Genomic DNA, 57671 nt, shown 5'->3' on the forward strand with positions numbered 1-57671 from the left:
TCCGGATCAAAAACCAAATGGCGCCGGGCACCGAAGGCGGCGTTACAAAATATGTCCCGACAGGCGACATTATGAGTATTTTTGATGCAGCCGAGAAATATAAAGCGTCCGGCAAAGACCTCGTGGTCTTTGCCGGAACGCTATATGGCAATGGTTCCTCGCGGGACTGGGCGGCCAAAGGCACAATCCTGTTAGGTGTTAAGGCCGTCATTGCCGGATCGTTCGAACGGATTCACCGGTCTAATCTGATCGGAATGGGCGTTCTGCCTCTGGAATTCCAAGAGGGCGACAGCTGGACCAATCTGGGGATGACAGGCGACGAGACCGTGACGATTACCGGCATTGAAGGCTTAAAACCGCGCGGTACGCTGGACGTGAATATCACCTTCCCTGACGGCAAGACAAAAACCATCACCGCAAATGTGCGTATCGATACCGATAATGAACATGAATATTTCAAACATGGCGGCATCTTGCATTATGTGCTGCGTAATCTGGCCGCCGAAGCCGCTTAGCCTCCCGCGGATCAGACAAAATTAAACCCGCCGCGATGGTCATCGCGGCGGGTTTTTTCATTCCCGCGACTTATTTGCGGGTTATAGTCTTAAAAGTGCAGTTTATGCGCGTTTAACCAAACGTACCAATAGCAGCAAAATAATTGCACCGATCATGGCATGAATGATCCAGCCGATAATGCCTGCGCCAATGACCAAACCGACCATGGGTAGCACTAAACCGGCAATGAACGCACCGACAATGCCGACAACGACATTGCCGATTATGCCTAATCCACCGCCGCGAACAATCAAGCTCGCAAGCCAGCCTGCGATACCGCCGACAATCAAAAATACTAATAAACTCATTGGATCCATTATGATCTCCTCCCTTTATGGACATACAGACTGCACTGAATTTGATGCGGCGTCAAACGTATATCAGCCAATAATTGCCTCTACCAAAACTATGGCGCGGGCCAAAGCGTCATCGGGAGATAAATCAGTCGTATCAATAATGTGCGCGTCATCGGCCGGTTTTAGCGGGGCATCAGCGCGGGTGGAATCGCGAAGGTCACGTTCTTTGAGCTGCGCGAGCACGGTGTCATAATCCGCAGATTTGCCGAGGCTGATGAGCTCGTCATAGCGGCGGCGCGCGCGCTCTTCGGGATCAGCGTCAATGAACAGCTTCACATCGGCGTTCGGGCAGATCACCGTGCCGATATCACGCCCGTCTAAAATCGCGCCGCCATCTTGCGCGGCAAAGGCCTTTTGCGCGTCAAATAAGGCCGCCCGCACGCCGGGAATGACTGCAACTTTGGACGCCGCGCTGGCGACATCGTCGTGAAGAAGCGCCGGATCAGAGAGCAGATCAAGATTGACGCGCTGCGCCGCCGCTATGGCAACGCCGGCATTGTCGGGACTGTGCCCCGCTTTCAGCAGGGCGTAGCCGACCGCGCGGTACAGCTTGCCTGTATCCAGATGCGGCAGGCCCATATGCGCCGCCAGACATTTAGCTAGCGTGCCTTTACCGCTCGCCAGCGTTCCGTCTATGGCAATAACGCTCATGATGTGGGTTGCGTCATAGCAGCGCCCAAACCGGTAAACAGATCAAAAAAATTGGGAAAGCTCGTCGCGATCATCGATGCGTCATCAATGGCAACAGGGGCTTTGCAGCGCAGCCCCGCGATCAGCGCGCTCATCGCAATGCGGTGGTCATGATGTGTGGTGACTACCGCGCCGCCCGGGAGGGTTTTCCCGCCTGTGCCGGTTACGGTCAGGCCATCTTTTAGCTCTGTCACATCTGCGCCAATGACGGACAACAGGTTTGCCGTTGCGGAAATACGGTCACTTTCCTTCACCCGAAGCTCGCCTATGCCGTCCATGACAGTCGGGCCATGGGCAAAGGCGGCAGCCACGGCCAATACGGGATATTCGTCGATCATGGACGCGGCGCGGCGCGGCGGAACATCTACGCCGTAAAGCGCGCTATATTTGATGTGCAGATCCGCCAGGACTTCACCGCCGGAGATGCGAAAATTGCCGGCGATAATATGGCCGCCCATCTCCACCAACGTTTCGAACAGACCTGTACGTGATGGGTTCATCATCACGTTCTCGATGACAATATCAGATCCGGGCGATATCAGCGCCGCAACGATCAGAAATGCTGCTGAGGAGGGATCGCCCGGTACGGTGACGTGGCATCCGCTCAGAGCTTGCGGGCCGGACAGGCGCACGATCTGGCCATCGCCATTTGGGATTTGTTCCAGCTTTGCGCCGAAGGCCCGTAGCATATTTTCCGTATGATCGCGCGTCATATGCGCTTCGGTAATACTGCTCGTGCCCTTGGCATTTAGCGCCGCCAAAAGAATTGCGGACTTCACCTGCGCACTGGCGATAGGGGGAGCATAGCTAATCGGCGTGAGGTTTGACGTCCCAATGACTGTAAGAGGGAGGCGGTCATTTGAGTTATCAGAGCTGATCTTTGCGCCCATTTGCGATAAGGGCTTGGTCACGCGGCCCATAGGACGCGAGGACAGTGAGGCGTCGCCCACATAGCGCGCCGTGACCGGATAACCGGCGGCGGCGCCCATGATCAGGCGCACGCCCGTTCCGGCATTGCCGCAATCGACAGGGTTTTGCGGGCTTTTAAATCCTGCATCGCCGCGGCCTTTAATGCTCCAAACGCCGTCTTTGGCCCGCACGATATCTGCGCCAAAGGCCCGCATCGCCCCGGCCGTGGACATAATATCTGCCCCCTCAAGCAGGCCGGAAACCGTCGTTGTGCCGCGGGCCATCGCGCCGAAAATCATCGCGCGGTGGGATATGGATTTATCGCCTGGCGCCACAACATGGCCTTGCAAAGCTCCGCCGCACACGCTTTGCGCCTTATCGGCGTCAAAGTTTGTTATCTGGCCGCGCTGCGCGCGAAATTTAGGTAATGTCATTGTCACAGTTTTTGTCGGTTGACTCATAGGGTTTGGGCGCTAAGCAAGCGGGTGTTTAGGCTCGCCATGCCCCTTTTGACAACCCCAAAGCGGCGCTTTATGGCAAAGCATAGGTGATTAAAGCGGCGCATGAGGCGGCCCCGAGAAAAAGGATATTATTGTGGCCAAAGTTGATTTGGGAACCAAGCGGACTTGTCCGGAGTGCGAAAGCAAATTCTACGACCTGACGCGTAATCCGGCAGTGTGCCCGAAATGCGCTTATACATTTGACCCGGCCGCAGTCGCGCCGGGCAGTGCAGCTGCAAAACCCTTTGAAGGCAATGATTACGAAGATGATGAAGACGAAAAGTCTAAATCAAAATCCTCTGATGACGATGACGATGAAGACGAGGCCGAAGATGAAGCCCGCGAGCTTGAGCTTGACGGTGATGACGCGGCATTAATCTCTGGCGGCGATGATGATGACGAAGATTCCGGCGGCAAACCGGATATGGACGGCTTTTCAAGCAGTGACGAAGTCGATGATGATGAAGAAGATGCAGATGCGGCTTTGGTCAGTGACGAAGACACGGTTCTACCGACCGATGACGACGATGATGATGAAGACGACATTGATGACGAAGAAATCGAAATCTAGCTCTTTTTTCATTATTTCGGCCAAGCGGTTATTGCCGCTTGCGCCGCGTGCGGCCCTCTATTAGAAGGCGCGCTTAAATCAAGACGAGCGGCTTTAACGCCTCTTGTCATGATTTTTTAAGCTTCTCCGAAGCGCTTCCGGCTTAGCCGGAACACCTTAGGGGCCTTAGCTCAGCTGGTAGAGCGCTTGCATGGCATGCAAGAGGTCAGGGGTTCGACTCCCCTAGGCTCCACCATGGGTTCGCGAGGCGAAACGTCCTTCCTATTTTTTAGTCGTACGTACGGACTTGTTGTCTTCTCACGCGCGGCGCTATGACCGCTATAGAAATTATAAAAGCAATTACCCCCTAAACCCTGACTTTACATCCTGTTCGCCGCGCGCCATCTCCTGCTTATGACACCGCCCCGCTCTATCCTTAAATCGACATTCGGATTCGATAAATTCCGGCCCGGGCAGGACGGGGTGATCGAGCAGATTATGGCGCGGCAAAATGTTCTTGCCGTGATGCCGACCGGAGCGGGTAAATCGCTGTGTTACCAAGTTCCGGCTTTGCTGTTTGACCGGGTGAGTGTCGTGGTGTCGCCTCTTGTTGCCCTGATGGATAATCAGGCCGCGGGCCTGCGCGCCAATGGTGTGGACGTAGCCTGTATCCATTCCGGGCAACCGCGCGAGGTCAATGTCGCGCAGTGGCGGCGTGTGTCATCCGGTCAGGCGAAACTGCTGTATCTTTCGCCCGAACGGCTGATGACGCCGCGTATGATGTCGGCCATGAAGAGCCTTTCGCCCGCCATGTTTGTTATTGACGAGGCGCATTGCGTGTCCAAATGGGGTCCGGCGTTTCGCCCCGAATATGCCCGGCTTGAGAGACTTAAAACCGAGTTTCCGGGTGCGGTGATTGCCGCCTTTACGGCGACGGCGGATGAGGCAACGCGAAATGATATTGCCAAAGTTTTATTTGACGGGCGCGGCCAAATTGTCGTGCAGGGATTTGACCGGCCTAATTTGTCGCTCGCGATCAATGCCAAAACCGACCGGAAATTACAGCTCGCCCGGTTTATGGAGGGCGTTCGCGGACAGTCCGGTATTATTTATGCGCTGTCGCGTAAAAACACCGAAGAATTTGCGGCGCATCTGGTCGCTGCCGGGCATAAGGCTTTACCCTATCATGCCGGGCTGGACGCGCCGCTTCGCTTTGATACCCAAGAGCGGTTTATGGCTGAAGACGGTCTGGTGATCGTCGCGACCATCGCCTTTGGCATGGGTATTGATAAACCGGATATTAGGTTTGTCTACCATACCAATTTACCCGGTTCGCTGGAGGCTTATTATCAAGAGATTGGCCGCGCAGGCCGGGACGGCGCGCCGGCGTTGACTGCTTTATGTTACGGCCTTGATGATGTGCGCATGCGGCGGCAATTTATCATGAATGACGGCGCCGGATCGGATCATCAAAGCAGAGAGCTTCGGCGGCTCGACGCGCTTTTGTCCTATTGCGAAGCCTCGACTTGCCGCCGCCAGGTTATGCTGGCTTATTTCGGCGAAGCTGCGGAGCCTTGCGGGAATTGTGACAATTGTGACAATCCGCCCGTCATGGTCGACGCGACCGAGCCGCTAAAGCATGTTCTGACGACAATAGAGGACACGGGCGCGCGCTTTGGGCAAGCCCATATTATTGCCGTTGCGCGGGGCGCGGATACAGAGCGCGTGCGCCAATTTAGCCATCAGGACACCAAGGGGTATGGTCAGGCGAAGGCCTGCGGATCACCCTATCTGCAAGGCCTGATCCGCCAAGCGCTCGCCAGCAGCCATATTGATATGGATATTGAACGTTTTGGCGCGCTGACGGTTACCGATAAAGGCCGCGCCGTGCTGGGCGGACATGAGACATTTGAGTGCAAAGCGATTGTGGCGAGCAAGCCCGATAAACGCACAAATAATAAACGTATTAAAAGCGCGGCCCAAAATGCATTATCAGAGCGAGATCAAGAGCTTTTGTCCCGTCTTAAATTAAAGCGCATGGAAATTTCACGCGCCCTTGGAAAGCCTGCCTATATTGTTTTCACAGACGCGACTCTAATCGATATGGCGCAAAAACGTCCCGATAATCCGGACGCCATGCTTGATGTGTCCGGAGTTGGTCATGTCAAATTCGAGAAATTCGGACCGGCTTTTTTAGAGGTCATACGGTCAGCGGATTAGACGGTTAGAATCTGTCAAAAGCGGTTTAACATGTGCGGTGCCCGTATAAATATTAAGCGCCTCTGAGCTCTATTAGACCCTATGTTCGGATATTATGGCCGCTTAAAGCGATTTCCGCGCTGCATTAATATTCGTCTAAGCAGGTTAGCTACTTGTATAGCCTTCCCTCAATTAAGGGCTTCCACAATGCCGCGATGGTCTGGATTTTGAGAATGCAAATAGACGCAATTATAAAGGTTCAAATCGTTTACTTTCATTTCAAGTAATTTATCTTCGAAATAGGCATATTGAGTCCAACCCTTCGCGCGAAGCCAAAGGTCGGCATCTTCATTATTTGCCATGAGCAAAACTGGAAAATGAGAGCGTATTGTATGTTTTGCGCCTTGCAGTACATCCAATTCAAAACCTTGCACATGTATTTTAAGAAAAAAGGGTTTAAAAGAAAACTTGTCCAAAGCGCTTATATGACATGGATGTTTTTCGACCCTGAGCAGCTCAGGCTTAAATCTCCAAACAGTGTCTGGGTTTAACCAATTTGATGCCCTACCTTCGGAAAAAGATGACAATCCATCATACATAAAGTCTCGATAATACGGCACATAAAGTTCGGCGGACATAGTCCGGTTTCCCAGACCAATATTGTGTAAGGCTAAATTATTATCGACCCCGTGGCGGGTGACGAGCTTTCTAAATAAAGGGGCGCTGGGCTCAAATGCGTTGATTTGAACTGATGCGTGGTAGAGGCGGATAGCCTCAATACTCTGCCCGCGGTTCGCTCCGACATCAATTGCGCACCGCCCCTTAGGATATAGAGTTTTTAATATCTCAAATTCCGGCTCAAACGGTCTTTTGCGCAATTTTCGAATAGAGCATTGAATGTTCGTTTTCGCATCCAATAAGCCGCCAAATCGACTTTGTAAGTCGCGAATAAACCTTTGAGACCCTGTCATATCGTTACTTAAACCTATATCGCGAATGGCCGACATTGAATATTTTTCAATCGTGTCGTTATTAATACACCTTATATCTTTATAGCCTTTAAATATAATACAAGGCCGAGCGGGCTCGCTTTTGCGGCCCTGCTATCCATTGAGCCATGTATTTATGTTCAAAGAGAAGCCGCTAACAGGCAAAATTAATATGATGTATAAGCCCCCAACCGTTTTCACACATGGCCTGTTGCGCAAAACATCACCTATGGCTGGTCTGCAAATGCATCAATCCGCCGCGATAAATTGGCTAAAAAGAGCCCATGACGCGACTCCGGATGACGGTGTTGGATATGGCTATTACCTTAGGGGATACCCTTTTCGGGCTTATGGTTTTGGCTGGCGTCCGAGCTACGTGGAAACATCCGGTTATATCGTTGAAACCTTTTATGACATTGCAACTGCTTATGATGATGCGGACGCATCCATTAGAGCCGAGCGAATTGGTCGATGGCTTCTCACTATGCAAAACCAAGACGGGTCATTTCCAAATAACAGGCTTAATGATCTCCGCGGCATCGTCTTCGATACAGGTCAGGTGCTGTTTGGGTTGCTGAGATGCTATAGGGAAACGGGTGATATAAAATTCCAACTTGCCTCACAAAAAGCTGCTGACTGGTTGACAAGTCAACTCGATAAAGATGGAGTCTGGCGGAAACATACCCATCTAAGCAATATTCATACCTATAACACACGCGTCGCATGGGCCTTATTGGAATATCACAAAACTTTCCCTCATGAAGGGTTTGATATGGGTGCTCGACAGAATTTGTATTGGGCCATTTCACAACAAACAGATATTGGGCTATTTAGAAATTGTAGCTTTAAAAAAGGACATGCGCCTCACACCCATACAATCGCATATGCGATCAGAGGACTTTTTGAAGGCGGACTATTATTAGGAGATGAGCGTATTCTTTCCGCGTCTCTCAAAGCAGCGCTTTATATGGCGGAATATGTTGATGAAACAGGTTTCATCCCGGGCCGGGTTAGTGAAGCGGGCATACCCTATAATGCTTACTCATGCCTCACAGGAAATTGCCAATTGGCAATTATATGGTTCAAGATGAGTCAATATTTTAATTACACTACACTAAATGACAAAGCCGGTGCTGCATTGGATTATGTCATAAGGAGACATAATGTAAATTCGAGAAATAAAAATATTCGGGGAGCTGTTAAAGGATCACAGCCAATTTGGGGAGGCTATACACCTTTGGCTTATCCAAATTGGGCCGCAAAGTTCCTGATTGATGCGATACTTATCAAAGAGTCTATGCCGGAATCATAATGGATTTGAAAAAGCCTAAAACTCAAAACATATTGAATTGTTCGTTTAACGCAGTAACCGAACAAAACGTATTGCAATGGTCAGAAGGCATTTTAAACAGTCCCGACACCCATTATATTGTAACCGTTAACGTTGCGATTTTAATGATGATACGGTCTGATGAACGACTTAAACGTTTCATTGAATCTTCGACCGTGACGGTTGCAGACGGACAACCCATTATCTGGCTGTCCCGTCTCCTCGGAAACCCTTTGCCAGAGCGAATTCCCGGTATTGACCTGTGTCAAAAGATCACCAAAATTGCAGCGGATTCAGGTAAAACGGTATATTTATTAGGTGCGACCAATGCCGTCTTGAACAAGACGGAGCGTCAATTGCTCGCCGATAACCCCGCCCTTATAATAGCCGGCAAAAGCGATGGCTATTTTGACGATCACGAGACTGAAAACCGTGTGAACAGGATCAGAAATAGCGGAGCCGATATACTCTTCGTCGCGATGGGCGTGCCCCGCCAGGAATATTTTATTCAAGAAAACTTGGATAAACTAGGCGTTAACCTCACTATAGCGTTAGGCGGCAGCTTTGACGTCATTTCCGGAATAACAAAGCGTGCGCCCAACTGGATGCAAAATTATGGTCTGGAATGGTTTTTCCGTCTTTTACAAGAGCCGCGCCGTCTGGGTAAGAGATACGCCATTACAAATACCCAATTCCTTGTATTAAGCATCAAAGCCTTCTTCAAGAAGTAGCGATACGCACCACTTTCACTAGGAGTAAGCTTGATTAAGACTGTAGACGATTATGCGCCAACCACTGCCTCTCACCATAGGGGTTTTGACAGCTTGACATAACCGTATAGCGCTTATGTTTTCTACAGCATGAGATCTAAAATAATCTGCACGCTCACAAGATTATCTATGTAATGAGAGCACGATTAGGATGTTTATGAAGTTTGGTTTCATTTCTATTTTATAGCGTTAAAATTCAGCCAATCCTGAATAATAATCTTAACCCAAAATTTATAGCAATTTAAATCAATCTTAAGCGACTTCGGCTATCTTATTGGGTCTAACATCAAAATTACAATTTTCGGCTAAGCGGTAATGGTAAACAAAATACATAGATTTAAAGTTTCAGACATTCCATCAGAGTTTTGGCGTGAAATGGATGATATCCGAAACAGGCAAAAGGCATATCGAAGCCCGTTTTTTGCCCCTGACTTTTTCAAAATTGTTGGAGATGTGCGTGAAGATGTTAATGTTTTTATAGGGGAGGATGACCACGGCCTAAGCTTTTACTGGCCTATGCATTTGAGTTCTTTTGGCAAGGGAAGAGGTATTGGGGGCCCGTTTTCAGATCGAAACGGCCCGGTCAGGCGCAGCGACTATTCCCTGGACTTGCCCGCATTTTTAGCGGGTGAACACGTTCATAGTTTTATGACATCCGGCTTAACTCATGTTGAACTACCGCAATCCAATATTTTAAGACTTATTCAAACCAATGGGTCAGATCTCACACAGGGGTGGGAAACATTTCTAGATACTCAAAGGCAGACTTATCCGTCTTTTTATAAACGTATAAGGCGGTTGGGCCGTAAATTAGAAAAAGACTTTTCCGAAGTCGAATTTCGATTTGATGACAGACGACCTGAAACTTTTGACCGTCTTATCATGATGAAACGGGCGCAATATAAAGCCACCGGGCGGCATGATGTCCTCAATCCCCCTTGGGTCAGCGCTATGTTTGATCGCCTGCACGCATTGGACGGCGAGGGCCTCAGAACGCGTCTATCCAGTCTGTATGTTGATGGGAAGCTTGCGGCGGCTGAATTAAACCTTCAAAGCCATAATGTGCTGCATGGCTGGATTGTGGCCTATGACACACAATATTCAAAATACTCCCCGGGAAGTTTGCTAACGCATTTTGTTCTCAAGAATTTAGAAATTAACGGCATGACATTTTATGATTCCGGGATTGAGGGGGATCATTACAAAAAATATGTCTCTAATCATCACAGCTTGCTGAAAACGGGAATAGTTACCGCCGCCTTCAAACGCAGGAACATGCAGCAGGCGTGCGGGCAGGCATGGCGGTTTGCTGAAAAATCCCTGCCGGGGAAACTTTCATCCATTCTCTCAAGAACGCGTCGGCGCTCCGAACAAATTCTTGCCACTGAAGTCGGCGCGCGATCCTCTGCAAAAGGATATCTACGGGCTCTGAATACGGACATAGAATGGCGTTAAAATCCAAGCATAATATTTTGATACTGGGGGACGCACGGATGGCCTTCCCGGTCATGAAAGCTATGGCCAAAGCGGGTCACGCTGTATTTGCGGGCGTGTCGATATATAGCAATTATATGGAATGGTCGCGTTATTTAACCGGAAGTTTCTGGCATGAGCCGCTTGAGCCGGGAACAGATGAAGCCTTTCCCCGCGTGCGGGACTGGCTGTTAGAACACCCCGAAATTGATACCATCCAGCCCGTCAATGAAGCCAGTATACGGTTTGTGACCCGCCATAGAGATTTTTTCGAAAGTCAGGCTATTCTCATTTTACCCAATCGCGGGATCATTAGCCTGGCGTCTGACAAGACGGCTATGTTTGATCTTTGCCGTGACCTTAATGGCCCGGTTGCCCCTTATGCGGCGGTTCACAGTCTTGCAGATATCGAAACAGCGTTAGAGACAATCGGCTATCCCTTCATCTTGAAACCGTCAAAAGTTGATGCCTATATATTTGACCGGAAAGCGCTTATTCTAAAAACAGCTGAGGATTTTAAATCACAGTTTCCGCATTGGCCTGACATACACCCTGAACTTTTAATGCAGCGCTATGTTTCGGGTCCGCGTCATAGCGTGATTTATTCAGCTTATGAGGGACGCCTGCTTGGCGCTTTGGAGATCAGGGCAGGACGCACCCATGAAAATGACGGCACGGGCTATACGACATATGGCATCACCGTAGAGCCCAACCCTATTATACGCCAGTCCGTTGAAACGCTTGTCAAAGCCATGAATTACAGTTTTACCGGCTGCCTGCAATATATTGTCGACCCCAATACGGGCGACGTCACATTTATGGAAATTAACCCTCGCGTCAGCCTTGCCCGCCTCGCGGAATGCGGGGGACTGCCCCACAGCCTTTGGGGGCTGTCTATGGCGCACGGCACGGCCCCTAGCGGTTTTAACGATCCGTGGAGCTTACCGACAGGGGTGGAATATGTCTGGACAAAAGGGGAGCTGACGCTTTTAGCCCAGCTCTTGAAAAGCAAACAGATCTCCCTGCGGGAATTCGGCAGCCGTTTGACCGGCGCCATGCGGGACGCCGCGCGCTCTCATCACGCAATTTTTGATATAACAGATCCACTCCCTGCTATCGGTGTTTATACGAATAAAATTATTCGCCCTTTTGTAAAACATTGGCGGCAGCGAACAGGTTTTGAGCCGGCGAGCGCTTCATAAACCGTCTATATCACGCCGCAGCGCCCAAAGTCTTTCGCGCCCATCCCCGTACGCCTGCAATATCGAAGCTTCCAATAATTACGGTATAAATAATGGCGCCGCACGCGGCCATTGCAAAAAGATCAACCCACGGGCCAAACCCCAGGGCTATAAATTTGACAGGATACATAGCGCCGCAGGCCATCATAATTAACGCCGCCTCCTTAAACGGAATGGGCAAAGCTACATGCTTCCTCCCAATCGCGCCGACAAGAATAACGGCAAAAATATAGGATATGAGCGTCGCACTTACCGCGCCCATAAGGCCGTATATGGGGATTAACATCACATTTAAGATAATATTTAAAGCCAACGGAAATATCATCAATACGGCTTTGAGCCGCATCTTTTTGACAAGATGAAAACTTTCAGAAACATAAAAGGCGAGAACACCATTGAGCAGCCCTGAAAATGCGATCCAAGGGATAATAGATTTAGCAGAACTGCGTAAACTCTCGCCTATCATAGCATCGGCTAAAGGGTTCGCCACTAAGGCAATGCCCGTTGCGACCGGTAAGCCGGCAACCAGAATTAATATAGCAAAATCCTTTGCGCGCTTATTTAGAAGGGCTTGATCGCCTTTTTCGAAAGCTTCCATAAGAAGGGGTGATCCGGCCATTGCAATCCACGATATCAAGAACACAACGGTTTTGTCTGCAACGCCATACCCTGCAGCATAACTCCCGACGGCGGCCTCCCCCATGTAATAAGCGATTAAAAACCGATCTGCAGAAGACAGCATTAGATCAAGCCCTAAAGCAAATGCCGCAGGAATACCAAAGGCCATCCAGCGTCTCATGGTTTTAGACTCTGTTTGGCCTTTCAACGCCTGCGCTAAAACCCACCGTCCTTCGACGCAGGCCAGAATGACGGCCCCGGTGGCCAGTCCTGCAAAAGGAGCCAAAGCGCCTAAACCCGACTTCCATGCCAATAACACGCCGACGCTAAAACCAATGGCGAGCTTTGCCATAGCCGAAAGCATAAACCGCTTCACATTCTGTTGAGCGCGGTGGGCCTCCATGGCAATTTTAATCAGGGTGTTGAGCGGCATAATCACTGCCATGAATGGAATAAAATTTCGATATTCAGCAGCGTTCCGGCTAAAGAAAAACAAAACCGTCAACAGCAGAGCTGTAACGCCCAACGAGGCAAGCATAAGAGTGGTCGCTGTGCGAAAATGATTGGCGCGATCCGAGGCCGTTTTATACTCACCGCCCATGCGGTAAGATGAGGCCTCGACCCATGTCAGGCTGAGCATATGGATCAGGGCCATGACAGAAAACATAAGCGCGTAGCGTCCATAGTCTTCAGGGCTTAAAAGGCGTGTATATAAGTATATTCCCCCGAAGGAGCATAGCATGGCTAGAATTTTAACGGGGGCATAGCCTATTAAATGGCGCGTGAATTTCATCCGGAAGAGTTAAGGCGGGCTGCCGGGTCTGAATATTTAGTGAGAAATATTCTGGCTAACGTTACAGCATGAAAGGTGAACCAACTAAATATTCCGAAAAATTTTGCGCTGTCTTCCATAATGACGATGTTGTCTTCAATACTGTGCAATAGCGTATCCAAACCGAGACTCGTGCCCACGCCTATTGCGGCCAACACTAATATCCAGAATTCAGCTGACATAATGACCCGCAAAGAAATGAGGCCGTATACACCCGCCAGCGCGACATAAATAAACAGAACAAATAATTGCGGGACGCCTAATTCCGGAAAAGCGACTTCGTGCAAAAGAAACGCGTCATCCAGACCCAGCCATGCCGATAGAAGGCCTGAGGATAAGGCAAATCCAAAAAAAGGTTTCAAGCGGGGGTTAAGGAAAAAGATGAGCGCCGAAAACAATGCTATCGCCGCTGTGGAAATCCACAGAAATATTCCCAAATTCGAAATGAAGCCGTAATAAATATGGCAGCAATCATCAGAAAACTCAGCTGCTGTGAGCGCATCAAAAAACATCCATTTCGGATTGACCCAAGGCTGGACGATAACAATTGCTAACAATATTGCGGGTAAGATAATTACGCATAAGGCAGTCCAAAGACGCAAACTGCGCGATAGTGTTAGCCCCTCATACTGTTTATGAAATAATCCGGCCAACATTGATAATACCCCAATAAATAATGTAGTGATTGAGAGTTTAACTTTAGGTCATTAAAATCTCAATAACACCCATTCTAATTTCCCGTACAATAGCCATATTATTTAGCGGCGGCTCCCGCCTTAAAAATAAAACCCAATTCCTCTTAAGGTGCTGTCCGGCCTGCCGTCTTAATGGCCGGTATCGGCGTCCGGTTGGGTTTTGGGATTACGTTTGCGAAGGCTTAGATGGCGGCGCTGATAGACTAGGTTACGGTAAGTTTGAGATATTTATATATCCTGCCTAGTCCATTATGATCTTGGCTATATTTTCAAACACGCCGCCAATCGTGTCGAACTTTAAACCCATCGCGAGCTTTCGCGCCACATGAGCGCGATTTGACGTTGCGCTAAGGGATGATCAATCTGCCTGACAATAAGCTGTGGATCGCTTTTGGCTTCAGAAATTGCATATAGGCTTGGCAATACGGCGGTATGGCGCGGAGTTCTTTAACAGCACTTATGACCCTTGCGAAACAGCTCAGGTTTAGACATGATGCCGTGGATTTTGCGGAGCCTATGCTCTTCTCATTTGATGTTTAAAAGGGCCAAACTCCCGGCCCGGCCTGAGGAAAAATTATGTTCGTCGCCCTTAAAAAAGCCCCTGTTGTTCCGCTTATTCACTCTGACGATACAGAATTGGCCAAGAAAACGGTTCAGGCCCTGGTCGATGGCGGTCTGCGCGTGGTCGAGGTGGTCCTGCGCACTGACGCGGCTATGGACTGTCTTGAGGCGATTGCTAAAGACTGCCCGGACGCGATTACAGGTGCAGGCACAGTGCTCAGTCTGGATCACGCTAAAGAGGTGATTAAACGCGGCGCGACATTTGTTGTCTCTCCGGGTTTGGATGAAGAGGTTGTGAAATATTGTCAGTCTAAAAACGTGCCGATCCTGCCGGGTATTATGACGGCCAGTGAGCTTCAGAAAGCCTATAACCTGGGCCTTCGTACGGTGAAGTTTTTCCCGGCCGGTCTGGCGGGCGGCGTGCCGATGCTTAAGGCTTTTACGTCCGTATTTCGGGATATGAGCTTTATGCCGACGGGCGGCGTGTCCGCCGCTAATCTGGCAGATTATTTGGCAGTGCCCAAAGTGGTGGCTTGTGGCGGCAGTTGGCTGACGCCGAGCGCAGAAATCGCAGTCGGAAATTACGCCGCTGTGACTAAGCTGGCCTCAGAAGCTGTCAATATTGCGCGCTCCGTGCGCGGTTAAGCGCCTTATCCCACGATAAATTTGCGGCGGCCGAATATTAGCCCGTTCACCCGCCGTTCAACCCTGCAAGCTTACCAATATGTCATCACGATGGGGCGCTGGATATGCGACGTTGCGTTGCTCTCATTCTTTCAATTGGATAGTGACAACCCGATGATCGGAATAAATATTATACCCGGATGTGAGAGCTAAAAGAGCTGTATGGCGCGATATCATTATTTAGCCAGTCTCAGCGTGCCTGTCATTTGCGCAGTGATAGCGTCTCCCTGCGCGGCGCAAACAGTATCGGTGAGCTATGCAGTCCCGCTGGATGAAGAAATTAAAGAGACGATAGCCGAAACTTTACCTGAAATCACCGAAGCGCAATCGGCACTGCATGCGCGGCGTCAGGCACGGCAGGCGCAAAAACTGGTTAAAGATGCACTCAACAGTTATGGCTATTATGATCCGGTGTTGACGACGTCCGTGGACGATATAGACGGTCGCCCCGCGCCATTATTGTCCGTCGACCCGGGCCGGCTCTTTACTGTGGATAGGGCGCAAATCCGGTATCTTGGCGAGTCTCCCCGCGAGGATGATCTTAAAGCCGTTGAGGATGAACTTCCGGTAAAGACAGGTCAGCCCGCCATTCCTGCCCAAATCATTGATGCAGAGCGCGTGATAGCGTCCAAACTTCGCCGTCTGGGATATGCTTTCTCTGAGATCCGGGACCGCGACGTTATTGGTGACCGCGACGTAGCGACGATCAGCGTGCGCTATAACGTAATGGGCGGCGAACGTATCCGATTTGGCCGCGCGGTCTATCCGGATAATATCCGCACAAAGTCCGACTATCTTGATCGGTTAAATCCGACGCAACCTGGCGAGCTTTTTGATCCCGAACAGATCGGTCTTTATAATTCGCGTCTGTCAGAAACGCGACTGTTTAATTCGAGCAGCGCGCGGCTGTCGGAAGAGCCTGTCGAGATCGCGCCAAATGGCGACGCGGTTCACGACATTATTTTGTCGCTGAGTGAACGTCCCCGCAATACTTTGGCGCTGGGCGGTAATTACGGCACGGATGAAGGCTTTGGCGTGACCGCTGAGCTGACCCGCCGCAATCTAACCCGCCGCGGGGATATGCTGGTGGCCAATCTTAAATTAGCGCAGCGCGAGTCCGGCATTGATTTGACATGGCGGCGTCCGAACGAGCTGGGGTACGGTAAGGGCCTTGTGTTTAGCGCGGCGGTTCTGGACGAAGAGACGGATGCTTATGATCAGCAATTGGCGCGCGCCGGAATCGGATATGAAGTCATTAAAGGCCCCGAATTTTCTTATAATTTTGGCGTAACCGGACAGGTTATCCGGGAAACAGACTCGCTGCAGACGCAGGATTTCCAGACTATATCGACCTATGGCAGCGCGAAAATCGATAAATCCGATAGCCTGCTGGATCCACGCAAGGGCTGGCGCGCAGAAGGACGGATTGCTCCGACATATGCCTTTGGCGGCGATAGCGGCGGCTTGCCTTATGTTCGGGCCGTAGGGCAAATTCGCGGTTATCTCCCGCTGGATGAAAAAACGCGCTATGTCGCCGCCGGACGCTTGCGTATCGGGACGCTATTGGGCGCGGAAAGTACTGACGTCCCCGCCGATAGCCGCTTTTACGCCGGCGGCGGCGGCTCGGTTCGCGGTTACGAGTTTCAGGCAATTGGTCCCGTTAATGCTAATAATGATCCTATTGGCGGGCGTTCACTTATGGACGGTTCAGCAGAGTTTCGCTGGCGTTATAGCGACAAAATCGGTGTCGTTGGCTTTGTTGATGCGGGCAATATCTCAGACGAACAATACCCCGCCTTTGATAATATCAAAGTCGGTGCAGGTATCGGGGCGCGTTATATGACGCCGGCCGGTCCAATCCGGTTTGATTTCGCGATCCCGCTTAATCCGGATGATGATGACGAACCCGTGCAAGTCTATATTTCAATCGGGCAGGCATTCTGATGGGCGCGATTGTGAAACGTCTGGAGGCCAATAGCCCGCCCGTGCGGTGGTGGGGCAAAGCCATTCTATCCACGGTACTGTTAATCAGCACCGTCCTGATCATTGCGCGCATAGTGCTGACCACAGCGTGGATGGCCGGCATTGTCGAAGCCCGCATTGAAGCCGCTTCGCCCGCAGGCCAGACGATAGAGATTGACGGCCTGCACGGCGATCTGATCGGAGCCCTGACAATCGACGGCCTAACCGTGTCGGATGCGGATGGCGTCTGGCTGACCGCGCAGGATGCAAAACTGAACTGGTCACCGCTTAAGATTTTATTCGGGGATATTGATATCGACAATCTATCAGCGCGCCTCGTGGATGTGAAACGTCGTCCTCTCATCGTGACGTCGGAGAACAGCGGCGGCGGTATTACAATCGATACAATTGCGCTGCGAAATCTGGATTTTCCACAAATTCTGCTTTCCGACCCTATTGTGCCCGAGGCTATGGCGCTGCGGGCCAGAGGCAGCCTGATGCATGGCAGCAATGGCGGAGCGCTGGTTTTGGACGCCCGCACGCTGGGCGACATCGCCAAAGACAGCGCTGATATTGATCTGCAGTGGTCGGGCAAAAACCTGCTGACCGGACAGGCGCAAATTATATCCGCCCCTGACGGGTTAATATCCACTCTGCTGCGCACCGGCTCGGCTGACCTCCTTACGCTCGATATCGAAACATCGGGCCAAGCAGAAAATCTATCAACCGTAATAACCGGGCGGTTGGGGGCGCGTGAGGTTTTAGGCGGCAATATTGAGAAAACAGGCGAGCAGGCGGCCCTGCGCCTAAATTTCGCCGCGCAATATATTCCAATTTTAAAACCTTATGCCGATTTTTTAGGCGGCGATCTTCTCGTCACCGCAAAGCTGGACTCGCTGTCTAAAGACGCGAAAGTCCAATCTGAGATCTCCGCGCCAAATCTCAATATATTTGTGATCGGACAGGCTGCGGATAACGGGTTTACATTTTCGGAGTTGAGCGCAGATATCGCCTCTCCGCTGAGCCTTGTCAAAGATGCGCCTGTCACAATAGGGCGGGTTAAATTTTCAGGACGCGGCAGCTTTGGTGATCCGTCTTTATTATCGGGGCAGGTGCAGGCCAGCGATATCGTCTATGGCGAAAACAGATTAACGACGCTCGCGGGACCGATTGATATTAATGTTGACGGCGACATGCTCAATATCGATACAGATCTGACGGGATTGGCGGCTCAAAGCGGCGCATTCGCTGACAGTGCGCGCCGTGCTGTGACGGTCAAACTCGATGCCGCCTATAATATAAAATCGCAAAGTGTAGACATTGTTAGCTCGGATATACGCCTGCCGGGCTTGACGCTAAGTGCAAAAGGGCGCGCCGATATTGCCAAACGCAGCGGCGACATATCGGGGCGTTTTAATGTCAAAAAATCTGGCCTAATTGCAGACATTCCTGCGGATTTAAGCGGCACGTTTTCAACCTTTGGCGCGCGAGGCGGCACAGGGCTGCGGGTTCAAGGGCAAGCGTCAAATCCGGACGCCCTGCCTGAGCCTTTGGCGCAATTATTGACAAATACTGCCGGATTTGAATCCGATATTATTTTCGCAAAGGACAAATCGATAAAGTTTAATAAGGCCCGCATCACATCCGAAAAATTGACGGCCACAGCCAGCGGTATTTATGAGACAGGCGGGAACATGGCCGCTGACTTTACGTTTGATGCACAAGCGTTCATGATGAATAATCTGGACATTTCAAATCTGCAGGGCGCCGGTAAAGTGTCAGGTACGTCCGATAATTTGAAATTTGATATAGAGGCGCAGTCGCGCGAAATCATCGTATCCGGCCAAACCTTAAATGATGTGAATGTCATCGCTGACGGAACTTATAAAGTGGGCGCTCTGGACGCACAAATTGATCTGGACGCACAAAATGCCCGCGGGGTGCTGAGTGCTAAAACGCGGGTTAGCTATACGAAGGGCAGCTGGAACGTCGCTGACCTTGACGGCGCGCTTGGAGATCTGCGCTTTGAAGGTAATATCAATGGACAGGGCGGTGATCTGGCGGCGCTGACGGCTGACTTCAATGTATCAGGTGACCCGTCCGGCTTTATCCCGGCGCAAAATGTCACGGCATATGTCAAACTGACCGATTCACGCGCAGATATGAGCGGCGAAATTGAGGGTCTTACCGCCGGACCTTTGGAGGGCGGAGCGCTGAGCTTTACCGCTAAGGGCCCGCGTGACGCCGTCGACTTTGACATGAAATTGACCGGCTCAACGCAGATAGCGGACGTTCAAAGAGAGTTGACGTTAAACGCACAAGGTCAGGCGAACTTGCTAGGCCCGGATCTGTCGGTCGAGGCGAACGTTAAGGCGGAGTTAGGCCGTTATATATTTGAGACAAATTCGCCGCTGCGCGTCTCACAAACGCAAGACGGTTTATCGGCGAACGGCGATATTTCGGGATTACGCGGCGACGTCAAATTTGATCTTAGCGGGGCAGATGAGACTCTGAGCTTATCCGGAACGTCTATTGCGCTGGCCGATGTCTTGACGCTGGCGGGCCGCGCGGCGTTAGAGGGCCGCCTTAATTTTGACGGCAAATTTGCGGCTGCTGCTTCAGGACTGGAAGGACAGATTGGCGCGCGGATCACGGGCGTCAAACAACCGGGTAGCGATGTGCCGCCATTAGAGGTATCAATTGACGGCGCGATCATAGACGGGCAGCTCGACCTGAAGGCCATCAGCGAGAGCGGTGAACTGGATGGCCGGGCGGCGCTTTCCGGCCCTGTGCAGACCTTTGCGCGCCCGCCCTTTATGACGTGGCCGCCAGCCCAGCCTTTGCAAGGCAAAGCGTCTGCAAGTGGTAATATCGGCGCGCTGGCCGAGCTGTTTATGCCGCCCGAAACGGATATGAAAGGCGACGTCAATCTTGATTTGAACTTTAGCCTTCCTTTGGACGCCGCGGGAATGGACGGCACCTTATCTATGACCGGCGGCAGTTTTGAACAGGGCACAATCGGGTTTCACCTCAAAGATATGGCGTTCTCAGCCGATTTGAATGAGACATCGATCACCGTGTCGCGATTCAGCGCATCAGGGGCGGGGGGCGGCTCGCTTTCCGGCGGCGGACGCATGGGATTGGGTTCTGATAAAGGCAGCGCGCTTGATTTGACCGCAAAAAACCTCAAGGTTTTTGACCGCCGCGAAGGCTTTGCAACGATGAGCGGAGATCTCAAATTCAGTCATGACAATAATAAATTGACTCTGACCGGAGATTTGGTCGCCGAAGATGCCAGCCTCAGCATAGATAAATTACCCAGTGCGGGTCGCCCGACACTCGACGTCAATTTTGAAGGCGAAGAGGACGACAATAAGACTGACGACGTCAAAACGGTGACCGCGCTTGATATTACGCTGACCTCACCGGGGCGCATCGCCCTGCGTGGACGGGGCGTAAATGCGTCTATGGGCTTGGACATGAAAATCACCGGATCGTTCACAGACCCTATTATCACCGGCGAGGCAGAAATTGTGCGCGGACGGTTTGATTTTATCGGCAAACGTTTCGAGTTTGGTGACAGTAAAGTCGTGTTCCAAACGCCGGTGACTAACTCACAGCTCGATATTTCCGCTGTTCGCGAAACTTCCGACCTGACAGCGACCGTGCGTATTACGGGAACGGTGAACCGTCCTGAGATAGACCTATCCGCTGAGCCGGATTTGCCTGAAGACGAAGTGCTGTCGCGTATTTTATTCGGCCGCTCCGCCGCGCAATTGACCGCGATTGAGACAGCCCGTTTGGCTGCCGCCTTGGCGCAGCTGTCCGGCGGCGGGGGCTTTGATCTCATGGGCAATCTGGAAAATGCGCTAGGACTGGATACGCTCGATTTCAGTCAGAGCGAGAGCGGCGCCGCGCAAATAACAACCGGAAAATATCTGGCCGATGATGTCTATGTCGAAGTGCGCAGCTCAGCCGAAGGTACGCCGGGTTTGGCCGTGGAATGGACCCCGCGAAAAAATATCGAGATTGAAGCTGAAACAACGCCGGGCGAGAGCCAGCGCCTGTCTATAAAGTGGAAAAAAGACTTTGATTAAACGGTTAGACGAAAATTAGGCACCGATCAGCGCGGCAATAGCGGTAAGTCTGTCCGCTTCTGCGGCGGGTTTGTCCCAGCGGATGCGGTGTATGCGCGGGAAGCGCAGCGCATAGCCGGATTTGTGGCGCGCACTTTCATGGGCGGAGTCAAAGGCGACTTCGAAGACCAGCTCTTTTTCGACTTCCTGCACGGGGCCGAACCGCGCCAGCTTGTGATTTCTGATCCATTTGTCGATCTCTTTAAGCTCCTCGTCGGTGAAGCCAAAATAGGCCTTTCCGATCGGCAATAATTTATCCTCTTCATTCCACAGACCAAATGTATAATCAGAATAATAGGAGCTGCGTTTGCCCGTGCCGCGCTGCGCGTACATGAGGACAGCATCGAGCAGAAACGGATCACGTTTCCATTTATACCAGCCATGTTTCGGACGCCCGGGAACATATAAAGACGACTTGTCTTTAATCATCAGACCTTCAATCAGACCGCCGGTTTGGGCCGCCTCTTCGCGCAATGCAGTCAAATCATCGGTTGTCTTAAAATTGAGCTTTTCAGACATTGAAAAGCGGTCCGGATTCTGATCTGCGGTTAAAGAGGCAAGGTGAATGCGGCGTTCTGACAAGGGCAATTTACGGAGATCCTCACCATTTAACGATAAAATATCATAGGCCATAATGTGAGCAGGCAGTTGCTCCATCAGTTTTTTGCTCGGTTTTTTCTTATTGAGACGTTGCTGCAAATCATTAAACCGGCCAATTTCGCCGCCGGGTTTGACAAGAAGTTCCCCATCAATCACCGCATTAAAGTCCGCCGCGTCAACCAGATCGGGAAAGCTGTGAGAGATATCATCGCCTTTGCGCGAAAAGACCTTCACGCCGCTTTGACCTGCAGATATTTGAACGCGAATGCCGTCAAATTTCCACTCCGCCTGATGGGTGTCCGGACTGATACGGTCAAAATCCTTATCCTCTATCGGGTGGGCGAGCATTACGGGGCTATAGGTCAGCACGCCGGACATATCCGGCTTGGGCGCGCGCCCGTCTATCCATGCAAACAGATTTTCATAAGGCGGCTCAAGACCGTGCCACAGCTTTTCAATATCATCGAGCGGTACGCTTTTCATATTGGCCAGTGTGCGTTTGACCGTGCGGGCCGACATGCCAATGCGCAGGCCTCGCGTGCCAAGCTTAAGCAGCGCCCAGCGCTGCGCAGGGGTCATATTATCTAATAGCATAATTAGATAATCGCGAATGCCAGCTTTGTCCCGGCTTTGAAACTCGTCAATAACATCGGCCAAATCCGGCAAACGGTTCAGGCGCACGGGGCTATCAGATTGCGGCCAGGCCAGCGCCACCGTCTCGCTCATTTCTCCGACATAATCGCGCGACAGATCAAATAAAAATGGATCCATACGCTCTTGCATCAGGCTTTTAATGACATTGCGCTTAAATAGGTCAAAGCGCAGCGTTCCCGCAATTGCGGCCAGCGTCCACCCGCGGTCCGGATCAGGCGTGGCTCTTAGATAATTCGATAAAATCGTCTCTTTGGCCAGATTGGAATTGGTAAAATATAGATCGTCAAGCAGACGCGAAAAGGCCTCCATTATTCCACGCCCTCATCGCGGCCAATCAGGTTCAGCCCTTTTGCATTAATGCCCTCGCGGCGCAGAGCATATTCCAAGGCTTCGACGCGGCCATGGGTAATCCAGACATGCGGCGCGCCGGTCTCTTTGCAGGTGCGGATCAAATCGCCCCAATCGGCATGATCGCTAACAACCAGCGCCATTTCAGCGCGTTTCTGCCGCGCCCGCGCGCGGATTTGCATCCATCCCGAGGCCACAGTGGGCAGGGGATCGGCAAAGCGCCGTGACCAGCGGTCATTAATCTGAGCGGGCGGACATAGAACGAGCTTGCCGCGAAAACGGCCTTTATCCGCGCGGGGTATCTCGCTGACCAATTCCCACGCGCCAAAATCCTGACCATAAGATTCGTATAATTCAGTTAGGCGTTTGAGCGCGCCGTGCAGGTAAAAAGGATGCGCGTAACCCGCGAGCCGCAAGGTCTTCATAACGCGCTGGCATTTGCCCAGAGCATAAACCCCGACAATATGCGTGCGCCCGGGCAGGGCGCGCATGGAGCGCATCAATTTATCGACTTCGCTCTCCAGCGGCGGATGCTGGAATACGGGCAGGGCAAATGTGGCCTCGGTAATAAAAACGTCGCACGGCACAACTTCAAACGGCGCGCAGGTCGGGTCGGGATGACGTTTGAAATCTCCGGCGGCAACCACGCGCTGACCGTTATATTCGAGTACCGCCTGCGCGCTGCCCAGAATATGTCCGGCGCTGGCAAACCATAATGTGACGCCTCCGCCCAGATCTGTGCGCGCGTCGTAAGCTAGCGCCGTCTCGTGAGTGTCGTCATTAGTGTAATAGCGCGTCCGCATAATCGCGATCGTTTCCGGCGTTGCGAAAACCTCGCCATGACCGCTGCGCGCATGATCGGCATGGCCGTGGGTGATGATGGCACGGCCGACAGGCTCGACAGGATCGATATAACAGTCTGCGGGCTTGCAATACAGGCCCTGCGCTCTCACCTCCATCCATGTCTCGGCAATGCTGCTAATTTGCACCTTTTTTTCGGCTGAGGCGTTCATTTAATATCCTAACTTGAATCAGAGTAACTACGCGCCACCATGCTTCACAGACTTAACTCTTCCGCCGCGAACCAAGTTCCAAAAGGGCAAGTTCCGGACGGATTCACCGACTGGTTTGCCGCTCAGGGTTGGGCGCTACGTGATTATCAGCGCCATATGATAAGTGCCTATAAAGCGCGTCAGAATACACTCCTGATTGCGCCAACGGGCGGGGGTAAAACGCTGGCCGGATTTCTCCCCAGCCTGATTGAGTTGTCGGGCAAAGATAAAGCGCAAAAGCCAGCGCTACACACATTATATATCTCCCCGCTTCGCGCTTTAACCAATGATATTGAGCGCAATTTGACGCGCCCTGTCGCCGATATGGATTTGCCGATCACCATTGGCGTGCGCACGGGGGATACCAAACAATATCAACGCCAAAAACAGCGTAAAATACCACCGGACATTTTGCTGACCACGCCGGAAAGCCTAATGCTGCTGCTGTCTTATGAAAATGCAGAGCAGTATTTTGCCTCCTTAAAATGCGTCATTATTGATGAGCTGCATAGCTTTGCTACAAATAAAAGGGGTGATTTTACATCTCTGGCCCTGGCGAGGCTCAAGACCTTGGCCCCGGATCACATCCGCTTTGGTCTGTCCGCTACTGTCGCTCATCCGAAGAAGGCCGCGCAGTGGCTGGGCGTTAGCGGCGAGGCGGCAACTATTCATGAAGTCATTTCTGCCGCTAAACCCGACATTACGATTATTGAGCCGGAGACGCGCTTTCCACTCGGCGGGCACAGTCCACGGTTCGCGACACAGGATATTTACCGTGCCATCAAATCTGCGCGCAGCGTCATTGTCTTTGTCAATACGCGCGCTCAGGCCGAGCTTTTGTTTCAGCATCTATGGCAGGTCAATGAAGATAATCTGCCTATAGGCGTCTATCATGGCTCGCTGTCGCGGGATCGCCGCCAAAAAACGGAAGCCATGATTGCGTCAGGAAAGCTTCGGGCGGTCGTGTCTACATCGGCGCTGGAAATGGGTATTGACTGGGGCGATGTCGATATGATCCTGCAGGTCGGCGCGCCGAAAGGGGTCAGCCGTTTGCTGCAGCGTATCGGACGATCCAACCATAGACTGGACGAGCCGTCGCGCGCGCTCATGGTGCCGACCAATCCGCTGGAAGCTGTGGAGTGCGATGTTGCAATTAAAGCCATCGCTGCGGGGAAGCGAGACGGCGAGGATTACCGCCCCGGCGGTATGGACGTTGTTGTGCAATATATTGTCAACCGCGCCTGTGCCGGCAAGGTCAAACCACGTGAGCTGCTCGCCGAAATCCGCAGCGCATCGCCTTATGCCCATTTAACCAAAGCCGATTTTGATAAACTTCTAAGCTTTGCTGAAGATGGCGGCTACGCCCTTAAAACCTATGAGCGCTTTCACAGGTTAAAATCCTCCTCTCGCGGATATAGCATAGCCAGTCCTGCACAGGCCCGACGTCATCGCATGAATATCGGCACTATTGTCGAATATGCCAAATTAAAAGTGCGCCGCATAACCAGCCCCAAATCGAAACGCGGGCGCATCATTGGAGAGATTGAAGAGCGTTTTGTCATGAATCTCACGCCCGGGGACACCTTTATATTTGCGGGCGAGGTTCTGGCTTATCAGGGCATTCGCGACATGGCGCTCAATGCCAGCCCTGCGCCGCGAAAAAAACCTCAGGTTCCGGCCTATTCAGGCGGCATGATGCCCCTGTCATCCTATCTGGCTGACGGCGTCCGCGCGAGTGTGGCAAACCGTGAGAAATGGCGCGACCTACCGGAGCAAATACGCGACTGGCTATATTTGCAGTCCGAGTTCTCCGCTTTGCCTGCACCGACAGGCGTCTTGGTCGAAGCGTTTTTTGACCGCAATGACCACGTTATGGTGGTGCATACATTTGAGGGCCGCAAAGTTAATCAGGCGCTGGGGTTTCTGCTGAGCAAACGCATGGAGCGGGAGGGATTAAAGCCGCTGACATTCAGCATTACCGATTATGCTTTGACGCTTACATCGCTGGAGCCGGTCAATGAAGTCCGCTCGCTCTTAAGTCCTGATATTCTGGATAATGATCTAAACGAATGGATAACAAATTCACCCATGGTGAAGCGCTCATTTCGTAAAATCGCAACAATTGCGGGGCTGACGGAGCAGCGCCTGCCCGGCGCGCAGCGCTCTATGAAACAGGTGACATTTAGCACTGACTTGATTTACGATGTTCTGCTCAAATATGAGCCGGATCACATTCTTTTGCGTATTGCACGCGAGGAAGCGGAAAATGACCTCTTGGATATTCCGCGCCTGCGCGACTGGCTGCTCGAAATTGACGGGCAGATCACGTTCAAAGTTTTACCTCACGCTTCGCCGCTGTCTATTCCGTCTATGATGCAGCTCGGTAAAGAGCAAATTCGCGGCGAAGCGGATAAAGCGATTTTGCAATCACTTGATGGCGGCGGGGCCGGTATGGTCATGCTTGATAATGTGCGCCGGAGCGTCGCCAATGGATAAGGGCCGTATATTCCAGACCCGCGCCGGAGAGATCGTTTTCGACGCCCGCAAGGCGGCCTTTCTGCCGCGCTCCAAGACATTGCTTGTTGCGGATTTGCATTTCGAAAAGGGCAGCTATCTACAGATGCGCGGTCACGCGCCGCTTCCCGCCTATGATACGCAGGTAACGCTAGCCCGCCTGTTTGATCTCGCCGCGGATTACAGGCCGGATCACATTGTTGCGCTGGGGGATAGCTTTCACGATATAGAGGCCGGCCTGCGCCTGTCCGATCTTCACCGCGAAGCGATCAATCTTTTGATTAGCGGCGCTGGGAACTTCACCTGGATACTTGGCAATCACGACCCCGACATTCCAAGCGGCCTGAAAGGCGGGCGTGAAGACCATTTGGACATTGACGGATTTTTTCTTACTCACATGCCGGAGCCGCCCGATGACACTCAGGTCAATATTTGCGGGCACTTACATCCCAAAGCCCGCGTGGGCACGCCGCGCCGCGCAATCACCCATCCGTGCTTTGCGTGCGGGGCGCAGCGTATCATTATGCCGTCATTTGGAGCCTATACAGGCGGCCTATATGTGACGCATGATGCTATTAATCGCGAGCTTGCCGCGCCGAAGTCCTATGTTCTGACAGATATGAAAGGTCTCTACCATGTCAAACCTTGAAGCCGAAATTATGCCGCCTGAGCACATAGAGCAGCGCCTCAACCATATTGACGGTTTGGCCCGGCTTATGGACAGTCAGTTCACCCTGCCGGGCACACAAATTAAGCTGGGTCTGGATGCACTGGTTGGTCTCGTCCCCGTGATTGGCGATACCATATCGCTCGGCGTCTCCGGATATATTGTTGCCCACGCTCACAGCCTCGGCGCGCCGAAACGGCTGCTCACTCGCATGGGATTTAATATTTTCCTAGACTGGTTGATCGGTTTGGTGCCGCTTATTGGTGATATTTTCGATGTTGGCTGGAAAGCCAATAACCGTAATGCCGATCTTTTGCGCCGTCATTTCACCCCTAAAGTGCCACAAAAAAAGCCGCTCCGGTAAAGGAGCGGCTCTTCTTATTTAACTTAGCCGGTAAGGCTTGAGCAAAATCTACTGATCAGGCTCAACTTTTACGTCAACGTCAACGTCAATGTTATCAGCTAGATCGTCGGCTTCTTCACCTTCTTCCGGCAGATCAATATCGATAGTTGGGACTTTAACGTCAACTTTTTTAGTGCCGACTTTTACGTCAGCAACGTCAATGTCAACTTTAGGCATTTCGCCGCCTTCAACGTTAACTTCCGGCAGTGAGCCGGTATCTGTCAAATCGATGTCGGTTAACAGAATGACACCTACGATAACGGCCAGCGCGACAACGCCGCCGATGATCCAGGGTGTTTTACTTGTAGTAGTTGTATCATATTCACTCATGGTAATTCCTCTCTAGAATTGAGTTCGCGAAAAATTTAGACGATCCGCTTGTTTGATTTAGGTCCGATGAAGAACCAGACGATTAAGCCAATAACCTGTGCAATCAAAATGAACAACGTCCATAGAACCTTAGCAGTTCCCGACGCGCTTGATTGCAGTACATTGACGATGGCCCAAATGTCCAACACCAATATGATTATGCCAATAACGTACTCCATTAGGCCTGTCTCCTCCGTAACAGCTATCGGCCCTAAAGGCCGATAGTCAGATTAACGTATGTTCACCTTATAGGTTCCCAATGCTTTTGGGAACGTCAATCGACTATGCGGGGTAATGTAGTTATTCGTTTTTGTCAAAGCGGTAATGTAACGTCATATTACCGTATAATCACGGCTTTCAACCGATAATGAGCCTGCGAAACCCGCTTCGCATAGGTAGCAACGGTTTCGTCTGCCTGATGTCCATACATAAAAACCCCTCAATCATCTGGGTCTATGCCGTATAAAAGCCTTGGAATGCCGCCCGCTCATAAGCATGCTTGGCCCGAATACGGCAGGGATATGGAACAAATGCCCATTCACACAGTTATTAGAGCAAAGGAGACCTAAATGCGCTTTATTTTCAGAACAATCGCCGCCGCCACTATTTCATTTGTTGTGCGGGAATTTTTAAAAACCGACCAGGAAAAGAACAAAGTGAGTAAAAGCCGTTAATTTGGCTATCGGATTGCACGCGGCTTCAATGAAATCTTGTTTACGGTCAGTAAACTGCAACAAGGCAACCATTCCAGTTTCAACAGGCAATTCGGAACAAAATGCGGACTAGCTACGTTTTAAAATTATGACCAAGTCAATTTTAATAGTCGAAGACGACCCGTTCATCGCGATGGACCTGCAGGACACTTTTGAGTCTGCGGGATATGTCGTGATCGGTCCGGTCGCCGGCGTCGCAAGCGGCATGTCTTTGATCGAAAGACAGACTCCGGATGTTGCGATGCTTGACTATAACCTTGGAGAGACCACAAGCGAGCCGATTGCCAAAGATCTGTTCCGCCGCAATATCCCCTTTCTCTTCTTAACGGGCCAAATGCCAAAAGTGGTTGAGAATAATGCATTTAGCGGGGCAAAGATTATATCCAAACCCTTCAATCCGGATCATTTGGTTGAAAGCGTCGAAAGCCTGACACAGAATTAGATAAGAGGCGGCCCGCATATTGGACAATAAACCCTTGGCTAACGATATGGGAGGCAGGGAAGGCCGTTAACCCCATATCGCCGCCAAGGCGCCGACGATGTCGTCTGCAATTTCTCAGTATAAGCTTGCCCGTCCGCTCACATTAACCTGTGATAAAGCGACTGTCATTCATATATTAGGCAATTTGCCGTATCCGTAGCGGATCACCGCTAAATTTGTAAACAAGGCCGGTTGGCGCGAGATCGTAATCAACTTCGCCTTTGAATTCTAACGGTACAATGCGGCGCAGAATTTGTGACCCAAAACCTATACCGGGATCTTTTTTAAAGCTTAGTCCGGTTACAGCTTCCCGCCATTCAAAATCAAACTTTTGTCCATTCGACCAAGAAATGTCGATTGCACCGTCCGGCGCGCTGAGCGCCCCGTGTTTTACAGCATTTGTAGCAAGTTCATTAATCATCAATGTCAGCGTAAATGCGCCGCGCGGCGAGACATCAAAATTGTCAGCGCTTTGTATATTAATCCGCTTATCGGATCCCTCAACCTGAAACGGAGCCAATGTGGTTTCAATAATTTCATTGATAGGCGCGCTGGTATAGTGGTTATTGGCTAAAAGCGCTTGTGTTTGGGCCAAAGTCGTTATGCGCTCGCGCAAGCGCTGGGCGAATTCTTTTTGCCCGTCGACGCTGCGGTTCATGAGTGAAATTAAGCTCGATACATGGGCGTACATATTGCCCATACGATGCTTTAGCTCTTCGTTCACGACAGTTAGGTCATCAATAATCCGCTCTTGCGTGACGGCTTCGATCTCCGTCATCACGCTGATGGCGATATCCGTCAGAATTTGCTGCTGTTCGGGGCCGAAATCGGATCGCGGCTTGCTATCGATAATGCATAATGTGCCGAGTGCGTATCCGTTTTTGGTAATTAAAGGCGCGCCCGCGTAAAATCTGATTTTAGGGTCTCCGGTCACGAGCGGATTATCAACGAAACGTGGATCCAGACTCGCGTCATTCACAACCATAATGTCGCTGTGTTTAATTGCGTGGCTACAAAAAGCCTGGCTTCGGGGGGTTTCGCTTGTGTCCAGACCGTGCTTGGATTTAAACCACTGACGGTCTTTATCAATGAGAGAGACAAGCGCAATCTCGGTTTTCAGAACAGTTGCCGCCAGACGTGTCAGTCGGTCGAAACGTAATTCTGCGGCAGTATCAAGGAGGTTGGTCTTATCAAGGGCAGATAATCTGCAAAATTCATCCATGTGACTGGCTTACCTAATAATGAATCCCCCGAGCCTGTGTCAGCTAGCACAGGGCCAGTCTTATCCCAAATGTTTTTTACAACCCTAACCGCGCCCGCCTATTGAAGATTGGGAGGCGCGTTCAGACTCATAATATTCACTGTCTGCAATAGCGTTCCCGCTCTTTGCGTCGAGCGCTTTAATATCGCTTCGATCTGCATCGGATCGTAAGGATTGCAATGCCGCTTCGGTCAATTGCTGCCTCTTGAGGTTCAAATAGTCTTTGTAATTATCATTCGGGCTTTGAGCCGCAAGCTCGGTCAGAACGGTCAGCATTTTGAGCGCTGCATTCCGATCGGTCGCAATATAGCTTCGGCTATTGTCACAAATGGTATCGACAAAGCGCTCAAAACTAATGGGGTAGGTAATGATTCGAACCTTACCGCTCTCCCCTTTGCGATAGGGGCTAGGAATATTACCTTGCATCAGCGTTTTAATCGAACTGTGAAACCAATTTATACAATTCATCGCTGTGTAAGGATCATTTACGCCCGGTGATAAAGCTCTCGCGAGAATCTCGACAAGTTCATCAGCCAGAAACAATATGTTTTGATGGGCGGTGCGTTCCTGCCCCATAGCATAAGAGGCGCGCAATTTACCCTTAAGATCATCTTCACCGGAATGAAGGCCCTCGCCCCGGACCTGAATTAAAACATCACCGCGGGTTATAAAATCTCCGGGGCGGTATTGAAGGCGTATGACAGCGTCATTCTCATCTGCCCATTTGAGGAGCGCGTCTTCATTGACCGCCTGAATATAGCCTTCGGTTTTGGCATCAATTTTAATGGCATCATCGCGATCAAAATCTGACAGGTCGAATTCATCATCTTCGTCTTTATCTGAATGGCCTAATGTGCTGGGAAACATTTTTTCAATATCTGTGCGCAATTGCCGCCCGACGCGCCCGGTAATTTTTCCGACATTGAGCGTCTCAGGAATATGATGGATAAAGAAGATCATGACGCCGACGCTAAACAGCGTCAGTACCATAGCGACCAGTAGAGAAATGTTTGGAACGAATTCGGTCACAGCATTTTCGACGTCTGCGCTATCGCCTGTCCGCGCAATACGCAGGATTAAAATGCAATAGATAAATGTGGACGTAAACGTGCCGAGCGTGAATTGATTGGCGCGGTCGCGCATGAAATTGCCAATCAGGCGCGGGCCGTACTGTCCAGCCGCGCTGGTCACCGCGACCATCGTAATTGAAAATGTAACACTGGCGACCGTCATCATCGATCCGGCAATGGTCGTCAGTATGGCCCGCGCGCCGTCCGCTTTATTAGAATGAAAGATGCCCAGCGAGTTGACCAGCTCGGGATCCAGCCGCTGATCAATCTGCGTCGTCACAAGCGCGAGCAATACTGCGCCGATCGCCATCAGCCCGGGAATGAAATAATAACTGCTTTGCAAATCATTCCAAAGCTTGATTAGCCCCGCATTCATGTGCGCGGCTCTGCAATAGCCGGGTCAGATGTTCCGCCCTTGCCGAGAACTTTATAACGCGGTGAGGGTGCGCCGTCATGCGGGGCCGGCCACCCTTCGCGTTGCGCATTTCGGTCGCCGTCTGTTTCCTCGGTCTGATCATGGAAGAGATGAACGCGCGTATCATAAGGCATATCGATTTTAGCGTCATCAAGAGCGAGCTTTACAGCACGGATAACGTGAGAGCGCATCATCACCACATCCGAGCGGTGACTCTTGCACCACCATCTGGCGCGGATAGTCACCCAGCTGGCGGCTAAATCCCACGCAAAGGCTTCCGCCGCCGGCTTTGTCTCGACGCCTTCAATCTTGTTTATTTCGCGTAATATAATCTCGCATGCGGCGTCAATATCATCGGCATATCCGATGCCGATGTCATATTGGCTGCGGCGAAAATCATTACCCGTTTTGACCAAGACGGCATTGGTATAAATATCGCTGTTTGGAATAACGGCGCGCTGTCCGTCATAGGTTGTCACGATGGTGGCGCGGGTCTCAATATGTTGAACTGTGCCTTCATATTCGCCGACTTTAATCTGATCTCCAATCTCAAAGGGCTGGCGGATCAGGATTAGCAGCCCGGCCAACCAGTTTTGTAAAATATCTTTAAACGCGAAACCAATCGCGACAGAGCCTATCCCCAGACCGGCGACCAGATCACCGAGCTTTAGCGTCGGTGATATAATCATAGCCGCCAGCATAATGCCGCCGGCCAGCGTAATGGCTTTCATGAATCCACCGAGCACTTCGCCAAGGTTGGACCGGTCACGGCTTTTGAAGTTTTTCGTTACAAGTCTTTTAACAAGTTTGGAAAGCAGCCAGAACGTCACGACGACAAGAATTGCGACAATAATATTAGGTATAAGCCTGATAAATCCGTCCAGCCACGCATCAATTCGCTCCAGAGCCATGGCGGGGTTGACGTCGATTTCACCGGCTTTGTCGGCAGGGATTTGGCTGTCTTGCATGGGTTACGCTTTCGAGATTTCGCTATGGGATTTCATGACGCGGTCGCCATCGTCCTGTTTGATCATATAAGCCGGTTCATTGTCACCGGCGTTGCGGGTGACCTCTGACCCCTTGAGTGTACGGGTTACTTTCTCTGTAAAAACTTCGGATATTTCACCCGTGGCCGTACCGTTTCCCCATGACCATTTAACTTTTGTGCCGCTCTTATATCCGCTCATAAATGTCTCCTTACCGATTTCAGTACGCAGGCGCTGTCGCATCGTTCCGTGTAAAATTAAGTTTCGTTAAGGAACCGAAGGCCCGCTGGAGCATTTGTTAAGTAAGATACACAGGAATACGCCATGAAACTCGCACTTTTAGCCCCGCTTGCTCTGCCACTGGCATTCTTGCCCAATCTCGGCGCGACAACGACTAAGATGACCGCGCAAAACCGTCCAAGCTTCGAACAGGCCTATGTCAATCCGCAAATGATGCGTCTGCAAAGCTGTAAGCCTGCAACGCTGGATGTGTATTTCCACGAAAATTATCTCGCACAACACTCAGCCAATTACTTAAAAGACGCCGTGACCGTGACGGCCAATTGCGACATTGTCAGCGTGAAAATTGCGCCGGTTCTGGGCAAGGATTATACACCTGTAGAGGCCAATCAGGTCGATGCCAATAGCCGGGAACTTGGATTGTGGCTTGACAGTCTCGGTTTAAAATATCAAACAAATCCGCCCGCCGTTCAAAAACACTATGACAGCATGACCCATAACGGACGTACGGCTCAGCTTATTTTAGAGGTGAAGCCGGCCCGACGCTCATAAGAAATAACCTATGAAAAATTTGATTTCCCGCATCGGGCATTATGTCGACATTGGCGGGGACAAATTTAATCCTCTGGACAAGCTGAACCACCGGATTGAAACCCGCCGGCCGGGTGAGGACATTGTGCGTGTTGGCGAAAAGGTTGACAGCGTCTTCGTTATCGAGTCCGGATGGGCTATCCGGTTTCGGATTTTGGATGACGGACGCCGGCAAATTCTCAATTTCATGTTGCCCGGCGATTGTTTTGATATGATGGCTATGGTCAAGGCTAAGTCAGACCACGCCGTCAGCGCGGTAACGCAAGTTATTCTCAGGCGTATCAGTTCCAGCGACTTTCTCTCCGCTATGTCTCAAAACGCGTCTTTGGCGACGGCCTTTTGGTGGGTTGGCGTGCAGGAAGAGGCAATATTAAGAGAGCAAATTATTCGTATCGGCCGCCGGTCGGCTAAGGAGCGCGTAGCGCATTTACTGCTTGAGCTAAACCGCAGGCTCGCTGCTGTCGAAGGCCGTGAGAGCGATACAATTAATCTACCTATCCCGCAGGCCCTCTTGGCCGACTCGCTTGGTCTGTCGATCGTTCACATTTCACGCACGCTGTCAAAACTCCGTGCCGCGGGATATATTTCAACCAATCCGTCCGGTGTTGATATTCTGGACCGTAAAGGCATGGCGGAAATGGCTGATTTTGACAGCCACTATCTACACTTGGATAAGCTTAAACTGTCCGCTTAGGTCTTTTCAGGCTTAGGGGATTCTAATGCGTCTATAGCAATTGCGGACGCATCTTTAAACTGTTTCATAAGTGACGTCAGGCTTTTATTTTTAGTGTTCGATAACAGCGTGTTCAACGCCAATACAAATTTGTCTTCACGTTTGCGGCAATCCTCATTCAAATGCGCGTCATTAATTTTATCCGGTAAATTTGCCGCGGCGATTTCCTCGTCATGATCTCCCACAAAGGTGTTACCGTTATCGATAGCATGGCTTTCAAAAATAGATTCTGTTGAATCTAAAAATGCTTTGGTATCCGACAAAAGGCGGCCCGTAACACTTTGCGCTTCATCATTGGTTTGGTGGTCATAGACCATTGCAAAATAGGCATAATTATTTTTCGCAATTTTCCGGCAATGCTCGAGACGTTGCAGTGTCTCGAGAGATAAATCGTTATCGCCCGCGTCGATTAGGTCGCACCGTGGAAAAACAGAGCCTGGCTAATCGCCGCTTTGACATTTTCCGGCCGGAACGGTTTAGAGATTAAATAGGCCGGCTCGGGCTTGTCACCGGTTAAAAGGCGCTCGGGGAAAGCGGTAATGAATATGACAGGGACATCATATTCTTTCAATATATCACTCACCGCATCAATACCCGAACTGCCGTCGGCAAGTTGGATGTCGGCCAGAACAATACCGGGCTTTTTAGCCGAAGCATTCTTGACGGCTTCGCTGTGTGTGGCCGAAATACTGTCCACTGTGTGACCAAGTTCTTCAACGAGATCCTCAATATCTGCTGCGATGATGGGTTCGTCCTCAATAATAAGGACATTCGTGCGCAACTCTTTTTCAATATCGCTCTCGGCGTCATCAAGAAGAGCCTGGGCGTCGTCATCAGAGACATTCATGACTATCGCAATTTCGCCTGTCGACATGCCTTCCAGCGCGCTAAGCAAAAAGGCCTGCCGGGAGCGCGGTGTTAGGCGGCGAATGCGGTCTGCCGTAGTTTCTGTGTTCTGGCCATCGGCTTCAAGATGTGCGCCGGATGTGTCCCAAATACCAAGGAACATGCGGTATAGCGCGACCTTCGGCGCAATGGTTTCATCAATTTCGCTATTGCCTGCGACCAACGCCTCTAATGCAATCCGCACGTAACGGTCACCCTCGGCTTGGCTCCCTGTCAGGGCGCGTGAAAAGCGGCGTAGATATGGAAGATGGGGGGCCAGGCTATCAAGAAGACTCACTATTAATGTCCTTTAATTTATGGAACGCATTAAGGTCAAACGCGTATATCATAGGTTATACAGGCAATACTGTAACACGGATACGTGTACGGAACCACTTATGTTCCATTGCGTATAGACATTTTTAGCGGGGATAAAGGCCAATATAATATGAGCGACCACGACAAGTACAGGAAATCGGATGATCGTAGTGACGGCAACTTTGAATCCCGCCCCCTGCCGAAAAAAATTGGCAACAGTTTGAAAAAAATTTACGACGATGTTCTAAATGAACCCGTGCCTGATGATTTTCTCGCGCTGCTGGCTAAAGCAGACAAAAATAAGAAAAACGGTTAGAGTGAACCTCTACAGAACGGTATCACAATGACTGATAAAACACATGACGACTCCGAGGAGACCCCGGAGTATAATGAAGATGAGTTTAGGGCTGAACTGACGGCCCTCATCCCTCATTTACGGGCTTTTTCGCGATCTCTATGCGGAAATGCAGCGCTGGCTGATGACGTTGCGCAAGATGCCTTACTCAAAGCCTGGAATGCGCGCGAACGCTACCGTCCGGGCTCTAATCTGAAAGCGTGGACTTTTACGATTTTGCGTAACCAGTTTTATTCTATCAAACGGCGCTCTTGGCGCGCGACCTCACTTGAGCCTGAAGTGGCTGAGCAAACAATTGTTGCAACGGCCGATGTCGAGCAATCCGTACGCCTTAACGAGCTTCGCCGGGGACTGGACATGTTGCAGGACGATCAACGCGACGCGCTTATTCTTGTCGGCGCCAGCGGACTCTCCTACGAAGAAGCAGCTGAAATTTGCGATTGCGCCGTCGGGACAATTAAAAGCCGCGTCAGCCGCGCCCGTAAAAACCTCGAAATTATTATGGATTCCGGACATTTTGACGGCGAAGCGGACGGCGTTTCTGCCCTGGACGCTATGGATACCATCCTCGCGGAGGCCAAATCACTGGTTGATAGATAATGAGTCTCGGGGCCGTGAGAGACTTACGCGTCAGATTCGGCCTGATACTTGCGGTGGCGATGCTGCCGCTTTTGATATTTGCTATCTGGCAGTCTTTCTACGATTTCAATCAGGATAAGACCGCCCGTGAATCGCAACTTGCTTTTTCAGCACAGCGCGCTGTGTTTGAGATTATCGATACGATTGATACGGCGAAATCAGTTATCCTGACTGTTGAAGAAACCGTAGGCCGGCAGGGCTGCAAAACCAATCTACAAGATATACTCAATCAATTCCCCCAATTTGATGACTTTATCATTGCAGACCCGCGGGGCAATTTTATCTGCGCTGCCCGCGACCTTGACAGCAAACGGCAGGCTTTTGAAATCGTTAAGCAATTAACTCCGCAGCAATCTTACTACTCCGAAGTGCGCGTCGCTTATGATGCCGATAGTGATTACTCATCGCGTCTCTTACTGGCCTATGGCCAATATCAAGGCGAGCAGCTTCAGCGCGTTCTGATCATCGGGCTTATCCTGGATCGCCTTGCGCAGCGCGCTGATCTCTCCCAAATCGGAAAAGATGCGAAGCTTTATATGATAAATTCAGAAGGCATTATCTTATTTGGAGATGACGGATTGGCCCGGCAGATGGAAGCGAATTGGATTCGCGAAACGCGGGCGAGCGGCGAATATCAAACTGAATTTACAGATGAGACAGGCGGTAAACGCTCACTCGTTATTATTCCCAGCCGCGAAAAAGATATTTTTGTCGCGGTAACTGCACCTGCGAGCAATATATTTAGATGGAGTGTTCTGAATCCGTTGTCGTCGATATTGCTGCCGCTCTTTGCGTGGGTGTTCGGATTTCTAGCTATTTGGTGGTCTACGGAGCGCCTTATTCTGACACATATTCGCAAATTGCAGCGCGCGACTTTGAAATTTGCTGAAGGCGACCAAACCCAGCGCGTTGGTAAACTCCAAAACCCGCCGGCTTCGATCCGGACGCTTGGCTGGACAATCGACTATATGGCGGACGAAATTTCGGCCCGCGAGAGTGAATTGAAAGATTCGCTGGATGAAAAAGAAACGCTGCTGCGCGAAATTCATCACCGCGTTAAAAATAATCTCCAAATTATTATATCTCTGCTCAACATTCAGGAAAGAAAGGTGGCAGACCCCGCCGGCCTAGCGGCAGTCAACGAGACGAGAAACCGTATTAATGCGATCGCACTGGTTCACCGCGGGCTCTATGAGAGCACAGATCTACGCTACGTTGACATGCAGACATTTCTGGGACGGTTGGTAAAAGAATTATCGGTTGCCCTGGCCTGTGAGCGCAAGGGTATTGAAGTTAGTGTTGACGCCACATGTGATCCCATGGAGGCGGATACCGCCATACCGGTCGCGCTATTCGTTGTAGAGACGCTGACGAATTCCGTAAAGCACGGGATTGCAAAAGGCGGGCAAGTGAAAATACGGCTCGTGCAGCAAGGCATACGGGTTACTGTTGAGGTCTCAGATAATGGCAATGGGATAATAGGCGAAATGAAAGCCGGAACAGGCCAGAAACTCATCAAGGGATTTGCGCGTCAACTTGGCGGAACGGTCGAACCCATGACGGATATAGACGGATACGGTACGCGCTTAGTGTTTGATATCCGCCCCGTCTAGACCGGCGGCATTAAGTCAGGATTTAGGGGTTTCCGGATCCGTGCCCAAAGCGGCTTGGGCGGCTTTCTTAGCGGTTTCAAACTCAGCTTTTTCGAGTGATTTTTTGAGCTCTTTGGTTTCGGGTGTTTTAGACTTGGCCATGGCAGACTCCTGTGGTGTAGCGTTTAAAATGCCTAGCTGCATTGGAAGTTCCAAATTTGCGCAAATCTGGGAACGCTTGGGCGTGCAGATCGTTTGAACAATAGGACTGCGCCAATCCGGGCGCCCACTACAGTTGAGGAGACCTTATTATGGCCACTACTAAAGCCACGACCGCAACCGCAAAGAAAAATGTTGTTGCTCTTAAAGACCCAGAAATTTCAACACAAATCGAAACGCTGCGCTCAGATATTGCCCTGCTTGCCAAGACAATGAAAGAGCAAGCAAAGTCTACAGCCAGTCAAAAAGTGACGACGGCGAAGCAAGTTGCCAGTGACACAAGCGAAAACGTTAAAGTCAAATACAACGAATTAACGACTCAGGCTGAAGCCTCCATCCGTGAAAACCCACTGACATCCATAGCGATTGCCGTTGGCGCGGGTATTGTCCTGGGCGCGCTGACACGCCGCTAAGACTTAGTCGATGATACAATATATACTCGCTGCGGCGCCTTATATCTTTAGGGCGCCGCGCCGTAGTCCGGAAAAGAAAATGGCCGGGATGTTTGCGTCTATGGCGTTTTTCAGCCTCGCCGCTGTCTTTATACTGACGGCTGCATTCATATATATTGCCAGAGAATATGGCGCGGATTTAGCGTTTTTGGCGATCGGCATAATTTTCCTTGTGACCGGCTTAATCTTTTTCACAAAATCCCTTATGGATCATCGTGAAAAAATGAAAGTTGAAGAGGTCGCGGGCGTTGCGATTGCCAAAACCGATCCTCTCGCCAAACTTCTGCCTGACAGTATTAAAAACAACCCTGCTATTGAGAAGATTTTAGCGCAAATTGCGACAAATCCTGTAACGGCCGCCGCTGCTGCGCTGTCTTTAGGTCTTTTGCTGGCTCATGAATTTTTAGAGGATAAAGATGATGACTGAACATCACGACGATAATGATCCCGCCGTGCTTGACCAAACTGAATCGCGCGGCGCAAAACCTGTTAAAGGCATGCCTTGGGTGCTGGGCGGATCTATCGCCGCGGTTCTCGTGGGCATCGTGATTTTTGTGCTTATCTTTTTTGCATAATTAGCCCAACTCCCTTGCCTATTACGGAACAATAACGCCGGTTTCGGCGTTATTTTTTTGACCGGGTGAGTTTGAACTCTCTCTCTTAATCTCGGGCTTGTCCGGTCTACATAAAATTAAAGGAGCTTTCATGTCGAACCAAAATGTAAATGTATTAAATAGCGTCACTAAAACGCTTATTGATAGCTGCAAAGGTTACGAAACCTGCGCTGATATGTCAGATGACAGCTATGCTTTACGCGCCGAATTTAACCGCCGGGCCACAGAACGCCGTGCATTAGTCAACGAATTTCAACACCAAGTCCGTACCTATGGCGGTGAGCCTAAAGATGACGGAAGCCTGTCAGGCGTGGTTCACCGCGGTTTTACTAAATTTACAGGCTTGTTCAAAGATGATGAGAAAGCCGCTGTTGAAGCGCTGGATGACGGCGAAGAGTTTCTCGCCGAAAAAATTGAAGGCAAGCTGGATCACGATGATTTAGCCCCGGAAACGCGTACCCTTTTAAAGCGTGCTCATAGTAGCGCACGCGCCGGTGAACGCTTTGCAGATTTGCTTGAAAAATCTATGTAGTCAGCGACGCGATTTAGAGAAAAAGCCGCCCTTGCACCAAGGGCGGCTTTTTTTATGACTCCACGATCAAGCTGACGGGACGGTGATCTGAATAACGGACCGGTAAAACATCAACTTCCTCGCTGTGTAAAGATCTGGACGTCAGAATATGGTCATAATCTTTGCGTGGATTCCAGCTTGGATAGCTTTTGTGTTTCGACTTGGTATGGCAGTCTATACCCAGTGTCTCGGTAAGGTATTTGACGGGCGCCGAGGACGCGCTGCAATTGAAATCCCCGCAGATAATAAGCCGGGAATTGGTCGGGGCATGGTCTGCAATAAATTTGACCTGCTCCATCTGATCCGCGATCCCCAGGCTAAGGTGTACATTCATAACCCAGACGGGTTTCGGATCCGCACAGACTTTCACCAATAAAGCCCCGCGTCCGGGTTTGGAGCCCGGAAGTTTTAAGTCCTGTACGTCCTCATGTTTATAGCGGGATAAAACCGCATTGCCGTGCCGGGAAATTTTACCAACAACGCGGTTCTCTTGAAGGCTGAAATGATTATGCCCCGACGCCTCCGCGATACGTTCGACCTGATTTCTAAAGCCGGAGCGGCGTCCACCCAAATCGATCTCTTGAAGACAGACAATATCATATCGCATGAGCAGGTTAGCAATTCTGCCCAAGGTTCGGCTTTTGGTTTGCGTATGAATGACCTGATGATGGACCTGAGATAAATATTGACCATAGGAACCGGTACCGATGCCGGCTTGAATATTATACGTTAAAAGTTGATGTTCCATTGTCTATGCAATGGCTATAGGAACCAATTGTTCCTGCCTACGTTTGAAAGGCGGGCGCGAGGGCACTATGATCGGCATACCACTATCTCTAATTCTGCATATGATCGTTGTCGTCGTAATGGGCATGCGTATCCTCTATCGGCGTATGGCTGTGAATACAACGCTGGGATGGCTGATAATCATTGCATCCGTTCCCGGCTTCGGCGTCATTTTTTACTTCTTTTTTGGGGATCACAGACTGGGCCGCAAACGCATGAAACTGGGCGAGCGTATCCGGCAATATTATCAGAATAGTTATAAAATTTCTGAGAACGAAGAAAGTGCGCCCAATGTTGCCCCTTTTTTTGCTGACCTATCGAAAATTGTCGGAAAAGAGACAGGATTTCACACGTCTTTGGGCAATAAAATTCGTTTATTTGACGAAGCCGGACACATTATTTCCGCCCTTGAAGAAGACATAAAAAATGCAAAGACGAGCTGTTTTCTTGAATTTTATATTGTCGAAGAATATGGCCGCATTGAAACCGTCTTTAAGGCTCTGGAAGAGGCTGCCGCCCGGGGCGTCGATTGCCGCCTGCTGGCGGACGATATCGGCAGCCGCCGGTTCCTAAAAAGCGAGCGCTGTCACCGTTTGGTGGCGGCCGGTATTAATGTCGAGCGCTCTTTAGAAGTCGGCGTTTTAAAATCCATGTCAAAACGTACGGATTTGCGAAATCACCGTAAACTGGTCGTGATTGATCAGACTATCGGCTATATCGGCAGCTTTAATCTCGTCGACCCGGTTATTTTTAAGCAAGAAGCCGAAGTCGGGCAATGGGTTGATATTATGGCCCGTGTCGAAGGGTCAATTACGTCCTCTATGGCGGTCGTATTTAATACTGATTATATTTTTGACACGGTGGGGGGAGATTACTCGCGGGCCACATTGTCTCAATTTCCCCGCGATAGTGAGCCCGAAGAATTTCAAAATGATGCTGTACTGCAACTTATTCCCTCGGGGCCGGAGATGCGCACAAGCCTAATCTACGAAGTCATCGTTTCCGCTCTGTTTGGCGCGCGCAAGTCTATCACGATAGTGACTCCCTATTTCGTACCAGACGACGCCATAGTTTTAGCGCTCAGTAATGCAGCGCGGCGCGGTATTGAGGTTACAATCATATTGCCGCAGCGTATTGATTCTATTTTGGCGCGATATGCCAGTGAGTCGGTTTATACGGGCCTTCTTGAGGCCGGCGTCAAAATCCTGCGGTTCCAAAATGGGATGCTCCATACCAAGGCGATCCTCATTGACGAGACCATTTCTTTGATCGGTACAGTCAATATGGATATGCGCAGCTTCTACCTCAATCTTGAGGTTACGCTGGCTGTTTATGACAAGGTATTTGCCTTGCGGCTGGGCGAGACGGTGCAGCATTATATCTCGCGCTCGGTTCCGATTGAACTGGAGGACTGGTCACGCCGTTCTTCACTACGGCGACTTAAAGAAAACGTGCTGAGATTGGCCGCGCCGCTTCTTTAACCGCGCGGCTATATTGGAACGAAAAAGGTCAGGCCCGCGTTAATCGACTGAACAGATAACTGGAGCCGATAATGAATATTTATACCCGATTGAAAAAAGACCATGAAAAGCAGCGTGAGCTTTGTAAAGAGCTGGCCAAAACGCAAAGCGGCTCAGAAAATCGTGCAAATTTATGGGAAGAATTGAAAGTCGAACTTGGCGCGCATGCGCTCGCCGAAGAACAGGTTTTTTATTCTGCTATGATGGAAAAACCTGACGGGACTGAAGAGGCCCGCCACAGCGTCGCTGAACATAAGGATATGACGGACCTTATTGAAGAGCTCGACGCGATGGATCAAAGCGCCGATATTTGGATGAAAAAATTTGAAAAATTAAAACATGAAGTTATTCATCACGTCGATGAAGAAGAGGCCGATATCTTCCCCGTCGCCCGCAAAGTCATTAGCAAAGACGCCGCCGAGGATATGGCTCAAGACTTCGACAAACGTAAAGACGCTGAAGAAAAATCTGTCGCGTAAACGCTTTAAAGACTAAATAGCAGGTCGCCGGGATTTAAGCTCGGCGATTTTTTTTATGAACGGCTCAGCCCGGTCAAATTTGCCGTCTTTCCAGAAAATTTCGGTCATCGTGATGGCTTCGCCGTCAATGTGGATGTGGTTGAAGCTGGCGGCCCGGTCGCGCCGTCGTACGGACAGTGTTCCGGCGCCTATTGAGAGCACTTCTGTCGCATCCGGCTGTCTTTCAAGAAAGAACGGGACATGGATATGTCCGGTCAAAACGCCGTCTATATTGAGCTCGCTTAGACGTTTTAAGGCTTCAGGGCCGCGCTGCGTCTCTTTATCAAGCGGAGAGCTGGGCGGGTAAATAAAGGGATGATGGGCGATAAATAATTTTACGGTTTGCGGCGCAGTCGCCTGCATCACTTTAACCTTGTTTTCCATTTCATCCATGTCGACAACGCCTAACGACCAATCGGTCTTAGCCTGTACGCCACGTGATGTATTAATCGGCATGATGCAGACATGCTGGTCGGTGTGATGAGGCTCGCTGAGCGGCGCGATATAGCGCTTATACCGGCCGAAAGGATCAAATATACGCTGGAAAATCCCGAACATCGGCGTGTCGTGATTGCCCGGCGTTATAATTTTGGGTCCCGAGAGTGTGCGGATCCAGTCTCGCGCGGCGATAAATTCGTGCTTTTTTCCGTTCTGGGTAATATCGCCACATATGAGCGTTACGTCCGGTTTTAGTCCATCTACAGTGGCTTTAACAGCCGCCATTGCGTCGCGATCCTCAACGCCGAAATGGATATCTGCAAACTGGATAATTGATGTCATAAGTCTTCCGGGGCTTGAGTTTACATATCAGGGGCGAGCACCAATACGCCTTTGGGCTCCAGCGATATATCGATGTGACAATCCACCTCTTCGGCTTCACCATCAAGCAGAATGTTAAAATGCCCCTGTCCTGAAATCTTCACAGTCTTGACGCTTCCCACGCGAACATGTTCACTTTCGCGCCATCCTTTTAGCAAGGTTTTGGCGCCAATACCAATAATAGACGCAATGCTCATTTGCGGAACGCTGGCCAGTTCAAATGCATCGGGCGCGGCGGCGCCTTCAGACATAGACGGACAGGTCAGCATCAATGTATTCGCGCCGCGTTCATAACTGGTTCCGTCTACGGTATAGAAAAACGTCTTCCCCGATGTCACGGCCTCAATAACGTCAGGCACTTGCTTGACGGCGTCGACAACCTCGCCGTCACGTAAATTTTCCCGCACATCGGCCATTTTAATCGGATCACCAATAATCAGGCCAACAAAGAAAACGTGGTCATTGACGCGGCCGGCGGGAAGCCAGCGCGGTTTCTCCTGCGCTAAAGCCAGCTCAAGCGCATCTTTCCACTCAACTGTCGTATAGAGCGCTTTGGGCAAGATGTTCATCGTACCGCCCGGCAGCGCAACGAGCGGAATGCCAATGTCGCGCGCTTTGATCGCGCCTGATTTACACGTCCCGTCCCCGCCAAAAACAATTAAAAGGTCAGTATTATCTTTCTTTATAGAGTCAAACGCTGCGCCCAATTCTTCGGGTTCGCAATAATGCATCGCGATATTGCTGTAACCTTTTGAGTTGAGAATAGCTTCAAGCTCATCAGAAATGTCTGTTGCACTACCGCCTGCTGCATTGATGATAACGCCTATCGCGCTATCCGCTGACAAGGTTTTGTGGGGTTTAGAATTGCTCATATAATTTGGCTCCTTAACCGCACCAACGCGCCGTTAACCAATAGGTTCATTTATCGCTATGCCGATAGCGCATAAGGGGTTAAGTAGCAGGTGGGAAGGCCTGTTTAACAGGTGAAAAACGGCGTGGAATTTCAAAATTTTATTAAAATTTTTGTAAAGCCTACACAGGCTTATGTAACAATTATTGTTCCTATCACGGTAAACACTGCATGACTGCGTCCGCGCTCTTGGACGGGCATGTTATGACTGTAGAAGATAATATTATTATCTCACTGGACACCGAGGAAATGATGCGCACGCTCGGGGCCAGCCGGGTGAGTGCTGTAGCAACTGTTGACGAAGCAATGGCCACTATGGAAGCGTCCGCGCTTACCTTTGCCCTGTTGGACATCAACTTAGGAACAGATACGAGCGAGTCGATCGCCCGTAAATTATCAGACTGCAATATCCCCTTTGCATTTGCGACCGGGTATGGACGGCACGCTGAAATACTCGCGCTTTTTCCAGACGCTCCAATTGTCCAAAAACCCTACGGTATTGAAAGCATAAAAGCAGCGATAGAGAAGCTTTTAATTGCATAACATACGATAATACGGCGGCGATTACGGCTTGCCATGTTCGCGTAATGTTCTAATTAGCCATTATGGCAAAACGTACTTTAATCAACAAACTCGCTATCCTTGCGGATGCGGCAAAATATGACGCATCCTGCGCGTCCTCCGGCACATCGACGCGCAATTCTCTGGGTAAGGATGGCGGTCTTGGCAGCACGGAAGGTATGGGCATTTGTCATGCTTATGCGCCGGACGGGCGGTGTATCTCCCTGCTCAAAGTTTTGCTGACCAATTTTTGTATTTTCGACTGCCGCTACTGTATTAACCGCGCAAGTTCAAACGTCGAGCGCGCGCGGTTCACACCGGCTGAGCTGGTTCAGATCACGCTGGATTTTTATAAACGCAATTATATTGAAGGCCTGTTTCTGTCCTCCGGTATCATCCGCAATGCCGATTATACGATGGAGCAAATGATTGAAGTCGCGCGTGCTCTGCGTGAAGATCACGGTTTCCGGGGCTATATCCACCTTAAATCCATTCCCGAGGCTGATCCGCTTTTAATCCGGCGCGCAGGAGAGCTGGCGGACCGCCTGTCAATTAATGTCGAACTTCCGCGCGAGGAAAGCCTGCAAAGCTATGCGCCGGAAAAATCGGGGCAGGTCATCCGCAAAGCCATGGCCGATGTCCGCCTGTCTATTGAGGATGCCAAAGACGCGCGCAGTAGCCGGATTTTGAAAAAGGCCACGCCGCCCAAATTCGCGCCCGGCGGACAGAGCACACAGATGATTGTCGGCGCGGATGACAGTAATGACGCCGCCATTTTGGATACGTCAACGAAATTATATTCCGGCTATAAATTACGGCGGGTCTATTATTCTGCCTATAGCCCGATTCCGGATGCCAGCTCTGATTTGCCGCCCGTCAAGCCGCCGCTGATGCGTGAACACCGCCTTTATCAAGCCGATTGGCTGCTGCGGTTTTATGGTTTTGAGACCGGTGAGATTCTTGCCAATGCACCGGACGGCATGCTTGATCTTGAAATCGATCCCAAATTGTCATGGGCGCTGTCCAACCGCGACTGGTTCCCGGTCGATATTAATAAAGCCAGCAAAACGCTTTTGCTGCGCGTGCCGGGCCTCGGGACAACATCGGTTAAGCGCATTCTATCTGCGCGGCGGCAAACCCGTCTTGGTCTGGACGATTTATCCAAACTCACCACTTCGGTGAAAAAAGTTCTGCCCTTTATCATTACGCGGGACTGGACGCCCGGCGCGCTGACGGATGCGCAAAATTTGCGCGAAAGATTTGCACCGCCGCCCCGGCAATTGGTGCTTTTGTGATATATTGCGCCGCGCTGTCCTCGCATACGGATTTTACAGCATGGCAGGACTCGGCGCGGGCTTTATGCGCGGCCCGCACTGCGCCGGAGGCTATCTCATGGCGCGGGCCGGATGATCCGGTGTCATTGTTCGAAGATATGGGCCTGCCGCTTGCGCAGTGTCCTGCGCCAACACGTGAAGTCAAAGCGCCGAAAGCTTTTATTGAGATGGCGCGGCGCGTCATATGCCACCGCGATCCGGAGCGCTTTTCGCGATTGTACCGTATATTATACCGGCTGCAGGATAATCCGGCCTTGATAAAAAATCAGGTCGATACAGACATTATCTGGCTGTCTGAATGTGACAAAGCGATCCGGCGTGACCGCCATAAAATGCATGCCTTTATCCGCTTTCGAAAAATTGCGGAGAGTGGCGCAGCCCGGGAACAATTCGCGGCGTGGTTTGAGCCGACACATAGAATTATCACGCTCGGCGCGCCCTTTTTCATGCGCCGCTTTGCGCATATGGATTGGGCGATTTTTACACCTGACGGCTCTGCCTATTGGGACGGGTTGGACCTCACTTACGGGGCCGGAGCCAATCGGGACGCGGTGCCATCTGAAGACGCTGTCGAAGAGCAGTGGAAAACTTACTTTGCCTCCATTTTCAATCCGGCGCGGCTTAAGATCGGCGCGATGCAGGCCGAAATGCCTAAAAAATATTGGAAGAATCTGCCTGAAGCCGCGCTTATTCCGGACCTGATTGCGGGCGCGCAAAGACGCAGCCGCGCCATGCATCACAGCTTGGGCGCGCCCAACCCTCTGGCGCGAACGCTTAAGGCGCGTGAGGGTGTTACCGGGCCTGTCACGGCGCCTCAAACCTTGCCACAGCTTGGCGAGGCCCTGCAAGGCTGTACGCGCTGCCCGCTTTACCGCGACGCCTCACAGCCCGTTTGCGGCGTAGGCCCCGCGCGCGCTGATTTGATGATTGTCGGCGAACAGCCCGGTGACGCCGAAGACGTAGCGGGCAAACCCTTTATCGGCCCGGCGGGGCAGGTCCTGGACGCCGCGTTGGGCGCTGCCGGAATTGACCGCGCGCACAGCTATATGACTAATGCCGTGAAACATTTTAAATACGAAGTTAAAGGAGGCAAGCGCGTTCATAGAAGCCCGGATAACGGTGATATTGATCACTGCCGGTGGTGGCTGGATACAGAACGCAAAATTGTCAAACCCAAAGTCATTCTGGCCTTGGGGAATTCTGCGCTGCGCGGCCTGACAGGCAAAAGCCTAAAGGTCAGTGCGTATCGCGGGCAGACCTTACCGGCCCGTGACGGCAGCGTGATTATCCCGACATTTCATCCGGCCTATCTTCTTCGACTTCCCAATAGGGATGATGCTCAAAAAGCGAGCCGCGACTTTCATCAGGATTTCAAATTTGCCGCCTCGTCATTGCAGGCCGCGCAGGTTAAAGCTGAGCTTCAGATTTAACGGAGCGCGCGCATGGCTATCAAGACAACACAGGCCTTTGATGATCAAAAGCCGGGCACATCGGGTCTTCGCAAAAAGGTGGCCCGCTTTACACTGCCCAACTATTTGGAGAACTTTGTCCAATCCATTTTTGACAGCGCGCCGGAGCTGCGCGGCGGCACGCTCATTGTGGGCGGTGATGGGCGGTATTATAATGACCGCGCCATACAGATCATATTGCGCATGGCGAAGGCCAATGGTGTGGCGCAGGTCATAGCCGGGCAAGACGGTCTGTTATCGACGCCCGCAGCCTCGCATCTTATCCGTAAATTTGGCGCGCAGGGCGGCATGGTGCTGTCGGCCAGTCATAATCCGGGCGGGCCGGACGGCGATTTCGGGATTAAATATAATGGCGAAAATGGCGGCCCCGTCCCCGAATCCGTGACCGACGCGATTTATGCCCGCAGCCAAATGATCACCGAATATAAGATCGTCGCAGCGCAGCCTGTCGATCTGTCCGCATGTGCAGAGCTTTTTCTGGGTGATATGAGAATTTCCATTATTGACCCTGTCACGGATTATGCAGACTTAATGGAAGAGCTGTTTGATTTTCCAGCCATCCGCACACTGATATCTGGCGGATTTACCATATACTTTGACGCCATGCACGCTGTCACCGGCCCCTATGCCAAAGAGATATTTTCTAACCGCCTCGGCGCGCCGGGTGAGGCGCTCATAAATTGCAAGCCAAGCGAAACATTTGGCGGGGGTCATCCTGATCCCGGACCTGCAAATGCCAAAGATTTATTCGCGGCGATGTTCGGGGATAATGCGCCGGATTTCGGCGCAGCGTCTGACGGAGATGGAGACCGCAATATTATTTTAGGAAAAAACCTATTTGTTTCTCCCTCTGATAGCGTCGCCGTGATTGCAGCCAATGCCCATTTGGCGCCGGGTTATAAAGGCGGCATTACAGGCGTGGCGCGGTCCATGCCGACCAGCAGCGCGCTTGACCGCGTGGCCGGAGCGCTGGGCGTGCCATGCTATGAGACGCCGACAGGCTGGAAGTTTTTCGGTAATCTTTTAGACGCAGGCAAAATTACGATTTGCGGCGAAGAAAGCGCGGGAACGAGCTCGCATCATGTGCGCGAAAAAGACGGTATATGGGCCGTGTTGATGTGGCTCAATATCTCGGCTGCGCGCGGACAAAGCGTGGCGCAAATTATGCAAGATCACTGGCAGTGCTACGGCCGCAATTATTATGCCCGTCATGATTATGAGGCTGTCGATATCGATAAAGCACATAAAGTGATGGGGCATTTACGCGGTCAGCTGGACAACTTGCCGGGACAAAGCTTTGGTCAGTACCGCGTAAAATTCGCAGATAGTTTTACTTATACTGACCCGATTGACGGCAGCGTTTCTGACAACCAGGGTCTGCGCGTCGGCTTTGATAACGGGTCGCGCTTTGTCATGCGCTTGTCGGGAACGGGGACTGTCGGGGCAACGCTACGCCTTTATGGCGAGGTCTTGGAAACCGCGAAAGACAGGTTGGATTTAGCCCCGGAGGACGTATTAGCGGAGCTTTTCACTATTGCGCGAAAGCTGACTGACGTGCACGCCTTAACGGGGCGCGATGAACCTTCGCTGATGACTTAGTCTAAACCCTAACCTTCATTTGGATATGTTCAATTATCGTGTACAACACCCTAAAATTCAAAGATGACGTCGCAGTCGGCCATCTTGAAAATGGGGATAATCATGACACTTACACATTTAAAACTCACATGGATCGCAGGTGCGGCATTTATGATGGCGGCGTGCAATGTTGATGCGCAGCAGCCTGTGCAACCCGGTATTGCGCTCAATACGACACAGACGGATATAGATATGAGCCGGATTAAGGCGATAGACATAGCTGCGCCAAAAGCGCCGCAAAAAGACAGCGCCCGCGATTATCACGGCCAAAACTTGGCCGATAAGTATTTCTGGATGAAAGATCCCGATTATCCGACAGTGGATGATGAAGATGTCCTAAATTATCTCAATGAAGAAAATGCCTATTACCAGACATTTTTGAAACCGCATACGTCGCTTGTCGATACACTTTTCGAAGAGTTTAAGGGCCGCACGGATGAGACGGAAGAATCTGTGCCTTATATTAAAAACGGCTATGAATATCGCTGGTATTTCGAGGAAGGTGCAGAATACCGCACCCGCGCGCGCAAAGACCTGGCGACAGGCGACGAGACCGTATTCATGGACGAGACGGCGCTGGCTGAGGGTCACGACTATTTCGTGATTGGCGGCTGGACGATCAGTCCGGATAACCGCTATCTGGCTTATTCTTATGATACGGCCGGAGACGAGCGCTATCAGGTCAAGGTCCGGGACTTAACAACCGGAGACTATCTGCCGGACGTCTTGAGTGATGTTCAGGGCAATGTCGAATTTGCCGCGGATAGCGCAACCCTGGTCTATGCGCTTTTAGAAAAAGAGCGCTGGCACGCTAAGAACATCAAAACCCACACGCTCGGGACGCCGCAAAGTGAGGACGGGACATTATATACCGAAGACGATGACGGCTTTTTTATCGGGTTCGGCCTCACCAGCTCGAATAAGTATTTTATTATCGTCTCCAATCAGGGTGAAATACAGGAGTCTTATGTTATTGCGGCTGATCTGTCCGGAGAGCTGACTCAGATTGCCCCGCGTGCGGCAGGCTTCACCCAGACTATTGATCACGCGGACGGATATTTTTATATTCTGGCCAATGATACGCATCCTAATTCGCGTCTGGTTCGCGTTGCTGACAGCGCTCCCGCCATGGAAAATTGGACGACATTACGGGCAGGCTCTGACGATGTATATTTGATGAACCTTCAAACTTTCGCCGATGAAATAGTCTTAAAGTCACGTAAAAACGGCTATGAGACAGTGGAGCTTATAGGTTACCCTGACGCGGACAGCACAAAACTTAAAAGCCATTCCGTCAAATTTCCCGAGGTGATATTTACAGCCTCTATCGGCGTCAATCCTGAATTTGACCAAGACAAAATTCGCCTCAATTACGAGTCTATGGTTACGCCGTCGACAGTGTTTGATTATGATCCTGAGTCTAAAACACTGGAGACCCGCAAGGTTCAAAATATCCCGTCAGGATATGACAAATCACAATACCAGACCGAGCGCCTGATGATCCCCGCGCGCGATGGAACGCTGATCCCGGTCTCGATTGTTTCTAAAAAAGGCTTCAAGAAAGACCGCAGCCACCCGATGTGGCTCTATGGTTATGGCGCTTATTCCGCGACTATCACGCCGCGCTTTTCAACCTTGCGTTTGTCAGCGCTTGACCGCGGCTTTTCCTATGCCATCGCCCATGTGCGCGGCGGCTCTATGATGGGATATGATTGGTATTTGGACGGTAAACTCACCAAGCGGACCAATACGTTTAACGATTTTGTCGATGTCGCGGAAGGTCTCGTTGAACGCGGCTATGTTCAGGCGGGCAATATTTCAGCCTCGGGCCGAAGCGCCGGCGGAGAGCTTATGGGCGCGGCGACTATACAGGCGCCGGATATGTGGCGCTCGGTTAATCTGGGCGTGCCATTTGTCGACGTTCTCAACACCATGCTGGATGAGACCCTGCCGCTCACCCCGCCTGAGTGGAAAGAATGGGGCAATCCGATTACGGACGCGGCTGCTTATGATTTGATTAAATCCTATTCGCCTTATGATAATATTGAGGCGCGCGATTATCCGCCTATGTTTGTTTCCGGCGGCCTGAACGATCCGCGCGTCACCTATTGGGAGCCGGCCAAATGGACCGCTAAAATGCGCGAGATGAAGACAGATGATAACCTGCTTGTCATGCGCATTAATATGGGCGCAGGCCATTTTGCAAATTCAGGCCGGTATGGCCGCTTGCGCGATTATGCCGAAGAATATGCATTTATGCTTCTGGCTCACGGGATCGAGGAATAGAAATAAAACTTCAGGCCTGCGCCCCGCGCGGGCCTAAATTTATATTAGATAGGGAAGCGAAGTTTAAAACACGATCCATTGGGCGTCGGGGCATATGTTATGGTGCCGTCAAGCGCATCAGCGCTTTGTTTGACCATATAAAGACCTAATCCAGAGCCTTGTTCGGACATGTGGTGGAACCGTTCGAACATACCAAAAATACGGTCGTGATAGGGTTTGCCAATGCCCAGCCCATTATCTGTGACTGAAAATACAAGATTTTCGTTTTCTATATAGGCTGCGATTATAATCAACGGAGTATGCTCGGTTGGGTCTCGAAATTTGAGGGAATTAGAAATCAAATTATTCACGATCAGCGCAAAGTGATTTTTCTTTATCCGCACTGTTCCGGTAATCCTTATATCTTTGCGAATATGAATATTTGTAATATTGGTTACGCCACCCAGAAAAGACAAAGTGTCGTTCACCACCTTTTCGACGCTGACCAGGCGAAGATTTTCACTGGTGATCTTCATAGAATTAAGCGACATAATATCAGTCGCTAATTTATGAAGCTTTTTTAAAGATTTTGCGACACCGCGGCTTATGTCAGCAACCTCGTCATAGCGTTTATATTTTATATCCTCCTCAAGATACTCCAACATATTGATTGAAGAATTAAGCGGCGACCTAAAATCATGTGAAATCTGATATGATAAGCGCTGTAGCTCATTATTAGCCTGAATAAGGCTTTCGCTGGTTTTTTTAGCCTCAGTCACATCTACAATTTGAGAGAGAAAGTATTTCGGCTTGCTATTTTCGTCACGCACTACTGATACGGTCTGGAGTGTCCAAATTGCTCTTTTATCTTTATGAAAATATCGCTTTTCCATCGTATAGGTTTGGATGTCAGCGGTGATAAGCTGCTTGATATTATTCATATCCGCTGTGAGGTCGTCGGGATGTGAAATGTCTTGAAACGTAACGCTTAAAAGTTCGGACTCAGAATAGCCAATAATATCGCAAAGCGCTTGATTGACTTTTAGCCACTGACCGGATGGATTGAGCAGCGCCATGCCAATAGCGGAATGCTCCATGGCAAGACGGAACATGTCTTGATCCGCAAGTGAGCTTTCTAGGTTATCGTGTTCGCTGACATTCTGCGTATCTTTAAATTCCGTAAAGTTAGCTATATTTCCACTTCCATCATCCATCTTATTTGGACCTCCAAGGAAACAAATATAGGTCACAAAGCTAATTATTTACTTACAGGGTTAGTTAATATTATATTTCATAAGAGAAAACTCAGCCGTAATACGCAAATTTCGCTCTTTTGTTATAAAGACCCCTGCGCCCGCCCGGCGCGTTCAAATCGGTCATTATCCGCAAAATTGATATATGCCCGTCTTTGAATCATAATCTGCGCTAGGATAATATCGCAGGAGGACATATGGGTCACGAAGAACATGCCGTATTTATCAAAGACGCCCTTGTCTTTTTGGTGGCCGCAGGGCTGATCGTTCCTTTTTTACGTTCATTAAAAATACCGGAAGTGATGGGCTTTATCCTGACCGGGATCGCATTAGGCGTAAGCGGCATTGCGGTCTTTAGCGATACTCTGCCCTTTCTGGACTACATCACAATCACCAACCCGGAAGCCATCGCGCCTTTTGCCGAACTTGGAATCCTTTTTCTTCTCTTCTTGTTAGGGCTGGAGTTATCCGTTGAGAAATTATGGGCGCTTCGCCGGATTGTGTTTGGCGTCGGCCTTACGCAGGTCGCGCTCAGTACACTGTGTATTGCCGGCTTGGCCTTGGCCTTCGGCTTTGCCGCGCCCGTTGCCGTGCTCATCGGACTGGCGCTTGCGCTGTCATCCACAGCCATTGTGATGCAGCTTTTGACAGAGTCCCGTGAGATCACAATCCCGATCGGCAGAACATCTCTAGGCGTCTTATTACTCCAGGATGTTCTGGTTGCGCCCATATTAATTTTTGCCGGTTTTATTGGCATTCATTCCAATGCCACCCTTGCCAGTGAACTGTTCTCGGCGCTGATACAGGGCGTTATCGCCATTACGGTGATCATTTTTCTGGGCCGGTTTGCGATGCGCCGGGTGTTCCACAAAGCCGCTGCAGGCGGGCGGGGATATTTGATGGCCGTAACCCTGCTGACAGTGATCGGCGCCGCTGTCATATCGGCCAATGCCGGCTTGTCCGTTGCGCTGGGGGCCTTTCTTGCCGGGTTATTATTAGGGGAAACTGAATTCAAGCATCAAGTCGAAGTTGATCTGGAGCCGTTTAAAGGTCTATTGCTCGGCCTGTTTTTCATGACGGTTGGATTGTCACTTGATTTAAACGTCGTTGTCCAAAACTGGCCTTTAATTCTGGGCGGCGTCACGGCGTTAATCGTTATAAAAGCCATTATCATCTGGGTCTCTGTCACAGTCTTTCTAAAGGACAAAAAGCTCTCTATTGAAGCCGCGTTTTTGTTGGCTCCGGCAGGTGAGTTTGCCTTTGTCGTCATGGCGGCAGGTCTGGCCAGTGGGGCGGTTTCCAGTCAAACGGCCACTCTGATCGCCGCGATTGCCGCGCTGACCATGCTCTTGATCCCGGGCGCATGGCGTCTTGGAAAATGGGCGTCTGAAAAAACCCAAAGCGAAACGCCGGCTCATACATTATCCGATGAGATGTCCAATCTTCAAGATCATATCATTATTGCGGGATTTGGCCGGGTCGGCTGCGCCATCGCGCGGATATTGCAGGAAAAGCAAGCCATTATCGTCGCGCTTGACACCAATCCTAAAACTGTGGAGCGGGAAAATGCACATGGATGGGCCGTTTATTTAGGCGACGGATCAAGAGAGGAAGTCTTGATTAAAGCCGGCCTGCACAACGCTTCAATGCTCATTGTGACTGTCGATGACGCAGTGAGTGCGGAGCGTATGGTGCAGGCCTGTCACAAGCTGAAGCCGGAAATTCCAATTTTTTCCCGCGCCCAGGATGTCGACCATGCCAAGCGTTTGTATAAAGCGGGCGCAAAATTTGTTGTGCCTGACGCTATTGAAGCGGGGCTGCAAATGTCGTCGCGGGCCTTGGAGGAGATCGGCTATGATGGCCAAACTGTTCGCAGCTTAATTGCCTCTGAACGGGATACTGAATATCGCAAAGCGTCAGATATCTCTTAGGCCCGCCTCAGTATTAAACCTTTTGGTAACTCTATCCCTACATCGAGTTTTCAGCCTTTATTCCTATAAATTGTAGATAGTTAAGCGCGTGCTGTGCCCCTTGGCGCACATCACGCACGCTCTTGTCGGCACAATATGGGCATCTTGATTGTAAGTTTTCCAGAACCACAGCCGCTGAGGCTCGGAAGAATTGAAGGTTATATGCGTATTAATACGATAGTCACTCTGGGCGCCTCGGCGGCTTTTGGCATTTTAGCCATTTTGCTGGCTAAAGGGTGGATTAACGATGCGGTGCATAGCGAATTTGCGTCCAACAAAAATGCGCCCGGTTCAATTGCCAAGCCTCAGTCCCGCACAGTTCCGGTATTTGTTGCCAATGCCGATTTAAACTTCGGGGATACGTTGACACCGGAAAGCCTACGCCTTGTCGACATGCCGGAAGACGCGGTTCCGCTTGGCACATTCAGTGAGCACGACTCAATTTTTGGTGATGGCAAAGAGCGTACGGTTGTTCTTACCCGCATTGGCATAAATGAACCGCTGATCAATTATAAAATTAGCGGTCCGGGCGGACGCGGCTCATTATCAGCCATTATTGACGAAGACATGCGCGCTGTGTCTATCCGCACAAATGATGTCGCGGGCGTCAGCGGCTTTATTCTGCCGGGCGACCATGTTGACATTATGTTGACCCGTGATTTGGCTATACAGGGTGAAGAGCGCCGAATGGGTACGGACGTGCTTTTACAAAATATACGCGTCCTCGGCACAGGTCAAAATTCAGATCAAACGGGGGACGGCGTTAACGTTGTGAAAACGGTCACCTTGGAAGTCTCTCCTGTCCAAGCGCAAAAACTAACACTTGCAATGGATCTCGGTAGCTTGAGCCTAACGCTGCGCCGGGTCGGAACTTTGGATATTGATCCCGTCTCAATCGTAGAAGAAAAAGCGCTTGCTCATAACGCCGCCGCGCCCGCCGCGCGCCGAATCCCGCGAAAAACTTACCCTGTAGACCGGCAAAATAAAATACCACCCACTCCTCAAAAGGCGACTGTGACGATCATCAGAGGTGAGGACCGTGACACGGTTAGCGTTTTAAAAGACGAGAGCCCCCAGCCCGGAAATGATAGTTTAGCCGGACGCTCCACCGCTTCAGATACGCAGGGTTAAAACATGAATATCAAGCACATATTGACGGCGTGCCTCGCCTTCGCCTCTCTGATTTACGGGCCGCACGCCACCGCAAAAGCGTGGATTGAAAACGCACCTGCCGGCAACCAAACCGAGGCGGCTGTGACCAAAGGCAGCCCTGTTGTGATGCGTACAGATAAGGCTTTTTCCGATATTATGGTCGCTGATTCTAAAATCGCTGACGTGGTCGTGCTTACCGATAAGTCTTTTCATCTTATAGGGAAAACGAGCGGCAAAACCAACATCATGCTCTATGATGATCAGAAAAGCCTAATTGGCATTGTCGATGTGGATGTCGGATATGACATCGCGGCATTAAAAAAAGGTCTTTACGAGACATTTCCAAATGAGCGGATCGAAGTCCGCTCAATGGCGAATAGTATTTACATTTCCGGTAAAGTGTCCTCGTCAAATATTGCGGACCGCGCCATTAAAATTGCGCAAAGCTTTGCCCCTGATGATGTAACGAACGGTCTCGTTATAAAAGACAGTCACCAAGTTATGCTTCAAGTCCGGTTTGTGGAGGCGTCGCGTGAAACGGCTAAAGATCTGGGTGTTGGATTGCTGATCCAAAATCAGGACGGTATATTATCCGGCCGCGGCGGGCTGCTTGGCGGCGGCGTTCCTATCGGCAAAGCTTTGGTGACCGGCCTGATCGGCACAACAAATTTGGACCTCACGATCGACGCGCTGGAAGAAAAGGGCATCGTCAGAACACTGGCGGAGCCCAATTTAGTTGCCATGTCGGGTGAGACAGCCAGCTTCCTTGCGGGCGGGGAATTCCCTATTCCAATCGAAAGCCAAAATGGCGGCATCACCATCCAGTTTCGTCAATTCGGCGTTGGCCTCGCCTTTACGCCGACGGTTCTTGATGACGGTATTATTAATTTAATTGTCGCGCCCGAGGTCAGCCAGCTGGACACCAGCCGCGCTGTGCGTATCGGCGGCGTGGAAATTCCCGCGCTCAATGTGCGCCGCGCGAAAACAACCATAGAGCTGCGCAATGGGCAGAGCTTTGCCATTGCCGGTCTTTTGCAGAACTCGCGCAGTGACAGTAAAATTCAAGTGCCGTGGATCGGTGACGTCCCCATTTTAGGCAGCCTGTTCCGCTCAACGCGATATAAGAAAAATGAAACTGAGCTGGTGATTATTATTACGCCAAAGCTGGTGCGTCCTGCCGCAGATATATCCGATCTCGCAACGCCGCTCGACCGGGTCAAAGCGCCAAGTGAAGCTGAGCAATTTATATTCGGACGAGTCGAAGCGCCTCAGGACGGCGGTCTTGCCGGCACATATGGTCACGTGATTCAGTAGGAGAATATCATGCGGTTTAAATTTATATCAGCCATTGCCATTGCGGTATCTTTACCAGCTTGCGCCACCACAGTTCCGGTCATGCAAACAGAACATAGCGCCGTGGCGCACAATATTGCGGCGCAATCCATTGAGCCGAGCGCGGCGCAAAAAGCCAATATAAATATTCCCGAAGATCCAACTTTGCGGGCGGCAGCCCGTGAACGCTATCGTCAGGGCAATGTGACTGAGCCCAAGACGCAAGACACACGCTAGGCTTAAATCCCGCATCGGGTTGGAGATTGAAATATAAATATACTGTGGTGGGCAGGGAAAAGGAGGATGACTGTGACAAGACATTTTTTAAATCGCTTTACACAGAATGTTTCTG

Annotated in this window: 55 protein-coding genes and 1 tRNA gene (1 of these 56 only partly in view); 35 read left to right on the forward strand and 21 right to left on the reverse strand. The window is 50.7% G+C overall.

Going from position 1 to position 57671, the window contains the following annotated elements:
- Nucleotides 1-515, forward strand: partial view of an aconitate hydratase AcnA gene (acnA, locus tag H142_RS0105500; protein ID WP_017931107.1) — the 3' end only. It extends 2167 nt beyond the left edge of the window; only the last 515 of its 2682 coding nucleotides appear in the window; its start codon lies off the left edge, out of view; its stop codon occupies nt 513-515.
- A gap of 102 nt (nt 516-617) precedes the next feature.
- Here acnA and H142_RS0105505 read toward each other — a convergent pair whose 3' ends face one another.
- From H142_RS0105505 to aroA, 3 genes are all read right to left on the reverse strand, one after another.
- Nucleotides 618-872 (reverse strand): GlsB/YeaQ/YmgE family stress response membrane protein, encoded by a 255-nt coding sequence (locus tag H142_RS0105505; protein WP_017931108.1) that lies wholly within the window; start codon nt 870-872, stop codon nt 618-620.
- Nucleotides 873-935: 63 nt separating this feature from the next.
- Nucleotides 936-1562, reverse strand: coding sequence for a (d)CMP kinase (gene cmk / locus H142_RS0105510; protein WP_017931109.1), 627 nt, complete (start codon nt 1560-1562; stop codon nt 936-938).
- Complete coding sequence (aroA, locus tag H142_RS0105515) at nt 1559-2944, reverse strand: 3-phosphoshikimate 1-carboxyvinyltransferase (protein ID WP_156811942.1); 1386 nt, start codon at nt 2942-2944, stop codon at nt 1559-1561. Before aroA ends, cmk begins: the two co-directional genes overlap by 4 nt.
- 160 nt (nt 2945-3104) lie before the next feature.
- Here aroA and H142_RS0105520 point away from each other — a divergent pair, with 160 nt between their 5' ends.
- From H142_RS0105520 to recQ, 3 genes are all read left to right on the forward strand, one after another.
- The gene (locus tag H142_RS0105520) at nt 3105-3581 is read left to right on the forward strand and encodes an FYDLN acid domain-containing protein (protein ID WP_017931111.1); all 477 of its coding nucleotides are present in this window, start codon (nt 3105-3107) and stop codon (nt 3579-3581) included.
- Nucleotides 3582-3740: 159 nt separating this feature from the next.
- A tRNA-Ala gene (locus H142_RS0105525) sits at nt 3741-3816 on the forward strand.
- Between the two features lie 158 nt (nt 3817-3974).
- Complete coding sequence (gene recQ, locus H142_RS0105530; protein ID WP_017931112.1) at nt 3975-5780, forward strand: DNA helicase RecQ; 1806 nt, start codon at nt 3975-3977, stop codon at nt 5778-5780.
- A 167-nt stretch (nt 5781-5947) separates the two neighbouring features.
- Here the strand turns inward: recQ and H142_RS0105535 are convergent, their stop codons facing one another.
- On the reverse strand, nt 5948-6766 hold the full coding sequence (locus H142_RS0105535; RefSeq protein ID WP_017931113.1) for an FkbM family methyltransferase: 819 nt from the start codon (nt 6764-6766) through the stop codon (nt 5948-5950).
- A 118-nt stretch (nt 6767-6884) separates the two neighbouring features.
- On the opposite strand from H142_RS0105535, the gene H142_RS14510 reads away from it, so the two are divergent.
- From H142_RS14510 to H142_RS0105555, 4 genes are all read left to right on the forward strand, one after another.
- Nucleotides 6885-8060: a prenyltransferase/squalene oxidase repeat-containing protein gene (locus H142_RS14510; protein ID WP_017931114.1), complete on the forward strand. Its 1176-nt coding sequence runs from the start codon at nt 6885-6887 to the stop codon at nt 8058-8060.
- Nucleotides 8060-8809, forward strand: coding sequence for a WecB/TagA/CpsF family glycosyltransferase (locus H142_RS0105545; protein ID WP_017931115.1), 750 nt, complete (start codon nt 8060-8062; stop codon nt 8807-8809). Before H142_RS14510 ends, H142_RS0105545 begins: the two co-directional genes overlap by 1 nt.
- A gap of 354 nt (nt 8810-9163) precedes the next feature.
- Nucleotides 9164-10303 (forward strand): GNAT family N-acetyltransferase, encoded by a 1140-nt coding sequence (locus H142_RS0105550; RefSeq protein ID WP_017931116.1) that lies wholly within the window; start codon nt 9164-9166, stop codon nt 10301-10303.
- Nucleotides 10294-11523 (forward strand): ATP-binding protein, encoded by a 1230-nt coding sequence (locus H142_RS0105555; RefSeq protein ID WP_017931117.1) that lies wholly within the window; start codon nt 10294-10296, stop codon nt 11521-11523. Before H142_RS0105550 ends, H142_RS0105555 begins: the two co-directional genes overlap by 10 nt.
- A 10-nt stretch (nt 11524-11533) precedes the next feature.
- Here the strand turns inward: H142_RS0105555 and H142_RS14515 are convergent, their stop codons facing one another.
- Together H142_RS14515 and H142_RS16190 are read right to left on the reverse strand one after the other, a co-directional pair.
- Entirely contained in the window at nt 11534-12973 is a 1440-nt protein-coding gene (locus H142_RS14515; protein WP_017931118.1) for an oligosaccharide flippase family protein, read from the reverse strand.
- The gene (locus H142_RS16190; RefSeq protein ID WP_156811898.1) at nt 12970-13569 is read right to left on the reverse strand and encodes a hypothetical protein; all 600 of its coding nucleotides are present in this window, start codon (nt 13567-13569) and stop codon (nt 12970-12972) included. The genes H142_RS14515 and H142_RS16190 overlap by 4 nt, the downstream gene beginning before the upstream one ends.
- Before the next feature lie 714 nt (nt 13570-14283).
- Between H142_RS16190 and eda the strand changes: the two genes are divergently transcribed.
- From eda to H142_RS0105580, 3 genes are all read left to right on the forward strand, one after another.
- Nucleotides 14284-14913 carry a bifunctional 4-hydroxy-2-oxoglutarate aldolase/2-dehydro-3-deoxy-phosphogluconate aldolase gene (gene eda, locus H142_RS0105570; RefSeq protein ID WP_017931120.1) on the forward strand — a complete coding sequence of 210 codons (630 nt, stop codon included), beginning with the start codon at nt 14284-14286 and terminating at the stop codon, nt 14911-14913.
- A 201-nt stretch (nt 14914-15114) separates the two neighbouring features.
- Complete coding sequence (locus tag H142_RS0105575) at nt 15115-16896, forward strand: autotransporter assembly complex protein TamA (protein WP_017931121.1); 1782 nt, start codon at nt 15115-15117, stop codon at nt 16894-16896.
- Nucleotides 16896-21011: a translocation/assembly module TamB domain-containing protein gene (locus H142_RS0105580; protein WP_017931122.1), complete on the forward strand. Its 4116-nt coding sequence runs from the start codon at nt 16896-16898 to the stop codon at nt 21009-21011. The genes H142_RS0105575 and H142_RS0105580 overlap by 1 nt, the downstream gene beginning before the upstream one ends.
- A 15-nt stretch (nt 21012-21026) precedes the next feature.
- Here the strand turns inward: H142_RS0105580 and H142_RS0105585 are convergent, their stop codons facing one another.
- Both H142_RS0105585 and H142_RS0105590 read right to left on the reverse strand, forming a co-directional pair.
- Complete coding sequence (locus tag H142_RS0105585) at nt 21027-22613, reverse strand: cisplatin damage response ATP-dependent DNA ligase (protein ID WP_017931123.1); 1587 nt, start codon at nt 22611-22613, stop codon at nt 21027-21029.
- Nucleotides 22613-23665 carry a ligase-associated DNA damage response exonuclease gene (locus H142_RS0105590; protein WP_017931124.1) on the reverse strand — a complete coding sequence of 351 codons (1053 nt, stop codon included), beginning with the start codon at nt 23663-23665 and terminating at the stop codon, nt 22613-22615. Before H142_RS0105590 ends, H142_RS0105585 begins: the two co-directional genes overlap by 1 nt.
- 39 nt (nt 23666-23704) lie before the next feature.
- Between H142_RS0105590 and H142_RS0105595 the strand changes: the two genes are divergently transcribed.
- From H142_RS0105595 to H142_RS0105605, 3 genes are read left to right on the forward strand one after another with little or no spacing between them, the layout of a single operon-like run.
- On the forward strand, nt 23705-26200 hold the full coding sequence (locus tag H142_RS0105595) for a ligase-associated DNA damage response DEXH box helicase (protein ID WP_017931125.1): 2496 nt from the start codon (nt 23705-23707) through the stop codon (nt 26198-26200).
- Nucleotides 26193-26867, forward strand: coding sequence for a ligase-associated DNA damage response endonuclease PdeM (pdeM, locus tag H142_RS14525; RefSeq protein WP_017931126.1), 675 nt, complete (start codon nt 26193-26195; stop codon nt 26865-26867). The genes H142_RS0105595 and pdeM overlap by 8 nt, the downstream gene beginning before the upstream one ends.
- Nucleotides 26854-27249, forward strand: coding sequence for a DUF4112 domain-containing protein (locus H142_RS0105605; RefSeq protein ID WP_017931127.1), 396 nt, complete (start codon nt 26854-26856; stop codon nt 27247-27249). Before pdeM ends, H142_RS0105605 begins: the two co-directional genes overlap by 14 nt.
- A 48-nt stretch (nt 27250-27297) precedes the next feature.
- Here the strand turns inward: H142_RS0105605 and H142_RS0105610 are convergent, their stop codons facing one another.
- Both H142_RS0105610 and H142_RS0105615 read right to left on the reverse strand, forming a co-directional pair.
- The gene (locus tag H142_RS0105610) at nt 27298-27618 is read right to left on the reverse strand and encodes a hypothetical protein (RefSeq protein ID WP_017931128.1); all 321 of its coding nucleotides are present in this window, start codon (nt 27616-27618) and stop codon (nt 27298-27300) included.
- A 35-nt stretch (nt 27619-27653) separates the two neighbouring features.
- The gene (locus H142_RS0105615) at nt 27654-27836 is read right to left on the reverse strand and encodes a PLDc N-terminal domain-containing protein (protein WP_017931129.1); all 183 of its coding nucleotides are present in this window, start codon (nt 27834-27836) and stop codon (nt 27654-27656) included.
- A gap of 622 nt (nt 27837-28458) precedes the next feature.
- Between H142_RS0105615 and H142_RS0105625 the strand changes: the two genes are divergently transcribed.
- Nucleotides 28459-28812 carry a response regulator gene (locus H142_RS0105625; RefSeq protein WP_017931131.1) on the forward strand — a complete coding sequence of 118 codons (354 nt, stop codon included), beginning with the start codon at nt 28459-28461 and terminating at the stop codon, nt 28810-28812.
- A 175-nt stretch (nt 28813-28987) separates the two neighbouring features.
- Here the strand turns inward: H142_RS0105625 and H142_RS16195 are convergent, their stop codons facing one another.
- The 4 genes from H142_RS16195 to H142_RS0105645 form a co-directional block, all read right to left on the reverse strand.
- Nucleotides 28988-30073, reverse strand: a complete 1086-nt coding sequence (locus H142_RS16195; protein ID WP_017931132.1) for a GAF domain-containing protein — start codon at nt 30071-30073, stop codon at nt 28988-28990.
- 84 nt (nt 30074-30157) lie between these two features.
- Nucleotides 30158-31558 (reverse strand): DUF2254 domain-containing protein, encoded by a 1401-nt coding sequence (locus H142_RS14535; RefSeq protein WP_017931133.1) that lies wholly within the window; start codon nt 31556-31558, stop codon nt 30158-30160.
- On the reverse strand, nt 31555-32565 hold the full coding sequence (locus tag H142_RS0105640) for a mechanosensitive ion channel family protein (protein WP_017931134.1): 1011 nt from the start codon (nt 32563-32565) through the stop codon (nt 31555-31557). The genes H142_RS14535 and H142_RS0105640 overlap by 4 nt, the downstream gene beginning before the upstream one ends.
- A gap of 3 nt (nt 32566-32568) precedes the next feature.
- Nucleotides 32569-32784: a hypervirulence associated TUDOR domain-containing protein gene (locus H142_RS0105645; protein WP_026147825.1), complete on the reverse strand. Its 216-nt coding sequence runs from the start codon at nt 32782-32784 to the stop codon at nt 32569-32571.
- Between the two features lie 123 nt (nt 32785-32907).
- Here H142_RS0105645 and H142_RS0105650 point away from each other — a divergent pair, with 123 nt between their 5' ends.
- Nucleotides 32908-33375 carry a hypothetical protein gene (locus H142_RS0105650; protein WP_017931136.1) on the forward strand — a complete coding sequence of 156 codons (468 nt, stop codon included), beginning with the start codon at nt 32908-32910 and terminating at the stop codon, nt 33373-33375.
- A 10-nt stretch (nt 33376-33385) separates the two neighbouring features.
- Nucleotides 33386-34108, forward strand: coding sequence for a Crp/Fnr family transcriptional regulator (locus tag H142_RS0105655; RefSeq protein WP_017931137.1), 723 nt, complete (start codon nt 33386-33388; stop codon nt 34106-34108).
- Here H142_RS0105655 and H142_RS0105660 read toward each other — a convergent pair.
- Together H142_RS0105660 and H142_RS0105665 are read right to left on the reverse strand one after the other, a co-directional pair.
- Nucleotides 34105-34464, reverse strand: coding sequence for a hypothetical protein (locus tag H142_RS0105660; RefSeq protein WP_017931138.1), 360 nt, complete (start codon nt 34462-34464; stop codon nt 34105-34107). The two genes, H142_RS0105655 and H142_RS0105660, sit on opposite strands and share 4 nt — an antisense overlap.
- A 92-nt stretch (nt 34465-34556) precedes the next feature.
- A complete protein-coding gene (locus tag H142_RS0105665; RefSeq protein WP_017931139.1) occupies nt 34557-35330 on the reverse strand; it encodes a response regulator in 774 nt (257 codons plus the stop codon).
- A gap of 150 nt (nt 35331-35480) precedes the next feature.
- On the opposite strand from H142_RS0105665, the gene H142_RS0105670 reads away from it, so the two are divergent.
- Genes H142_RS0105670 through H142_RS16200 form a run of 3 tightly spaced genes read left to right on the forward strand, consistent with a single transcriptional unit; the run spans nt 35481 to nt 37957 of the window.
- Entirely contained in the window at nt 35481-35666 is a 186-nt protein-coding gene (locus H142_RS0105670) for a NepR family anti-sigma factor (RefSeq protein WP_026147826.1), read from the forward strand.
- A gap of 27 nt (nt 35667-35693) precedes the next feature.
- Nucleotides 35694-36305: a sigma-70 family RNA polymerase sigma factor gene (locus H142_RS0105675; protein ID WP_017931141.1), complete on the forward strand. Its 612-nt coding sequence runs from the start codon at nt 35694-35696 to the stop codon at nt 36303-36305.
- 14 nt (nt 36306-36319) lie between these two features.
- Nucleotides 36320-37957: a sensor histidine kinase gene (locus H142_RS16200; protein WP_169331811.1), complete on the forward strand. Its 1638-nt coding sequence runs from the start codon at nt 36320-36322 to the stop codon at nt 37955-37957.
- 15 nt (nt 37958-37972) lie between these two features.
- On the opposite strand, the gene H142_RS17140 is transcribed toward H142_RS16200, so the two are convergent.
- A complete protein-coding gene (locus tag H142_RS17140) occupies nt 37973-38098 on the reverse strand; it encodes a hypothetical protein (RefSeq protein ID WP_017931143.1) in 126 nt (41 codons plus the stop codon).
- Between the two features lie 149 nt (nt 38099-38247).
- Between H142_RS17140 and H142_RS0105690 the strand changes: the two genes are divergently transcribed.
- The 4 genes from H142_RS0105690 to H142_RS0105705 all read left to right on the forward strand — a co-directional run bounded on the left by H142_RS0105690 (nt 38248) and on the right by H142_RS0105705 (nt 39753).
- Nucleotides 38248-38568 carry a DUF883 family protein gene (locus tag H142_RS0105690; protein WP_017931144.1) on the forward strand — a complete coding sequence of 107 codons (321 nt, stop codon included), beginning with the start codon at nt 38248-38250 and terminating at the stop codon, nt 38566-38568.
- Between the two features lie 10 nt (nt 38569-38578).
- Nucleotides 38579-39034, forward strand: coding sequence for a hypothetical protein (locus H142_RS0105695; protein ID WP_017931145.1), 456 nt, complete (start codon nt 38579-38581; stop codon nt 39032-39034).
- Nucleotides 39027-39182: a hypothetical protein gene (locus H142_RS16785; RefSeq protein ID WP_169331812.1), complete on the forward strand. Its 156-nt coding sequence runs from the start codon at nt 39027-39029 to the stop codon at nt 39180-39182. The genes H142_RS0105695 and H142_RS16785 overlap by 8 nt, the downstream gene beginning before the upstream one ends.
- A 130-nt stretch (nt 39183-39312) precedes the next feature.
- Nucleotides 39313-39753, forward strand: a complete 441-nt coding sequence (locus H142_RS0105705; RefSeq protein ID WP_017931147.1) for a PA2169 family four-helix-bundle protein — start codon at nt 39313-39315, stop codon at nt 39751-39753.
- Nucleotides 39754-39805: 52 nt separating this feature from the next.
- Here H142_RS0105705 and H142_RS14545 read toward each other — a convergent pair whose 3' ends face one another.
- Nucleotides 39806-40540 (reverse strand): endonuclease/exonuclease/phosphatase family protein, encoded by a 735-nt coding sequence (locus H142_RS14545; protein ID WP_017931148.1) that lies wholly within the window; start codon nt 40538-40540, stop codon nt 39806-39808.
- A 67-nt stretch (nt 40541-40607) separates the two neighbouring features.
- Here H142_RS14545 and cls point away from each other — a divergent pair, with 67 nt between their 5' ends.
- Both cls and H142_RS0105720 read left to right on the forward strand, forming a co-directional pair.
- Nucleotides 40608-42059: a cardiolipin synthase gene (gene cls, locus H142_RS0105715; RefSeq protein ID WP_017931149.1), complete on the forward strand. Its 1452-nt coding sequence runs from the start codon at nt 40608-40610 to the stop codon at nt 42057-42059.
- A 71-nt stretch (nt 42060-42130) separates the two neighbouring features.
- Entirely contained in the window at nt 42131-42577 is a 447-nt protein-coding gene (locus H142_RS0105720; protein WP_017931150.1) for a hemerythrin domain-containing protein, read from the forward strand.
- A gap of 12 nt (nt 42578-42589) precedes the next feature.
- On the opposite strand, the gene H142_RS14550 is transcribed toward H142_RS0105720, so the two are convergent.
- Nucleotides 42590-43396 (reverse strand): metallophosphoesterase family protein, encoded by an 807-nt coding sequence (locus H142_RS14550; RefSeq protein ID WP_017931151.1) that lies wholly within the window; start codon nt 43394-43396, stop codon nt 42590-42592.
- A gap of 20 nt (nt 43397-43416) precedes the next feature.
- Nucleotides 43417-44307 carry a diacylglycerol/lipid kinase family protein gene (locus tag H142_RS0105730; protein ID WP_017931152.1) on the reverse strand — a complete coding sequence of 297 codons (891 nt, stop codon included), beginning with the start codon at nt 44305-44307 and terminating at the stop codon, nt 43417-43419.
- Between the two features lie 242 nt (nt 44308-44549).
- Between H142_RS0105730 and H142_RS0105740 the strand changes: the two genes are divergently transcribed.
- The 5 genes from H142_RS0105740 (at nt 44550) to H142_RS0105760 (ending at nt 51633) form a co-directional block, all read left to right on the forward strand.
- Nucleotides 44550-44888: a response regulator gene (locus H142_RS0105740; RefSeq protein WP_017931154.1), complete on the forward strand. Its 339-nt coding sequence runs from the start codon at nt 44550-44552 to the stop codon at nt 44886-44888.
- Nucleotides 44889-44950: 62 nt separating this feature from the next.
- A complete protein-coding gene (locus tag H142_RS0105745; protein ID WP_017931155.1) occupies nt 44951-46201 on the forward strand; it encodes a putative DNA modification/repair radical SAM protein in 1251 nt (416 codons plus the stop codon).
- Entirely contained in the window at nt 46198-47670 is a 1473-nt protein-coding gene (locus H142_RS14555) for a UdgX family uracil-DNA binding protein (RefSeq protein ID WP_017931156.1), read from the forward strand. The genes H142_RS0105745 and H142_RS14555 overlap by 4 nt, the downstream gene beginning before the upstream one ends.
- A 12-nt stretch (nt 47671-47682) precedes the next feature.
- Entirely contained in the window at nt 47683-49308 is a 1626-nt protein-coding gene (locus H142_RS0105755) for an alpha-D-glucose phosphate-specific phosphoglucomutase (RefSeq protein WP_017931157.1), read from the forward strand.
- 102 nt (nt 49309-49410) lie between these two features.
- Nucleotides 49411-51633 carry a S9 family peptidase gene (locus H142_RS0105760; RefSeq protein ID WP_017931158.1) on the forward strand — a complete coding sequence of 741 codons (2223 nt, stop codon included), beginning with the start codon at nt 49411-49413 and terminating at the stop codon, nt 51631-51633.
- Nucleotides 51634-51677: 44 nt separating this feature from the next.
- On the opposite strand, the gene H142_RS14560 is transcribed toward H142_RS0105760, so the two are convergent.
- Nucleotides 51678-52826 (reverse strand): sensor histidine kinase, encoded by a 1149-nt coding sequence (locus H142_RS14560; protein ID WP_017931159.1) that lies wholly within the window; start codon nt 52824-52826, stop codon nt 51678-51680.
- A 236-nt stretch (nt 52827-53062) separates the two neighbouring features.
- Here H142_RS14560 and H142_RS0105775 point away from each other — a divergent pair, with 236 nt between their 5' ends.
- The 4 genes from H142_RS0105775 (at nt 53063) to H142_RS0105790 (ending at nt 57556) form a co-directional block, all read left to right on the forward strand.
- Nucleotides 53063-54796 (forward strand): cation:proton antiporter domain-containing protein, encoded by a 1734-nt coding sequence (locus H142_RS0105775; RefSeq protein ID WP_017931161.1) that lies wholly within the window; start codon nt 53063-53065, stop codon nt 54794-54796.
- Between the two features lie 201 nt (nt 54797-54997).
- Nucleotides 54998-55966, forward strand: coding sequence for a Flp pilus assembly protein CpaB (cpaB, locus tag H142_RS14565; RefSeq protein ID WP_169331813.1), 969 nt, complete (start codon nt 54998-55000; stop codon nt 55964-55966).
- A gap of 3 nt (nt 55967-55969) precedes the next feature.
- Nucleotides 55970-57301, forward strand: a complete 1332-nt coding sequence (locus H142_RS0105785; RefSeq protein WP_017931163.1) for a type II and III secretion system protein family protein — start codon at nt 55970-55972, stop codon at nt 57299-57301.
- A 9-nt stretch (nt 57302-57310) separates the two neighbouring features.
- Nucleotides 57311-57556, forward strand: coding sequence for a hypothetical protein (locus tag H142_RS0105790; protein ID WP_017931164.1), 246 nt, complete (start codon nt 57311-57313; stop codon nt 57554-57556).
- The last annotated feature ends 115 nt before the right edge of the window (nt 57557-57671 follow it).

The sequence above is a fragment of the Robiginitomaculum antarcticum DSM 21748 genome (assembly GCF_000365025.1).
GTDB lineage: Bacteria > Pseudomonadota > Alphaproteobacteria > Caulobacterales > Maricaulaceae > Robiginitomaculum > Robiginitomaculum antarcticum.

Bases quoted from the DNA above. Each gene is read 5' to 3' on its own strand.
- H142_RS0105505 (WP_017931108.1), bottom strand. From the start codon at position 872: ATGGATCCAATGAGTTTATTAGTATTTTTGATTGTCGGCGGTATCGCA.
- cmk (WP_017931109.1), bottom strand. From the start codon at position 1,562: ATGAGCGTTATTGCCATAGACGGAACGCTGGCGAGCGGTAAAGGCACG.
- aroA (WP_156811942.1), bottom strand. From the start codon at position 2,944: ATGACATTACCTAAATTTCGCGCGCAGCGCGGCCAGATAACAAACTTT.
- recQ (WP_017931112.1), top strand. From the start codon at position 3,975: ATGACACCGCCCCGCTCTATCCTTAAATCGACATTCGGATTCGATAAA.
- H142_RS0105535 (WP_017931113.1), bottom strand. From the start codon at position 6,766: ATGTCGGCCATTCGCGATATAGGTTTAAGTAACGATATGACAGGGTCT.
- H142_RS14510 (WP_017931114.1), top strand. From the start codon at position 6,885: ATGTTCAAAGAGAAGCCGCTAACAGGCAAAATTAATATGATGTATAAG.
- H142_RS0105545 (WP_017931115.1), top strand. From the start codon at position 8,060: ATGGATTTGAAAAAGCCTAAAACTCAAAACATATTGAATTGTTCGTTT.
- H142_RS0105550 (WP_017931116.1), top strand. From the start codon at position 9,164: ATGGTAAACAAAATACATAGATTTAAAGTTTCAGACATTCCATCAGAG.
- H142_RS0105555 (WP_017931117.1), top strand. From the start codon at position 10,294: ATGGCGTTAAAATCCAAGCATAATATTTTGATACTGGGGGACGCACGG.
- H142_RS14515 (WP_017931118.1), bottom strand. From the start codon at position 12,973: ATGAAATTCACGCGCCATTTAATAGGCTATGCCCCCGTTAAAATTCTA.
- eda (WP_017931120.1), top strand. From the start codon at position 14,284: ATGTTCGTCGCCCTTAAAAAAGCCCCTGTTGTTCCGCTTATTCACTCT.
- H142_RS0105575 (WP_017931121.1), top strand. From the start codon at position 15,115: ATGGCGCGATATCATTATTTAGCCAGTCTCAGCGTGCCTGTCATTTGC.
- H142_RS0105580 (WP_017931122.1), top strand. From the start codon at position 16,896: ATGGGCGCGATTGTGAAACGTCTGGAGGCCAATAGCCCGCCCGTGCGG.
- H142_RS0105585 (WP_017931123.1), bottom strand. From the start codon at position 22,613: ATGGAGGCCTTTTCGCGTCTGCTTGACGATCTATATTTTACCAATTCC.
- H142_RS0105590 (WP_017931124.1), bottom strand. From the start codon at position 23,665: ATGAACGCCTCAGCCGAAAAAAAGGTGCAAATTAGCAGCATTGCCGAG.
- H142_RS0105595 (WP_017931125.1), top strand. From the start codon at position 23,705: ATGCTTCACAGACTTAACTCTTCCGCCGCGAACCAAGTTCCAAAAGGG.
- pdeM (WP_017931126.1), top strand. From the start codon at position 26,193: ATGGATAAGGGCCGTATATTCCAGACCCGCGCCGGAGAGATCGTTTTC.
- H142_RS0105605 (WP_017931127.1), top strand. From the start codon at position 26,854: ATGTCAAACCTTGAAGCCGAAATTATGCCGCCTGAGCACATAGAGCAG.
- H142_RS0105610 (WP_017931128.1), bottom strand. From the start codon at position 27,618: ATGAGTGAATATGATACAACTACTACAAGTAAAACACCCTGGATCATC.
- H142_RS0105615 (WP_017931129.1), bottom strand. From the start codon at position 27,836: ATGGAGTACGTTATTGGCATAATCATATTGGTGTTGGACATTTGGGCC.
- H142_RS0105625 (WP_017931131.1), top strand. From the start codon at position 28,459: ATGACCAAGTCAATTTTAATAGTCGAAGACGACCCGTTCATCGCGATG.
- H142_RS16195 (WP_017931132.1), bottom strand. From the start codon at position 30,073: ATGGATGAATTTTGCAGATTATCTGCCCTTGATAAGACCAACCTCCTT.
- H142_RS14535 (WP_017931133.1), bottom strand. From the start codon at position 31,558: ATGAATGCGGGGCTAATCAAGCTTTGGAATGATTTGCAAAGCAGTTAT.
- H142_RS0105640 (WP_017931134.1), bottom strand. From the start codon at position 32,565: ATGCAAGACAGCCAAATCCCTGCCGACAAAGCCGGTGAAATCGACGTC.
- H142_RS0105645 (WP_026147825.1), bottom strand. From the start codon at position 32,784: ATGAGCGGATATAAGAGCGGCACAAAAGTTAAATGGTCATGGGGAAAC.
- H142_RS0105650 (WP_017931136.1), top strand. From the start codon at position 32,908: ATGAAACTCGCACTTTTAGCCCCGCTTGCTCTGCCACTGGCATTCTTG.
- H142_RS0105655 (WP_017931137.1), top strand. From the start codon at position 33,386: ATGAAAAATTTGATTTCCCGCATCGGGCATTATGTCGACATTGGCGGG.
- H142_RS0105660 (WP_017931138.1), bottom strand. From the start codon at position 34,464: ATGGTCTATGACCACCAAACCAATGATGAAGCGCAAAGTGTTACGGGC.
- H142_RS0105670 (WP_026147826.1), top strand. From the start codon at position 35,481: ATGAGCGACCACGACAAGTACAGGAAATCGGATGATCGTAGTGACGGC.
- H142_RS0105675 (WP_017931141.1), top strand. From the start codon at position 35,694: ATGACTGATAAAACACATGACGACTCCGAGGAGACCCCGGAGTATAAT.
- H142_RS17140 (WP_017931143.1), bottom strand. From the start codon at position 38,098: ATGGCCAAGTCTAAAACACCCGAAACCAAAGAGCTCAAAAAATCACTC.
- H142_RS0105690 (WP_017931144.1), top strand. From the start codon at position 38,248: ATGGCCACTACTAAAGCCACGACCGCAACCGCAAAGAAAAATGTTGTT.
- H142_RS0105695 (WP_017931145.1), top strand. From the start codon at position 38,579: ATGATACAATATATACTCGCTGCGGCGCCTTATATCTTTAGGGCGCCG.
- H142_RS16785 (WP_169331812.1), top strand. From the start codon at position 39,027: ATGACTGAACATCACGACGATAATGATCCCGCCGTGCTTGACCAAACT.
- H142_RS0105705 (WP_017931147.1), top strand. From the start codon at position 39,313: ATGTCGAACCAAAATGTAAATGTATTAAATAGCGTCACTAAAACGCTT.
- H142_RS14545 (WP_017931148.1), bottom strand. From the start codon at position 40,540: ATGGAACATCAACTTTTAACGTATAATATTCAAGCCGGCATCGGTACC.
- cls (WP_017931149.1), top strand. From the start codon at position 40,608: ATGATCGGCATACCACTATCTCTAATTCTGCATATGATCGTTGTCGTC.
- H142_RS0105720 (WP_017931150.1), top strand. From the start codon at position 42,131: ATGAATATTTATACCCGATTGAAAAAAGACCATGAAAAGCAGCGTGAG.
- H142_RS14550 (WP_017931151.1), bottom strand. From the start codon at position 43,396: ATGACATCAATTATCCAGTTTGCAGATATCCATTTCGGCGTTGAGGAT.
- H142_RS0105730 (WP_017931152.1), bottom strand. From the start codon at position 44,307: ATGAGCAATTCTAAACCCCACAAAACCTTGTCAGCGGATAGCGCGATA.
- H142_RS0105740 (WP_017931154.1), top strand. From the start codon at position 44,550: ATGACTGTAGAAGATAATATTATTATCTCACTGGACACCGAGGAAATG.
- H142_RS0105745 (WP_017931155.1), top strand. From the start codon at position 44,951: ATGGCAAAACGTACTTTAATCAACAAACTCGCTATCCTTGCGGATGCG.
- H142_RS0105755 (WP_017931157.1), top strand. From the start codon at position 47,683: ATGGCTATCAAGACAACACAGGCCTTTGATGATCAAAAGCCGGGCACA.
- H142_RS0105760 (WP_017931158.1), top strand. From the start codon at position 49,411: ATGACACTTACACATTTAAAACTCACATGGATCGCAGGTGCGGCATTT.
- H142_RS14560 (WP_017931159.1), bottom strand. From the start codon at position 52,826: ATGGATGATGGAAGTGGAAATATAGCTAACTTTACGGAATTTAAAGAT.
- H142_RS0105775 (WP_017931161.1), top strand. From the start codon at position 53,063: ATGGGTCACGAAGAACATGCCGTATTTATCAAAGACGCCCTTGTCTTT.
- cpaB (WP_169331813.1), top strand. From the start codon at position 54,998: ATGCGTATTAATACGATAGTCACTCTGGGCGCCTCGGCGGCTTTTGGC.
- H142_RS0105785 (WP_017931163.1), top strand. From the start codon at position 55,970: ATGAATATCAAGCACATATTGACGGCGTGCCTCGCCTTCGCCTCTCTG.
- H142_RS0105790 (WP_017931164.1), top strand. From the start codon at position 57,311: ATGCGGTTTAAATTTATATCAGCCATTGCCATTGCGGTATCTTTACCA.